At 34.7% G+C, this 57,573-nt stretch carries 48 protein-coding genes; 43 read left to right on the top strand and 5 right to left on the bottom strand.

The annotated features are described in order from the left end of the window. Window positions 1-202: 202 nt before the first annotated feature. The 16 genes from ACZLXV_RS10750 to ACZLXV_RS10675 all read left to right on the top strand — a co-directional run bounded on the left by ACZLXV_RS10750 (window position 203) and on the right by ACZLXV_RS10675 (window position 21,585). Window positions 203-1,735, top strand: a complete 1,533-nt coding sequence (locus tag ACZLXV_RS10750) for a methyl-accepting chemotaxis protein (RefSeq protein ID WP_482383418.1) — start codon at window positions 203-205, stop codon at window positions 1,733-1,735. Between the two features lie 33 nt (window positions 1,736-1,768). Continuing rightward, window positions 1,769-2,977, top strand: coding sequence for a [FeFe] hydrogenase H-cluster maturation GTPase HydF (hydF, locus tag ACZLXV_RS10745; RefSeq protein ID WP_482383417.1), 1,209 nt, complete (start codon window positions 1,769-1,771; stop codon window positions 2,975-2,977). Window positions 2,978-3,180: 203 nt separating this feature from the next. After that, complete coding sequence (locus ACZLXV_RS10740; protein ID WP_482383416.1) at window positions 3,181-5,718, top strand: EAL domain-containing protein; 2,538 nt, start codon at window positions 3,181-3,183, stop codon at window positions 5,716-5,718. Window positions 5,719-5,863: 145 nt separating this feature from the next. Continuing rightward, entirely contained in the window at window positions 5,864-6,709 is an 846-nt protein-coding gene (locus ACZLXV_RS10735) for a DUF5685 family protein (RefSeq protein WP_482383415.1), read from the top strand. Next, window positions 6,706-7,146 (top strand): J domain-containing protein, encoded by a 441-nt coding sequence (locus ACZLXV_RS10730; protein ID WP_482383414.1) that lies wholly within the window; start codon window positions 6,706-6,708, stop codon window positions 7,144-7,146. Before ACZLXV_RS10735 ends, ACZLXV_RS10730 begins: the two co-directional genes overlap by 4 nt. Then, window positions 7,131-7,721, top strand: coding sequence for a hypothetical protein (locus ACZLXV_RS10725; protein WP_482383413.1), 591 nt, complete (start codon window positions 7,131-7,133; stop codon window positions 7,719-7,721). Before ACZLXV_RS10730 ends, ACZLXV_RS10725 begins: the two co-directional genes overlap by 16 nt. Next, complete coding sequence (locus ACZLXV_RS10720) at window positions 7,721-8,185, top strand: HD domain-containing protein (protein ID WP_482383412.1); 465 nt, start codon at window positions 7,721-7,723, stop codon at window positions 8,183-8,185. The genes ACZLXV_RS10725 and ACZLXV_RS10720 overlap by 1 nt, the downstream gene beginning before the upstream one ends. Window positions 8,186-8,254: 69 nt before the next feature. Beyond that, window positions 8,255-8,959 carry a UMP kinase gene (pyrH, locus tag ACZLXV_RS10715; protein ID WP_367335104.1) on the top strand — a complete coding sequence of 235 codons (705 nt, stop codon included), beginning with the start codon at window positions 8,255-8,257 and terminating at the stop codon, window positions 8,957-8,959. 18 nt (window positions 8,960-8,977) lie between these two features. After that, window positions 8,978-9,532: a ribosome recycling factor gene (frr, locus tag ACZLXV_RS10710; RefSeq protein ID WP_022224568.1), complete on the top strand. Its 555-nt coding sequence runs from the start codon at window positions 8,978-8,980 to the stop codon at window positions 9,530-9,532. 179 nt (window positions 9,533-9,711) lie between these two features. Continuing rightward, a complete protein-coding gene (gene uppS, locus ACZLXV_RS10705) occupies window positions 9,712-10,422 on the top strand; it encodes an undecaprenyl pyrophosphate synthase (RefSeq protein WP_022224567.1) in 711 nt (236 codons plus the stop codon). Window positions 10,423-10,440: 18 nt separating this feature from the next. Further along, window positions 10,441-11,232, top strand: coding sequence for a phosphatidate cytidylyltransferase (locus tag ACZLXV_RS10700; protein WP_482383411.1), 792 nt, complete (start codon window positions 10,441-10,443; stop codon window positions 11,230-11,232). Between the two features lie 38 nt (window positions 11,233-11,270). Then, window positions 11,271-12,434: a 1-deoxy-D-xylulose-5-phosphate reductoisomerase gene (gene dxr, locus ACZLXV_RS10695; protein WP_022224565.1), complete on the top strand. Its 1,164-nt coding sequence runs from the start codon at window positions 11,271-11,273 to the stop codon at window positions 12,432-12,434. Window positions 12,435-12,511: 77 nt separating this feature from the next. Further along, window positions 12,512-13,870: an RIP metalloprotease RseP gene (rseP, locus tag ACZLXV_RS10690; RefSeq protein WP_022224564.1), complete on the top strand. Its 1,359-nt coding sequence runs from the start codon at window positions 12,512-12,514 to the stop codon at window positions 13,868-13,870. 101 nt (window positions 13,871-13,971) lie between these two features. After that, the gene (gene ispG / locus ACZLXV_RS10685) at window positions 13,972-15,024 is read left to right on the top strand and encodes a flavodoxin-dependent (E)-4-hydroxy-3-methylbut-2-enyl-diphosphate synthase (protein WP_482383410.1); all 1,053 of its coding nucleotides are present in this window, start codon (window positions 13,972-13,974) and stop codon (window positions 15,022-15,024) included. 47 nt (window positions 15,025-15,071) lie between these two features. Next, window positions 15,072-19,712: a PolC-type DNA polymerase III gene (locus ACZLXV_RS10680; RefSeq protein ID WP_482383409.1), complete on the top strand. Its 4,641-nt coding sequence runs from the start codon at window positions 15,072-15,074 to the stop codon at window positions 19,710-19,712. Window positions 19,713-19,860: 148 nt separating this feature from the next. Further along, entirely contained in the window at window positions 19,861-21,585 is a 1,725-nt protein-coding gene (locus ACZLXV_RS10675; protein ID WP_482383408.1) for an AAA family ATPase, read from the top strand. Window positions 21,586-21,768: 183 nt separating this feature from the next. On the opposite strand, the gene ACZLXV_RS10670 is transcribed toward ACZLXV_RS10675, so the two are convergent. Further along, the gene (locus ACZLXV_RS10670; protein WP_482383407.1) at window positions 21,769-22,695 is read right to left on the bottom strand and encodes a precorrin-6B methylase; all 927 of its coding nucleotides are present in this window, start codon (window positions 22,693-22,695) and stop codon (window positions 21,769-21,771) included. A 422-nt stretch (window positions 22,696-23,117) separates the two neighbouring features. On the opposite strand from ACZLXV_RS10670, the gene ACZLXV_RS10665 reads away from it, so the two are divergent. The 9 genes from ACZLXV_RS10665 to ACZLXV_RS10625 all read left to right on the top strand — a co-directional run bounded on the left by ACZLXV_RS10665 (window position 23,118) and on the right by ACZLXV_RS10625 (window position 33,634). Further along, window positions 23,118-24,173, top strand: coding sequence for an FIST signal transduction protein (locus ACZLXV_RS10665; RefSeq protein ID WP_482383406.1), 1,056 nt, complete (start codon window positions 23,118-23,120; stop codon window positions 24,171-24,173). A gap of 29 nt (window positions 24,174-24,202) precedes the next feature. Next, window positions 24,203-25,114 carry a methyl-accepting chemotaxis protein gene (locus ACZLXV_RS10660; RefSeq protein WP_482383405.1) on the top strand — a complete coding sequence of 304 codons (912 nt, stop codon included), beginning with the start codon at window positions 24,203-24,205 and terminating at the stop codon, window positions 25,112-25,114. Window positions 25,115-25,159: 45 nt separating this feature from the next. After that, window positions 25,160-25,654, top strand: coding sequence for an NUDIX hydrolase (locus ACZLXV_RS10655; RefSeq protein ID WP_482383420.1), 495 nt, complete (start codon window positions 25,160-25,162; stop codon window positions 25,652-25,654). Between the two features lies 1 nt (window position 25,655). After that, on the top strand, window positions 25,656-26,891 hold the full coding sequence (fliB, locus tag ACZLXV_RS10650) for a flagellin lysine-N-methylase (protein WP_482383404.1): 1,236 nt from the start codon (window positions 25,656-25,658) through the stop codon (window positions 26,889-26,891). 250 nt (window positions 26,892-27,141) lie between these two features. Further along, on the top strand, window positions 27,142-27,993 hold the full coding sequence (locus ACZLXV_RS10645) for a YhfC family glutamic-type intramembrane protease (RefSeq protein ID WP_482383403.1): 852 nt from the start codon (window positions 27,142-27,144) through the stop codon (window positions 27,991-27,993). A 48-nt stretch (window positions 27,994-28,041) separates the two neighbouring features. Next, window positions 28,042-29,211, top strand: a complete 1,170-nt coding sequence (locus ACZLXV_RS10640; protein WP_482383402.1) for a glycosyltransferase family protein — start codon at window positions 28,042-28,044, stop codon at window positions 29,209-29,211. A gap of 69 nt (window positions 29,212-29,280) precedes the next feature. Beyond that, complete coding sequence (locus ACZLXV_RS10635) at window positions 29,281-31,872, top strand: LTA synthase family protein (RefSeq protein WP_482383401.1); 2,592 nt, start codon at window positions 29,281-29,283, stop codon at window positions 31,870-31,872. Window positions 31,873-31,891: 19 nt separating this feature from the next. Then, the gene (locus ACZLXV_RS10630; RefSeq protein ID WP_482383400.1) at window positions 31,892-32,797 is read left to right on the top strand and encodes an SseB family protein; all 906 of its coding nucleotides are present in this window, start codon (window positions 31,892-31,894) and stop codon (window positions 32,795-32,797) included. A 117-nt stretch (window positions 32,798-32,914) separates the two neighbouring features. Beyond that, window positions 32,915-33,634 carry a histidine phosphatase family protein gene (locus ACZLXV_RS10625; protein ID WP_482383399.1) on the top strand — a complete coding sequence of 240 codons (720 nt, stop codon included), beginning with the start codon at window positions 32,915-32,917 and terminating at the stop codon, window positions 33,632-33,634. A gap of 105 nt (window positions 33,635-33,739) precedes the next feature. Here the strand turns inward: ACZLXV_RS10625 and ACZLXV_RS10620 are convergent, their stop codons facing one another. Next, complete coding sequence (locus tag ACZLXV_RS10620) at window positions 33,740-34,966, bottom strand: argininosuccinate synthase (RefSeq protein ID WP_022224549.1); 1,227 nt, start codon at window positions 34,964-34,966, stop codon at window positions 33,740-33,742. 369 nt (window positions 34,967-35,335) lie between these two features. On the opposite strand from ACZLXV_RS10620, the gene argC reads away from it, so the two are divergent. The 18 genes from argC (at window position 35,336) to ACZLXV_RS10530 (ending at window position 54,358) form a co-directional block, all read left to right on the top strand. Next, window positions 35,336-36,376 (top strand): N-acetyl-gamma-glutamyl-phosphate reductase, encoded by a 1,041-nt coding sequence (gene argC, locus ACZLXV_RS10615; protein ID WP_482383398.1) that lies wholly within the window; start codon window positions 35,336-35,338, stop codon window positions 36,374-36,376. A 19-nt stretch (window positions 36,377-36,395) separates the two neighbouring features. Further along, window positions 36,396-37,322 (top strand): acetylglutamate kinase, encoded by a 927-nt coding sequence (gene argB, locus ACZLXV_RS10610; RefSeq protein WP_482383397.1) that lies wholly within the window; start codon window positions 36,396-36,398, stop codon window positions 37,320-37,322. A 15-nt stretch (window positions 37,323-37,337) separates the two neighbouring features. Beyond that, window positions 37,338-38,513: an aspartate aminotransferase family protein gene (locus ACZLXV_RS10605; protein ID WP_022224072.1), complete on the top strand. Its 1,176-nt coding sequence runs from the start codon at window positions 37,338-37,340 to the stop codon at window positions 38,511-38,513. 198 nt (window positions 38,514-38,711) lie between these two features. Continuing rightward, on the top strand, window positions 38,712-39,371 hold the full coding sequence (locus ACZLXV_RS10600; protein ID WP_482383396.1) for a helix-hairpin-helix domain-containing protein: 660 nt from the start codon (window positions 38,712-38,714) through the stop codon (window positions 39,369-39,371). Window positions 39,372-39,394: 23 nt separating this feature from the next. Beyond that, window positions 39,395-40,081 carry a response regulator transcription factor gene (locus tag ACZLXV_RS10595; protein ID WP_482383395.1) on the top strand — a complete coding sequence of 229 codons (687 nt, stop codon included), beginning with the start codon at window positions 39,395-39,397 and terminating at the stop codon, window positions 40,079-40,081. Between the two features lie 195 nt (window positions 40,082-40,276). Further along, a complete protein-coding gene (locus tag ACZLXV_RS10590) occupies window positions 40,277-41,551 on the top strand; it encodes a sensor histidine kinase (RefSeq protein WP_482383394.1) in 1,275 nt (424 codons plus the stop codon). Between the two features lie 23 nt (window positions 41,552-41,574). Continuing rightward, window positions 41,575-42,555 carry a GerMN domain-containing protein gene (locus ACZLXV_RS10585; RefSeq protein ID WP_482383393.1) on the top strand — a complete coding sequence of 327 codons (981 nt, stop codon included), beginning with the start codon at window positions 41,575-41,577 and terminating at the stop codon, window positions 42,553-42,555. A gap of 4 nt (window positions 42,556-42,559) precedes the next feature. Continuing rightward, window positions 42,560-44,905 (top strand): DNA internalization-related competence protein ComEC/Rec2, encoded by a 2,346-nt coding sequence (locus ACZLXV_RS10580; RefSeq protein ID WP_482383392.1) that lies wholly within the window; start codon window positions 42,560-42,562, stop codon window positions 44,903-44,905. Window positions 44,906-44,996: 91 nt separating this feature from the next. Continuing rightward, window positions 44,997-46,394: a biotin/lipoyl attachment domain-containing protein gene (locus ACZLXV_RS10575; RefSeq protein ID WP_482383391.1), complete on the top strand. Its 1,398-nt coding sequence runs from the start codon at window positions 44,997-44,999 to the stop codon at window positions 46,392-46,394. Window positions 46,395-46,427: 33 nt separating this feature from the next. After that, the gene (locus tag ACZLXV_RS10570) at window positions 46,428-47,120 is read left to right on the top strand and encodes a YggS family pyridoxal phosphate-dependent enzyme (RefSeq protein ID WP_367334807.1); all 693 of its coding nucleotides are present in this window, start codon (window positions 46,428-46,430) and stop codon (window positions 47,118-47,120) included. 51 nt (window positions 47,121-47,171) lie between these two features. Then, a complete protein-coding gene (locus ACZLXV_RS10565; protein WP_022224011.1) occupies window positions 47,172-47,768 on the top strand; it encodes a cell division protein SepF in 597 nt (198 codons plus the stop codon). A 291-nt stretch (window positions 47,769-48,059) separates the two neighbouring features. Further along, window positions 48,060-48,866: a YlmH family RNA-binding protein gene (locus ACZLXV_RS10560; protein ID WP_482383390.1), complete on the top strand. Its 807-nt coding sequence runs from the start codon at window positions 48,060-48,062 to the stop codon at window positions 48,864-48,866. 11 nt (window positions 48,867-48,877) lie between these two features. Further along, window positions 48,878-50,026: a DivIVA domain-containing protein gene (locus tag ACZLXV_RS10555; RefSeq protein ID WP_482383389.1), complete on the top strand. Its 1,149-nt coding sequence runs from the start codon at window positions 48,878-48,880 to the stop codon at window positions 50,024-50,026. Between the two features lie 58 nt (window positions 50,027-50,084). Then, window positions 50,085-51,173, top strand: coding sequence for a 3-dehydroquinate synthase (gene aroB / locus ACZLXV_RS10550; protein ID WP_482383388.1), 1,089 nt, complete (start codon window positions 50,085-50,087; stop codon window positions 51,171-51,173). Between the two features lie 18 nt (window positions 51,174-51,191). Then, window positions 51,192-51,692: a signal peptidase II gene (gene lspA / locus ACZLXV_RS10545; protein ID WP_482383387.1), complete on the top strand. Its 501-nt coding sequence runs from the start codon at window positions 51,192-51,194 to the stop codon at window positions 51,690-51,692. A 155-nt stretch (window positions 51,693-51,847) separates the two neighbouring features. Next, the gene (locus tag ACZLXV_RS10540; RefSeq protein ID WP_482383419.1) at window positions 51,848-52,771 is read left to right on the top strand and encodes an RluA family pseudouridine synthase; all 924 of its coding nucleotides are present in this window, start codon (window positions 51,848-51,850) and stop codon (window positions 52,769-52,771) included. A gap of 46 nt (window positions 52,772-52,817) precedes the next feature. Next, window positions 52,818-53,198 carry a BlaI/MecI/CopY family transcriptional regulator gene (locus ACZLXV_RS10535; RefSeq protein ID WP_482383386.1) on the top strand — a complete coding sequence of 127 codons (381 nt, stop codon included), beginning with the start codon at window positions 52,818-52,820 and terminating at the stop codon, window positions 53,196-53,198. Window positions 53,199-53,272: 74 nt separating this feature from the next. Then, window positions 53,273-54,358: a tyrosine-type recombinase/integrase gene (locus ACZLXV_RS10530; protein ID WP_022224003.1), complete on the top strand. Its 1,086-nt coding sequence runs from the start codon at window positions 53,273-53,275 to the stop codon at window positions 54,356-54,358. A 28-nt stretch (window positions 54,359-54,386) separates the two neighbouring features. Here the strand turns inward: ACZLXV_RS10530 and ACZLXV_RS10525 are convergent, their stop codons facing one another. From ACZLXV_RS10525 to ACZLXV_RS10515, 3 genes are all read right to left on the bottom strand, one after another. After that, window positions 54,387-56,144 (bottom strand): N-acetylmuramoyl-L-alanine amidase family protein, encoded by a 1,758-nt coding sequence (locus ACZLXV_RS10525; RefSeq protein ID WP_482383385.1) that lies wholly within the window; start codon window positions 56,142-56,144, stop codon window positions 54,387-54,389. Window positions 56,145-56,275: 131 nt separating this feature from the next. Continuing rightward, entirely contained in the window at window positions 56,276-56,623 is a 348-nt protein-coding gene (gene yneA / locus ACZLXV_RS10520) for a cell division suppressor protein YneA (RefSeq protein WP_022224005.1), read from the bottom strand. 171 nt (window positions 56,624-56,794) lie between these two features. Beyond that, window positions 56,795-57,349 carry a hypothetical protein gene (locus ACZLXV_RS10515; protein ID WP_022224006.1) on the bottom strand — a complete coding sequence of 185 codons (555 nt, stop codon included), beginning with the start codon at window positions 57,347-57,349 and terminating at the stop codon, window positions 56,795-56,797. Window positions 57,350-57,573: the final 224 nt, after the last annotated feature.

The raw sequence follows: 57,573 nt of genomic DNA, 5'->3' as shown, positions 1-57,573 counted from the left end.
TTATTACAATAACACTGATGTATGAAAGAGTAAATATCTACTGTGCAGGACTGAATTCCACCGCCCTATATGGCAGTGGAATTTAAAATTTCATTTTTGGTGTGGGCTATAGAATGGAAACATGTATTTGATTATTATTTTATATATGATATAATGAACGTGTAAGTGTTCATACTAAAAATCGAGGTTGGAGGTACAAAGCATGCAAAATGAAAAAATTGAAAAAATTGCACAGGAAAGAATTGACCAGGTAAGAAATAAGGTTGAAATTATGTCAGAATTCGCCAGAAGCAACAAGCTTGCTATGGGAGCACATATATTTATAGCGGCACTTATCAGTTTGACATATTTGATTGAGGTATTCAAAGGCTCAAGAAGTATAGGATATGTTGCATTCGTTATTGTTCTCGGACTTGCGTCTCCAATAGCGGAGATTATCGCATACAGCAGAAATAAGGAAGCTACATCGATTAAACACTTTATATCATTGGGATTTGGTGTATTTTACACATTCCTTGTACTTACGACACAGAATTCGCATGCATATGTATATGCAATTCCTATGATAATCATAGTAACCGTATACAATGATTATAAATATTCATTGTATATAAATCTTGCCATGTTTTTTGTTAATATTGTGCAAGTTATAGTATTTATATCAAATGGTACATATAATTTAAAAACAGACAGTGCAAGTATTGCAATCCAGCTTTTTGTCATGGCAATAATAGCAACATTCGCAGCACTTTCATCAAGAATGCTCGATTTTAATAATCGTCTGAAGTTAAAGCAGATAGAAATTCAACATCAGGAAACAAAGGAAATGTTTGACCATATTATGAGTATATCTAAGGAGATGATTTCAGATATTGAAATAACTGACGGTCATATTAAGGAACTCGATGTTTCTATTGGGAATACAAGAAACGCAATGGAGCAGGTAAGCTCAGGTTCAAATGATACAGCAACGGCTGTTCAGAAGCAGCTCTCCATGACAGAAAATATACAAAATAAGATAAATGATGTTACTGTGGGTACAGATGAGATTGCTCTGAGTGTGAAACAGACTAAAAATGCTATTGACCAGGGAAATCATAACGTAGATTATCTGGTGGGAAAGGTAAATGAATCTGTTGAATCAGGAAAGCAGGTATCAAATGAGATAGCAAGCCTCAATGAGGATATGGAGAAGATGAATTCTGTTGTTGACATTATAAATAACATAACATCACAGACAAGCCTGTTGGCACTTAATGCAAGTATAGAAGCAGCAAGAGCAGGTGAGGCAGGAAAAGGATTTTCTGTTGTTGCATCTGAGATTTCAAAAATGGCAAATGAAACGCAGGATGCCACGATTAAAATTACTGATATGATTCAGGAAGTTACAGGTGCATTAGACAGAGTTGTAGAAGTTACCGGTCAAATGATTGAGATGATAGAGGGTCAGAATGAGGCAACAGAAAAGACAGCGGCAAGCTTTAAGACAATTGCTAAGAATACAGACAGTATTTTAGATAATTCAGAGTCACTTTCTGACTATGTTGAGGAACTTTCAATTGCAAATAAAGAGATTGTTGACAGTATATCAACCATATCTGCAATTTCAGAAGAAGTAGCGGCACATTCTAGTGACACATACAGCGTAAGTGAACATAATATTGAGATAGTATCACAGATAGTTGAAATAACAAGCAATCTTAAGAGACTTACAAAGCAGTTAAATAATAATTAACAACTTTATTTGTAACTACGGAGGTGTTTTTATATGAGTTTGGAGTCAGGTTTGAATGCCACACCATCAGGTGAAAGAGTACATATAGGTTTTTTTGGCATGAGGAATGCAGGAAAGTCAAGTCTTGTCAATGCATTTACAAATCAACAGCTTGCCATTGTATCAGATAAAAAAGGGACAACAACAGACCCAGTTTATAAAGCAATGGAACTTTTGCCACTTGGGCCTGTTATGATTATAGATACACCTGGATTTGATGATGAGGGTGAACTTGGAGAACTCAGAATCGAAAAAACAAAGCAGGTTTTAAATAAAGTTGATATAGCAATCTTGGTGGTAGATTCAGCTAAAGGGCTTTCGGGTTGTGATAAACAGCTTATTGAACTGTTTGTAAAAAGAGAAGTACCTTATCTTATCGTATACAATAAATCTGACATCAAAGAGATGGAAAAAAGCGATAATTCAATCAACGTAAGTGCACTGAACAAAACAGGAGTAGACGCGTTAAAAGAGCGTGTTGCGACGATGATAAAGACTGAGGACACTAAACTTAGGATTGTCGGGGACTTAATAAAACCGTCGGATTTAGTTGTTATTGTTGTACCAATAGATTCTGCGGCTCCAAAGGGCAGACTTATTTTGCCGCAGCAGCAGACGATAAGAGATGTGCTTGAAGCAGATGCGACAGCTATCGTGGTAAAAGAAAATGAATTAAAAGAAACACTTTCAAATCTCAGGAAAAAACCTGCTATGGTTATAACAGACAGCCAGGCGTTTGAAAAGGTGTCTGAGGATACGCCGTCAGATGTTTTACTGACATCTTTTTCGATACTTATGGCAAGATATAAGGGCTCACTTGAAACAGCAATAAAAGGAGTGGCGGCTATAGATAAATTGAAAGATGGTGACAGGATACTTATTTCAGAGGGATGTACACATCACAGACAATGTGATGATATTGGAACAGTAAAAATTCCACGCTGGTTAAAAGAGTATACTGGGAAAGAACTTGTGATTGAGACATCTTCAGGAAGGGATTTTCCGCAGAAACTTTCTGAATATTCATTGATAATACATTGTGGAGGATGTATGTTAAATGAAAAAGAAGTTAAACATAGAATTAAATGTGCCATAGAAAGCAATGTTCCTTTTACAAATTATGGAATTACAATAGCTTATATGCATGGCATTCTTAAACGAAGTATTGAGGTTTTTCCGGAACTTCTTGAAAATTTTAAATAAAAACAATAAAACAGTGCAGGTTGTCATATTATTGACTGCCTGCATTTTGTGGTTGAAATTAAAAATACAACTGTAAATAAAATGGAAAAAAAGTATTTGTAAACTACGAAAAACAATGTTGTAAGCAGCGCAGAAAAAAAGTATAATAATAAATAGTTATATGATTAATTTAAGTAATTGTGCAGATATGAGGTGAAAGAAGTATGAATAATGAAATAGTTATCCTAATCGTGGATGATATAGAGGTAAATAGAGTTATATTAAAGGGAATATTTGAACAGGATTACAAGGTTATAGAGGCTGATGACGGGACGACAGCCCTAGATATTTTAAACAGAGGTACAAAAGTTGACATAATACTGCTTGATATTATCATGCCTGTCATGAATGGAATTGATTTTCTCAAGGAGATAAAGAAAAATAAAAGTTACAGTGAAATTCCTGTAATAGTAAATACTCAGGCGGGTGAGCAGGAAAATGAATACAAAGCACTTGCACTTGGCGCCGATGATTTTATAGCAAAACCGTACAATCCCAAAATCATAAAACGCAGAATTACGAACATTATAGAAAAGACCATATATCAGAGAAAAAATATGAAAGAGGTTTTGGAAGATACCCAGCATCAGATGTACAATCTTATTGATACTGTGCCAGGAGGTATAGGCATTATAGAAGTTTCTACCAAAAATGAAAAGTTGAGGATGTCTTATTTCAATGATGGTCTTTCAAGCATGCTCGGATATATGAAGTCTGAACTTCAAAACATTATAGATAATGATATATATGATGTAATATACGGCAAAGATGAGGAAGTCTTAAAGGAAATCATGAATAAAGATGGAGATGACATAATTCATTGCAAAATACGTCTTATAAATAAGGATAAAAACATATTGTGGACAGGTGTATCAGCAAAAATGCTAAATTCGGAGTCAGAGTCAAAGACATTTCATGTAGTATTCATGGATCTGACTGAGGAAATGAAGGCAGAGACAACGATGAAAAATACTATGATGGAACTGAAATACAGGGTAGAGCGTGATACACTTACGGGACTCAATAACAGGGACAGTTTTTATGCATCAGTGGAAAAACTGATGAAAAAAGACAGTGAGCATACATACGTCATAGGAATGTTAAATGTTGACAGGTTTAAAATTGTCAATGAACTGTTTGGAAGCAAAAACGGTGATATGATTTTGAAAAATATCGCCGATGTGTTAAAGAAGATGACAAAGAAAAACGGCACATGTGCAAGGTTTGAAGCGGATAGATTTGCAATCTGCACAACAGCCGAATATATTGACGAAAATATAGGTGGGATAGAGCAGTTTCTGATTGGAAAAGATTCGTGGAACTGTCTCAATTACCCTATATTCCTGCATGCAGGTTTTTGTCTGATTGACGATAAAGATATACCTGTAGATCTTTTGTGTGACAGAGCAAATATGGCATTACAGGAGGTTAAGGGAAATTATATAACAAGATGGAATTATTATAATGACAGCCTGAAAAAATCAATGCTTATTGAACAGGAACTTATCAATGAGATGGATCATGCGCTTGAGAACCATGAATTTGTCGTATATTATCAGCCGATAGTTGATGTCAGGACAAAGAAAACCATAAGTGCAGAAGCACTTGTGAGATGGCTGCATCCGAAGAAAGGGATGATTTCACCCGGAATATTTATACCTGCATTTGAGAAAAATGGATTCATAACAAAACTTGATATGTATGTCTGTGAGGAAGTATGCAGACATCAGAGGGAGGAAAAGGACAAAGGTAACCGTGTTGTTCCTGTTTCGGTAAACCTTTCAAGGATAAACTTCTACAATGAAAACCTCTACAAAGAGGTGCTTGGGTTACTGGATAAATACAATCTGAAATCAGAAGATATAAAACTTGAAATCACTGAAAGTGCATATGAAGATAATCCCCAGGATCTTATTATGGCAATTCATACATTACAGAAATACGGTTTTAAAGTGCTCATGGATGATTTTGGAAGCGGATATTCTTCACTTAATATGCTTAAAGACTGTTGTTTTGATATATTAAAGATAGATATGAAATTTATGGATGACCTTGAACAGTCAGAGAGAGCAGGCAATATTATATACACTATAATACAGATGGCAAAGAATCTTCAAATAGAGACAGTTGTAGAAGGTGTTGAAAATGAAAAGCAATATGAGATGCTTAGAAGCATGGGCTGTGATAATATCCAGGGATATTACTTTTCAAAGCCTGTTCCGGAAGATGCTTTTGTAGGCAGACTTGAAAACGAATCCGGAATGAAAGATACAGATGAGTTTTATGATGACAGAGACACAATCCTTGTAGCAGATGATTCAGGTATAAGCCGTTTTGTATTAAAAGAGGCATTATGTGAAAAATATAATATTATCGAAGCATCAAATGCAGCTGAAGCAATGGATGTTTTAAAAAAGAATTTTTCTCAGATAAGTCTTGTGATATGTGACATTTATATGCCGGAAATGTCAGGATTTGATATGTTAAAACAGATAAAACAGATTTCTTTCCTTAGAAAGATTCCTGTGGTTATTGTGACTGCGTATGGTGATTTTGAAAACGAAGCTCACGCAATAGAACTTGGTGCGATAGAAGTCATAAATAAGCCGTTTAATACAACATTGCTGAAAAAACGAATTGACAATATTATAAATATTTTTGATACAAATAAATATGTTCATGCCGCAATTATAAGCGGTTAATAAAAATTATACTATTTTAATATTTATTTTAGTGTTTTTATATTATTAACCCATAAATATATGGTATTATAAAATGCAGATGCTGGAATAACGAAAATTAAATCAATTATTAAATGTTCGTTATTCCGGATTATTGGAGGAGAATGTGTTTGGATATGTTCAAATAAGAAAACCTGAGTTGAAAATAAAAGATTACAGTATTTATCATGGGTTTTACTGTGGGTTGTGCGACAGATTAAGAGATAAATACGGCTTAAAAGGTCGTATTACACTTACTTATGATATGACGTTTATGGCTGTGTTTTTATCATCTCTTTATGATGCCGAAAATATTGTGGCAGAAAAAAGATGCATAATGCATCCGGCAAAAAAGCAAAAGATTATTTACAATCAATATACTGATTATTGTGCCGATATGAATATATTGTTAAGTTATTATCACTGCCTTGATGATAAGCTTGATGATGGCTCAATCAGGGGCTATGCCGGTACTTTGTTTTATGATAAAGTACATAAGCAGACAAAACGGCTTTATAAACGCCAGGCACGAAAAATCAGTGTATGTCTTAAAAAACTTAATGAGCTTGAAAAAGATAAGGACACAAAAATTTTTGACGCCGCAGACTGTTTTGGGTGGCTGTTAGCTGAGATTATGTGCTTTAAAAAAGGCTATTTTGAAAAAGAGGTTAAAAAATTTGGATTCCATTTAGGCAGGTTTGTATATATAATGGATGCGTTTGACGATATAAGAGATGACATAGCCAAAAACAGATTCAACCCATTGAAAAAAATGTATTTTTTATGTGGCGATACAGATGTATTTAACAAAAAAGTATATGAAATACTTATAAGTGAGATGTCGGAGGCATGTGCAGAATTTGAAAAACTGCCATGTGTCGGGTATATAGACATACTCAGAAACATTCTCTATGCCGGAGTATGGAACAAATATGACAAAATAATAAATAAAGAAGAGGTAAAAAGTATATGAGCAATATTGATGATCCGTATAAAATACTTGGTGTATCACCAAATGCCAGTGATGATGAAATTAAAAAGGCATATAGGGAGCTTAGCAGGAAATATCATCCTGATGCAAATTCGGGAAACCCACTTGCAGACCTTGCTGAAGAAAAGTTTAAGGAGGTTCAGACAGCATACAGCAGGATAATGGATATGAGAAGCGGAAAGTCTGCAGATTGTTACAGCCGCGGAACTCAGGGTTATAGTCAGGAAACTCAGAATTATGGTCAGGGTTACAATCAGAATTATAACAGACAGAGATATGAACAGTACGGTTCAGGATACGGAAGAGGTCCGTATGGAAATAATTTGGACAATTGCTCAACAGGTAATATATGCTGTGATCTTTGGTGTGCAGATTCACTTTGTGAATGTATGGGAGGAGATTTGTGCAGTTGCATTTAAAGTCAAAACAGGTTGCATGGTGTGGAGTTATTATGGCGATAGCTGTGATTTTACAGATTTGTGCAGGAGTTATAGAGACAAGTTCATTTTTTCTGCTTGCACTGGCCTCTTTTTTGGCAGGATGTGTTGAAAGAAAATTTGACATAAAAACGGCTGCAGTTTTTTGTTCAGGTGCAGTTGTCCTTGGAGTTATTCTTGCTCCACAGAAGCTGTATTGTTTTACATATGCAGGATTTTGTGTATATGTACTTGCGGCTGAATATTTTAGGGGAAAAAATGGCAGTATAAAGAATTCGGACAAGGCAGAAAAAATCATGAATAATATCAAAATACAGTATATTATAAAAGGTATTATATATCATGTTCTTCTGATTGCTGCAGTTTTTGTTTCTGTTAAGATTAGCGGATTGGAAATTATCTTTTCAGCAGATTTTATTGAAAAAATAAAGCATATGCCGGTATTTGCAGTCGTTTTTGCAGCAGTTATAGCTGCCGAGCTGCTTTGGTTTATATTTGACAGGGCGTATATATTTTTTCAGGAACGGTATGGAATCATTGTTTGTGGGAGGGAATAGTGAAATCAGGGATTGAACATGATAAGCTTATCCGGAAGATATTAAATGAGATAATAGACACCTCAAAATATAAAATGAGCAAAAAATTTATCCAGCACGGTAATACAAGTGTGTATATGCATAGTGTGAGAGTTGCGTATATAAGCTGTTATATTGCTGAAAGATATAATTTAAAAGTTGATTTTGATTCACTTATTATGGGAGCACTGCTCCATGATTATTTCTTATATGACTGGCATGACAAAAACAGTCATCACAAAAGACCGCATGGTTTTCATCATCCTTCTGCGGCACTTGCAAATGCAGAAAGAGATTTTGATTTAAACTGGCGTGTGAAAAATACTATAAAAAGGCATATGTTTCCGCTTACACCAATTCCACCAAAGTGTCTTGAAGGCTGGATTGTCTGTGCTGCTGATAAAATATGTTCAACAAAAGAGACTATTAAAATAATAAAGTTTTGACTTGAATTTAATTTAGTGGTATAATTTCAAACTAAGAATGTAAAAATACACAAAAACAAGAGGTGCATTATGGCAAATTATAAAAGAATTTTATTAAAACTCAGCGGAGAAGCATTGGCTGGTCCGAATAAGACAGGTTTTGACGAAGCTACCTGTATAGGTGTTGCCAAACAGGTTAAAAAGCTTGTTGATGCCGGAATCGAAGTCGGCATAGTTACAGGCGGCGGAAACTTTTGGAGAGGTCGTACAAGCGAAAACATTGACAGGACTAAAGCCGATCAGATTGGTATGTTAGCAACAGTCATGAACTGTATCTATGTATCGGAAATATTCAGATCTGTCGGAATAAAGACAAGTGTACTTACTCCATTTGAATGCGGTTCTTTTACAAAGTTATTTTCAAAGGATAGAGCAAACAAATATTTTGAAAAAGGAATGGTTGTATTTTTTGCAGGTGGAACAGGTCATCCGTATTTTTCAACAGATACAGCTACAGTCCTTCGTGCGGTAGAAATTGAAGCAGATGTTATTCTTTCAGCAAAATCAATAGACGGTGTATACGATTCTGATCCGGCTGTAAATCCTGATGCTAAAAAGTTTGATGAGATAAGTATTGATGATGTTGTAAACAACAGACTTGGTGTTATTGACCTTGCGGCGGCGGTATTGTGTATGGAAAATCACATGCCTATGATGATTTTTGGACTAAATGAAGAAGACAGTATTGTAAATACAGTAAACGGAGTTACAAAAGGAACACTTGTAACTGCATAAACTTTTTGGAGGAAAATTATGAGCATAGAATTAAAAGAATTTAAAGATAAGATGAATAAGTCGATAGACAGCCTTGCAGGTGAATATACAACCATAAGAGCAGGTCGTGCAAATCCACATGTCCTTGACAAGATTATGGTTGAATATTACGGAACACCTACAAATCTTCAGCAGGTTGCAAATATATCTGTTTCAGAGGCGAGAACAATCGTTATCCAGCCTTGGGAAGCGAGCCTTATAAAAGATATTGAGAAAGCTATTCTTGTATCTGATCTTGGACTTACTCCAAACAATGACGGAAAAGTTATCAGACTTACATTTCCTGAACTTACGGAAGACCGCCGTAAAGAACTTGTAAAAGATGTAAAGAAAAAAGGCGAGGGTGCTAAAGTTGCCATTAGAAATATCCGCAGAGATGCCAATGATATGATAAAGAAACAACTTAAGGCAAGTGAGATTTCAGAGGATGAGCAGAAGGGTGCAGAGGACGATATCCAGAAGCTCACAGATGAATTTATTGCCAAAATTGACAATATGGTTGATGAAAAATCAAAAGAAATTATGACTGTATAATATGATGCAGGGGTCAAAAGCAGACAGTAGTGTATGTTTACATACATTACACCGTTGGCTTAACCCCGATATCATAATATTAGTGTACTTAAATAGGGGGATAGGCAGGAATTGTCTGTCCCTATAATTTCGCAAGTTAAAATTTGATTGAAAGTTTACAGAAAGAAAAGGGGATGACTATGGAAAACAGGGGAGTTCCAAGACATATTGCGATAATTCTTGACGGAAACGGAAGATGGGCAAAGAAGCGTATGCTTCCAAGAAATGCAGGGCACGCTGCCGGAAGCAAAAATGTTGAAAAGATATGTGCGGCAGCATGGGACATGGGAATAGAATATGTGACAATGTATGCATTTTCGACAGAAAACTGGTCAAGACCAAAGGAAGAAGTGGATGCACTTATGAAACTTCTGCATTCATATCTTAAGGACTGTCTTAAAACAAGCAAAAAAAATAATATGCAGGTAAAAGTTATAGGTGATATTTCAAGACTTGACAAAGACCTTCAGGAAAGGATAATTGAACTTGAAGAGGTTTCATCAAAAAATACAGGACTTCATTTTCAGGTTGCCTTGAATTACGGCGGCAGGGATGAAATAAAAAGAGGCATCACGGCAATTGCAAAAGAGGTGAAAGAAGGCAAACTTTTACCGGAAGATATAGATGAAAAAGTTATTTCAGAACATCTTGACACAAACGGTATACCTGATCCTGACCTTATGATAAGAACAAGCGGAGAGCAGAGACTTTCAAATTATCTGTTGTGGCAGCTTGCGTATGCTGAATTTTACTTTACTGATGTATTGTGGCCTGATTTTGGAAAAAAAGATCTGCAGAAGGCTGTTGAATTTTATCAGTCAAGAGACAGAAGGTTTGGTGGCGTAAAATAAAAATGAGAGGTTTTATATATGTTTAAAACAAGATTATTAAGCGGAATTGTGCTTATGGCAATTACCATTGCACTTATGGTTTACGGAGGGTATCCTTTATTTTTTGTTATTACACTTATCTCTGTTATAGGACTTTATGAACTTTATAGGACAGTTGGTATGGAAAAAACAATGCCGGCATTTATTGGATATATATCAAGTATTGTAATTGACATACTTATATTAAATAACGGATTTGAAGAACTTGTAATGTGGCTTATAGCTACGCTTATGGTTTTGATGGCATGTTATGTCATAGCTTATCCTAAATACAATTCTGAACAAATGACGATGTTAATGTTTGGACTTATCTATGTGACTGTCATGCTTTCATTTGTGTTTAAAGTCAGATTTGCGCAAAACGGTATACTTCTTGTATGGTTTATATATATTGGTTCATGGGGGTCAGATACCTGTGCTTATTGTGTTGGCAAACTTATCGGAAAACACAAAATGCCTTCAAAGTTAAGTCCAAACAAGACTATTGAGGGATGTGTCGGAGGTGTTGCAGGTGCTGCACTTATAGGTCTGATATTTGCATTAGTATTTTTTAAACATGGACAGATTATATGGCAGCTTCCAATAATAGGAGCCGTTTCAGCAGTTATATCACAGATAGGTGATCTTACTGCTTCGGCAATCAAGAGAAACCACAATATAAAAGATTACGGAAATCTCATACCGGGACACGGTGGTATATTAGACAGATTTGACAGTGTAATATTTACGGCACCTATCGTATTTTATCTTATTAAATATATGTTGCCATAGAACAATTTACAGATGGAATTTTATAGTAGAGGATTAAAATGAAAACAAAAAATATAGCGGTATTAGGGTCAACAGGTTCAATAGGAACGCAGACGCTTGAAATAATCAGAAACAATAAGGATATGAATGTCATATCTCTTGCAGCCAGAAGTAATATATCCCTGCTGCAAAAGCAGATTGAGGAATTTTCACCGAATGTGGTATGTGTATTTGATGAAAAGAAAGCAAAAGAATTAAGAGAAAACATTAAAGGGGCAAAAACAAAAATTGTTGCAGGCATGGAAGGTCTTATAGAGTGTGCCATTATTTCAGAAGCAGATATTGTTGTTGCAGCGGTTGTTGGAATGATTGGAATAAGACCGGTTATGGAAGCAATAAAAGCCGGCAAAGATATTGCTTTTGCAAATAAGGAAACATTGGTAACTGCAGGTCACATAATCATGCCTATGATAAAAAAATACGGAGTGAAACTTTTGCCTGTAGACAGTGAGCATGCAGCAATTTTTCAAAGCCTTAACGGTGAAAATCATGCTGACATAGACAAGATACTTTTGACGGCATCAGGAGGACCTTTCAGGGGAAAGAAAAGAGAAGAACTCAAAAATATTCAGGTTGAAGATGCACTTAAACATCCGAACTGGTCAATGGGAAGAAAAATTACAATTGACTCTTCAACTATGGTAAATAAAGGTCTTGAGGTTATTGAAGCGAAATGGCTTTTTAATGTATCATGCGATGATATACAGGTGGTGGTTCAGCCAAAAAGCGTGATACATTCAATGGTACAGTTTAAGGATGGAGCTGTTATAGCACAGCTTGGAACACCTGATATGAAACTGCCGATACAATATGCACTGACATATCCTGACAGAAGGTATCTTCCTGGGGAAAGACTTGATTTTTGGAAGATGTCAGAAATCACTTTTGAAAAACCTGATATGGAGACTTTTAAGGGATTGAAACTTGCGTATGATGCGTGCAGAGAGGGTGGCAGTATGCCAACAGTTCTCAATGCGGCAAATGAGAAAGCAGTTGCTTTGTTTCTTGAGAAAAAGATAGCATATCTGCAGATATCAGATATAATTGAAGAGTGTATGTGTAAACATACTACAATTAAAGAGCCTTCTTTAGAGGAAATACTTGAAATTGAACAAAATGTTTATTCATATATATTAGCTAAATATAATGATAATATCATATAATAAATGACAAAATAAAGATTGCAGCTTTTTAAAGACTGCAGTGCCTTATTGTACATGGGGCGGAGATGGAGGATTAGATGAATATATTGGTGGCGTTGTTGATATTTACGGTTATAGTCGTAATACATGAGCTGGGGCATTTTCTTCTTGCAAAAAAGAATGGTGTCGGTGTTCCTGAATTTTCTGTAGGTATGGGACCAAGAATTATTACTGTTGCAAAAGGAAAAAAAGGATTTATTTTTAAATTTTTGTGTTCACAAAAATACTTTGAAAGTAATCCTGACTGGCAGGAGTGTACAAAATACTCATGGAAATTGCTGCCTATAGGTGGTTCATGTGCAATGGTAGGCGAGGACGAGATAAACGAAGCTGAAAATTCATTCAATGTGAAAGGAAAATGGGCAAGATTTTCAATTGTATTTGCAGGACCGTTTTTTAATTTCATACTTGCGTTTGTATTTTCGATTATAATTCTTGCAAATGCCGGAATTGATTATCCGATTATTGAACATATATATGACAATCAGCCTGCTGCAAATTCAGGTCTTGAAGTGGGCGATGTAGTAAAAAGCGTAAATGGCAAAAAGATTACAATAGGCAGGGAAATTGATACTTACACACTGCTTCATCCGCTGACAGGTGAGGATGTTGATATTGTAGTTACAAGAAACGGCGAAGAAAAATCATTCAAAATAGATCCAAATTATAAGACATATCTTTTTGGATTTTCATATGCCACTAATGAAAAAGCTTCCGCTGAGGTATCTGAGGTTACTGAAGGCAAGGCATTTGATAAATCCGGTTTAAAAGCAGGAGATATAATAAAGGAAATTAACGGTAAAAAGATAAACAATGCAGGTGAGCTTAGCACTGTCATGAATGAAGTAAACGGTGACGGAAAAGAAGTCACCTTTCTGGTAGACAGAAAAGGTGAGGAAAAGACATTCAGGGTAACACCTGAGCCATATTCCACAAAGACACTTGGGTTTATAGCTTCAATGGATGAAAAGAGCAAGAGTAGCTTTGATGTTGTAAAATACAGTTTTGTTGAAGTAAAATACTGGATAGAGACAACTGTCGGAAGTCTTGGAGCACTTATAACAGGAAATGTGTCTGTCAAAAATGTATCAGGGCCTGTAGGAATAGTTGATACGGTTGGTGATGCCATAAATCAGAGCAAATCTTATGGACTTAGGGTTGTAATGCTTCAGATTCTTTATATGTCTGTTCTTTTAAGTGCAAACCTCGGTGTTATGAATCTTTTACCGCTTCCGGCACTTGATGGCGGCAGACTTGTATTCATTCTGATAGAGGCTGTCAGAGGAAAACCTGTAGACAAGGAAAAAGAGGGGTTTGTTCATTTTGCCGGTTTTGTTGTACTGATGCTGTTTATGGTATTTGTAATGTATAACGATATAATAAAAATATTGCATTAGATATAGTAAGGTGCACTTTAAACCATGATGTCTTTTTGGCATCATGGTTTTTGCGATAAAATCAAATAACTTATAATTTAATTTTAAGAGAAGAGGTAAATATGTATAGAGATAATACTAAAGTTGTTAAGATTGGAAATGTATCAATAGGTGGCGGAAACAAAATTGCCATACAGTCAATGACCAACACTAAGACAGAAGATGTAGATAGCACTGTAAGACAGATACTTGAACTTGAAAATGCCGGTTGTGATATAGTCAGAAGTACAGTTCCGACTATGGAAGCGGCAAAAGCTATTGCACAGATAAAAAAACAGATTCACATACCGATTGTGGCAGATATTCATTTTGATTATCGTCTTGCTATTGCGGCAATGGAAAACGGAGCAGACAAGATAAGGATAAATCCGGGAAATATAGGTTCTGCAGATAAAATAAAAGCTGTTGTTGATGTGGCTAAAGAAAGAAATATTCCTATAAGAGTGGGTGTAAACAGCGGTTCACTTGAAAAAAATCTTATAGAGAAATATGGCGGAGTCACAGCAGAGGGAATTGTGGAGAGTGCTCTTGATAAAGTTAAGATAATCGAAGATATGGATTACGACAATCTTGTAATAAGTATTAAATCATCAGATGTATTAATGTGCATAAAAGCCCATGAATTTATAGCAGGAAAAACACCGTATCCGTTACATGTAGGCATAACAGAATCCGGTACTGTATTGTCGGGAAATATTAAATCGGCAATCGGTCTTGGCAATATCCTCTATCAAGGAATAGGTGATACCATACGAGTTTCGCTTACGGGTGACCCTGTCGAGGAAATTCGTTCGGCAAAGCTTATATTAAAGACGCTTGGACTTAGAAAAGGCGGCGTAACAGTTGTATCATGCCCGACATGCGGAAGAACGCAGATAGACCTTATCAGCCTTGCAGCAAAAGTTGAAGAGATGGTTAAGGACATGGATATAGATATAAAAGTTGCGGTTATGGGATGTGCCGTAAACGGTCCGGGAGAAGCAAAAGAAGCAGATATAGGAATAGCAGGCGGAAAAGGTGAAGGACTTCTCATTAAAAAAGGTGAAATAATAAGAAAAGTACCTGAAAATGAAATACTTGGAGTGTTAAAAGAAGAACTTGAAAAGATGTGCTGATAAGAGCAGAATTACATATCTGTTCTTATCGCTAAGGAGGAGCAGATATGCAGAGATTGTTACTTGAAACATTTGAGGGATTAAATCTTACGGACAGACAGAAAAAAATATTTGATGATGTCAGTGTTGAAAATGTAGTTTTATCTTCTGAAAATAAAATGATAGACATATATCTGGTGAGCAGTCATGTAGTTGCTTATAGGGAAATATGTCTTTTAGAGTACGCATTGGGAGTATTTTTTGGAAGTACGGATTTAGATATAAAAATACATGACCGATTTGAATTGTCAAAACAGTATGATGCAGAAGCTTTCTTTAAAGAGTATAAGGAGAGCATTCTTCAAATTTTCAAGGCAGAAAACATTCTTGAATTTGATATGTTATATCAGGGCAGATTTGAAATGAAAGACTCGTCTGTTTACATATCATGTGAAGACGACGATTTGTACAGGGGGCGTGAATATAACTTAAAAGAAAATCTTATTAAGATATTTGAAGAAAAAGCAGGTTTTTCAATAACAGTAGATATTGAATACGTCGAACCGTCAAATGAAAAAGAGAAGAAACGTGAGATATTTAAATTTCCGTCTAAACAAAAAAATATACAAAAACACGATAATATACTGCTGCAAGACAGCTCAGAAATTCAGGCGGGTGCTGTTATGCAAAAAACAGGTACAGATGGGATGGGTTCAGATATACCGTTTGATGATGCCGCATATTATGTTGATGATATGGTATATGCTGCCACAAATATGGGATTTGATATTTCACAGGGAGAAGCAGCACAAAACACTGCAATGGGATTTGATGTGTCAGTGCCAAAAGAAAGTGCTATAGTTTCAGGCAAAGACAGTCAAAAAGAAAAAAGTAATTCACCAAAAACACAAAAGACAGAAAATTCTTCAAGATACGGAAAAGACAGAAAATACGGAAAGAGTAAATTTACAAAGAGTAAGATACCGTTTGATGAGGATTGTTTTTATGGAAGAAACTGTGATGGCGAAATCACAAAAATTGCTGATATTCAGGATGAAATAGGTGAAGTTATCATAGAGGGAATGGTTTCTTCAACAGAGGAAAGAGAGATTAGAAACGAGAAAATAATATTCATTTTCAATGTAACGGATTTTACTGACACTATTACGGCAAAGATTTTTATAAAAAAAGATGAAGCTGAGCCTGTAAGAGATAATATTAAAAAAGGAAAATTCATAAAGATGAAAGGAATTGCTCTTTATGATACTTTTTCAAGAGAAGTTGGAATAAGTTCAATAAAAGGAATAAAACCCGGCAAAGACAATCGTGTGTATCGTGAAGATAATTACGAAGGAATGAAGAGAGTTGAACTTCACGCACATACACAGATGAGTGAGTTAGACTCCGTTATGTCGGTTTCTGATTATTTGAGCATGGCAAAAAAGTGGGGACATACTGCCGCTGCCATAACAGATCACGGTGTTGTTCAGGCATTCCCGGATGCTGACCATTGTTTAAAACCTGACGATAACCTTAAAATGCTATATGGTGTTGAAGCATATCTTGTAGATGACCTTATTGGAACGGTAAAAAATGACAAAGGACAAAATTTTAATGATTCATTTGTTGTATTTGATTTGGAGACAACAGGTTTTGGAGCAAAAAGCAACCAGATTATAGAAATAGGTGCTGTAAAGGTTGAAAACAGGCAGATAGTTGATACATTCAGTACATTTGTAAACCCTGAGAGACCTATTCCGTTTAATATAACTAAACTGACAAGTATAGATGACAACATGGTAGCCGATTATCCAAACATTGATGTTATACTTCCTAAATTTCTGGAATTTTGCGGCGACAGTGTTATGGTGGCGCACAATGCATCATTTGATATGGGATTTATAACACAAAAATCAAGGGAGAGAGGTTATAAAACGGATTTTACCGTTATTGATACTGTTTCAATGGCAAGAGCATTGCTCCCTGAGCTTTCAAAATATAAACTCGATACTGTTGCAAAAGCACTCGGAGTTTCGCTGGAAAATCACCACAGAGCTGTTGACGATGCCGGATGTACAGCAGAAATATTCATTAAACTTTTGAAAAAACTTGATGAAAAGGGTATCAGTACGCTTGAAAAGTTAAATGAACTTGGCAAGCCATCAGTTGAGACAATAAGAAAAATGCCGTCATATCATGCGGTAATACTTGCAAAAAATGAGACAGGACGTGTTAATCTGTATAGGCTTGTATCGGAATCACATTTAAAATATTTTAACAGAAGACCGAAGCTTCCAAAAAGTCTTTACCTTGAATATTGTGAAGGTCTGATGATTGGCTCGGCATGTGAAGCCGGTGAGTTGTATCGTGCAATACTTGAGGAAAAGCCGGAAGAAGAAATAGACAGACTTGTTAAATTCTATGATTATCTTGAAATACAGCCGCTTGGAAATAATGCATTTATGGTAAGGGACAATGATAGATTTCCGCAGATACAGGATGACAATGACCTTATGGAAATAAACAGAAAAATTGTTTCACTCGGAGAAGAGTACAATAAACTTGTCGTAGCGACATGTGATGTACATTTCTTAAATCCTGAGGATGAAGTGTACAGGCGAATAATCATGGCAGGACAGGGATTTAAGGATGCAGACCTTCAGGCACCGCTTTACTATAGGACAACAGAGGAAATGTTGTCTGAATTTCAATATCTTGGTGCAAAGAAAGCACAGGAGATTGTAATTACAAATACAAATCTCATAGCTGATATGGTGGATAATATAAAACCGTGCAGTCCAAGAAAATGTCCGCCACAGATTGAAAATTCTGATCAGGATTTAAGAGACATATGTTATAACAAAGCACATTCAATATATGGACCGGATCTGCCACCTGTGGTAGTTGAAAGGCTGGAGAGAGAATTAAATTCAATTATAAGCAACGGATATGCGGTTATGTATATTATTGCACAGAAACTTGTATGGAAATCAAACGAGGATGGCTATCTCGTAGGTTCAAGAGGTTCTGTAGGTTCTTCGTTTGTAGCAACAATGGCAGGTATAACTGAGGTAAACCCGTTGTCGGCACATTATTATTGTCCGAAATGTCATTATTATGATTTTGACTCAGAAGACGTAAAAAAATATGTCGGCAGTTCAGCGTGTGATATGCCGGATAAGAAATGTCCAAAATGTGGTGAAATGTTATGCAAAGAGGGCCATGATATACCATTTGAGACATTCCTTGGATTTAAAGGTGACAAAGAGCCTGATATAGACCTTAACTTTTCAAGTGAGTATCAGAGTAATGCACATGATTATACGGAGGTTATTTTTGGAGCAGGACACACATTCAGAGCCGGAACGGTAGGAACGCTTGCTGAAAAAACAGCTTACGGATATGTAAAAAAATATTATGAGGAACGAGAACAGACAAAACGTGGTGCTGAGATAGAAAGAATATCCCAGGGCTGTGTAGGAGTAAGACGAAGCACAGGACAGCATCCGGGAGGAATCGTAGTTCTGCCTATGGGCGAAGAAATATACACATTTACTCCTGTGCAGCATCCGGCAAATGATATGAAAACCAAGATAATAACGACACATTTCGATTATCATAAGATTGATGCAAACCTTTTGAAACTTGATATTTTAGGACATCAGGATCCTACCATGATAAGAATGCTTGAGGATCTTACGGGAGTTGATGCATCGCAGATAAGAATGGATGACAAGAAAGTTCTTTCATTATTTGAAAGCACTGAGGCACTCGGAATAAAACCAGAAGATATAGACGGCTGTCCGTTTGGTTGTCTCGGACTTCCTGAGTTTGGAACACCATTTGTACACGGAATGTTAAAAGAAGCAAAACCGAAAAACTTTTCGGACCTTGTACGAATATCCGGACTGTCGCATGGTACTGATGTATGGCTTGGAAATGCACAGTATTATATTTCTACAGGAGATTGCACACTTTCATCAGCCATATGTACACGTGATGATATTATGATATACCTCATTCACATGGGAGTTGAAAATGAACGTTCATTCAAAATAATGGAAAGTGTACGAAAGGGAAAAGGACTTACACCTGATATGGAAGAGGACATGAGAGCATGTAATGTGCCTGACTGGTATATAGAATCATGTAAAAAAATAAAATATATGTTCCCCAAAGCACATGCGGCGGCATATGTAATGATGGCACTTAGAGTAGCATATTTTAAAGTTCACTATCCATTATCATATTATGCAGCATTTTTCAGCATAAGAGCCACATCATTCAACTATGAACTTATGTGTCTTGGAAAAGAAAGACTTGAATATTATATGGACGATTACAAAAAGAGAAAAAATGAATTATCAGATAAAGAAAAAGATACATTTGAAGATATGAAGATAGTACAGGAAATGTATGCGAGAGGTTTTGAATTTGTCAAAATTGATATATATCGTTCTAAAGCTAACAGATTTCAGATAGTTGACGGAAAACTGATGCCTGCATTTTCTACAATCGACGGACTTGGTGACAAAGCTGCCGAGATGATAGAAGACGAAGCAAGCAAGGGAAAGTTTTTATCACGTGAAGATTTTAAAAACAGATGTAAAGTCAGTGAAAAAGTGGTTGAGACAATGGCAGATTTGGGCTTGATGGGAGATCTTCCACACAGCAATCAGATATCATTGATGGATTTTATGGAGATGTGATAAATTGGACTGGACTTTTTGTTTTTATAATGAACGGGTATATTAGAACTGCTTGTCTTTACATTATCTTGTACGAATGCTAAGATAGCACTAGAAATAGTAAAAGATTATGACAAATCGTGTATTATATAAAATTGGAGGGGTGTACATGGCAAAGGTTATAGGTATAGGAAACGAAAGCTTTCAGGAAATAAGAGAAAATGATTGTTTTTATATAGATAAAACATCCTTTATAAAAGAATGGTGGGAAAACGATGATACGGTAACACTTATAACACGCCCCCGCCGTTTTGGAAAGACATTAAACCTGAATATGCTTGAATGTTTTTTCTCAAACAAATACAAAGACAGAGGCGATTTGTTTGATGGACTTGATATTTGGAAAGAAGGACAATATCGCGAACTGCAGGGAACATATCCGGTGATATTTATAAGCTTTGCGAAAATAAAACAGAACAATTATACAGATACTATAGCTGGAATTAAGAGAATTATCTGTGATGTAATTCAAAAGTATTATTTTTTGAAAGATTGGCAAGGATTGACTGATGAAGAAAAAAACAATCTAAAAAGTATAACATATGGTATGGATGATTTGACTGCGCAGGAGGCAATCGCAAGCATATCAAATTATCTCAGCCGATATTATGGAAAAAAAGTTATCATATTACTTGATGAATATGACACTCCAATGCAGGAGGCATATGTAAATGGATATTGGGAGGAACTTGTAGCATTTACACGAAGTTTTTTTAATGCAACATTTAAAACAAATCCATACCTTGAAAGAGCTATAATGACTGGTATTACAAGGGTATCTAAAGAAAGTATTTTTAGCGACCTAAATAATCTTGAAGTTATTACAACATTATCCCCAAAGTATGAAACTGCATTTGGCTTTACGGAAGAAGAAGTGTTTAATGCACTTGATGAACAGGGGCTTTCTGACAAAAAGGACGTTGTAAAGATGTGGTATGATGGGTTTAAATTCGGTGAAAAAAATGACATTTACAATCCGTGGTCTATAATCAATTATCTCGATAAAAAGAAAATCGCAACTTACTGGGCAGATTCAAGTTCAAACGGGCTTATAAACAGTCTTGTTCAAAAGGGAAGTCCGTATATAAAAACCATGATGGAGACACTTATAAATGGTAAAGCGATAAATGTAAGAATAGATGAACAGATAGTATTTTCAGAACTTGATTATTCGGAGGATGCAGTGTGGAGTCTGATGCTTGCAAGCGGTTATCTGAAAGTAATATCATCAGAGGAGCTGAATCTGATAAGGGAAAGTGAAAATGAATATGAGCTTGCACTTACAAACCGTGAGATATTATTTATGTTTAGGAAAATGATACTCAGATGGTTTACACCGGCAAAGCATGAAACAAATGAATTTATAAAGGCTCTTATGAACGGTTATGTAGAAAGTATGAACGAATATATGAACGATGTCGCATTACAGACATTCAGTTCATTTGATTCAGGAAAAAAGGAATCTGCAAAAAAAGCACCGGAAAATTTCTACCACGGCTTTGTATTAGGCCTTATGGTAGATCAGACAGAAAACTACCTCATAATCTCAAACCATGAAAGTGGTTATGGCCGTTATGACATAATGTTAGAACCGATAGATAAATCAAACGAAAAACTTCCTGGTATTGTTATAGAATTTAAGGTAATAAATCCTAAAAAAGAAACAACACTTGAAGATACCGTAGAAGCAGCACTAGAACAGATAGAAGAAAAAAAATATGACGCGGAGCTTATAAAAAGAGGTGTAAAAAAAGAAAATATACATCATTATGGTTTTGCATTTAAGGGAAAAGAAGTGCTGATAGAAAGTGGGAAGCTGCCACAATCTGTATGAAACGGTATTGGAATGAGTCCGGTTGGTTGAGAAATCCTTTAAATGTTAGAATTTTAAATGAGATTGACAATTGCCATTTTGAAATTTTTGAAAGAATTAAATTATAAAAAATCTATCTAAGGAATTCAATCTTTAGATAGATTTTTTATGCGTTTGCCCTGATGTATATCCTGAATATTTTGCCTAAACCAAATGTAAAAATCGCTCTACTTTTCCGGTTATGAGCCATGGGGCAGGCTGCTGTTTAAACATATTGTTGCTTTCAAGCGTGGAGACACTTACCTGTATTATTTCGGGATTTAAGATGCCGAAAGGTTCGAGAAGTTCTTTCATCCCTGCTGCCACCGTAAAATCAAGTGTATAGATAACTATTCTGACCTGAGGATTTACACGGATAAAATATTCGAGTTCCTGATTCATGCTCGCTGATGCTACCATAAAGATTACATCGGGAATCGGACAATCTTTCATGGTATTTTCATCGACATGATCAACAATCGTGATGTTATGAAGACAAAAGTGCTCTATATTGTCCTCCATTGTATTTCTGTCTGCGTTACTGTATTCTACGGCGGTTACATTACCTTCCGATGCGAGAAGTGCGGCTTCTATTGCAATGCTTTCGCCGCTTATCACGCATATATTATCCTGTGGAGCTATCATCATTTTATTTAAGATAATTGAGCGTATTTCACTGCCGACATAATGTATTGAACCTTTTTGGAAAAGTTCATTTGAAAGTCCTATCTTTGCGGTGTTTCTTGCTTTTTTATTGACGATAAGCATACCCGCCGAGGCGTTTATGCCACGGTTTATCATATCGGCAGCTTTCTTGTGATATATTTTTCCGATAGGAACATTTCCCTCATTATACCAGACTTCACAATCGCCGAGTCCGGCATTCCACAGACGGTAAAAGATGTCATCATCACCTGCTTTTGTAAATACCAATGTTGTTTTGTGGGCTTCGACAGTAGGAACAACATTTTTGTTTTTCTGCGTAATGTCAAGTATTTTTACATGTTCAAGGTCTATAATCGTGTTTGACGAAAAGAATTTGAGCCATGCAAGAATAGATTCGTTTGAAAATATATTGTTTTCTGTATTCACGAAATCACCTCATTTCAGTTATTTTTCGTAATTGATATTTAATTTACGAAAATAATATGATGCAAGGGTCAAAAGCAGATAGTAATGTATGTTTACATACAAATTACTATCTGATGGCTTGACCCGCCAAACACCGACAAGTAGCAGATTTGCTTGAAAAGATGCGGGATTGTCGGTGTTTGCAGGATTGCGAAAATTGCATAGCAATGAAGCAATCCGTGGTATTATTGTTGTCAAAATACCTTTTGACCACAATATCATAATATAGTATAATAAAAAATGGTATGTCTTGTAACTTGGACAGGACAAATATTAAAATTCTGATGTTGTGGTCAAAGGGTATTTTGCCCCTTGCATCGTATTATAGCATATAAGCTCTTTTTTGGTCAAAACGATTTAATAATTATAAACAGGAGGAAGTTATGAATCAATTTATCGGAAAAAGTTTATCAGGAAGTTTGAAAGAAGCCGTTAATGGTCTTAATGAACCGAAGTTTATTATTTTATTTTCAAAGGATGAAAATTTTGAAAAAAATGTTCGTGAATTGGAAAAACTGTATCCAAAAGTCCCGAGTATAGGATGTGTTGGTACAAGCTATACAGGTGACATTTATAACGGGGACGGATGCAGCGTTGTTGCTTTTACAGGGGATGTAGAAGCAGTCACAGGTGTTCTTACAGCCATCGGCGACACACCGGTTCTTAAAATCAGGGAATTAGATGAAAAAATGCGAAAAATCAATGCAGAAAGCGATAATACCGTATGTATCGATTTATGTACGGGAAACGACAGCTGTGTTGTGACCACTCTGAATATGGCACTCCGCAAATTTAATATTTCACTTGTTGGCGGAACGTCATGGTGTGACAAAGTGTCTGTAAACGGAAAGATTTATTCTGATGCATGCGTATATGCCTTTGTTAAAAATCTTTCAGGAAAGATAAGGACATATAAAGAAAATATATACAAACCTAGTAAAAACAGATTTGTAGTTACAAAGACAGATACTGATGAAAAGAAAATTATTTCACTCGACAATATGCCGGCTGCACAGGTATACTGTAATGCATTGAATATACCTGAATCAAAAATAGAAACGCAGACATATGAAAATCCGTTTGGAAGATTTATAGGAAAAGAGATATATATTATCTCAATAGAACAGCAGAAGGAAAGCGGAATAGTATGCTTTAAACAGGTTAACGAAATGGATGTTCTCACGATTTTGCAGCTTGATGATGTTGACAGAGTTGTAGCTGATACCATTTCACAAATAAAAAGAGATTTTTCAAAAGTTTCAGGTGTTTTTTCGGTTAATTGTCTTTTCAGGTATAATTTATTCAGTGAACACGGCTATTTTGAGACATATTTAAACCGGATGCAGGAAATCGGCTGTCATGGAGGTTTTGTCGGAATGGGTGAACATTACAACAGCCAGCATATAAATCAATCAATGTCCTGTGTTGTATTTGAATAAAAGTACATTTGATAATTGGAGGGAAATATATGTTTAGGAATAAAAAGAACGAGGAACAGTCAGATATAAAATATCCTGTCTCATATTCGGCTGGATATCTTACGGAGAGATATAAGGATTTGGCATCAGAAGAACTTCAGACTTCACAGAACATTAAAAATATTTCCGATTCTTTCGGGGTTGTAATGTCTGAAATGTCAATTCTTACAGAAAATATTGAAGCGTTTAAAAGCACATTCTCTGAAATATCAAGCGCTGTAAATGAGCTGCAGTATGTTAAGAATGGAATAAATGAGTCTGTAGACCAGGCAGAGGAACAGGTAGAGGTTTTAAAGGACAGTTCCGAAGATGTAAGAGACAGTTTTAAGGATATGGGTGAAACTTTTATAAAACTTAAAGATGCTGTAAAGGATATACATAAAAGAACAGAGGGAATAGTGTCTATTGCAAACCAGACAAATCTTTTGTCCATGAATGCGGCAGTGGAGGCAGCGCATGCAGGTGAGCAGGGAAAGGGGTTTGCCGTAGTTGCAAATGATGTAAAGATGCTTTCTGAAAAAATCAAGTCGCTTGTTGATAATGTGAACGACAGCATAGAAAATGTGACCGAAGGCATGGATATGCTCAATGAGTCCATAAACAAATCGAGTGAGGCAATAAAAAACAGTATCGAGCAGGTAGAAAAGACATACAGTATTTTTGATAACATAAAAGATGAGGCGGCAAAGACAGGGCAGACTCAGGAGTCAATAAATAATGCCGTACATAATTCTGAGAAAAGTGTGGCTATGATAGGTGATTTTGTAGTTATGTCAAGAAAAAATTATGACAACGTTTTAAAATTTATTGACGGCATAGATGAACATGAGACAAACAAGGGATTTATATTTGAAGATATAGATAATGTATTAAAACAATTGCCTAAATTGATGGATAAATAGATAAATAAAAAACGGGAGGAACAGATAGTGAACTCAAAAGTTGAGATGTGGGATATTTATGATAAAGATAAAAAGAGAACAGGGCGCCTTATGAAGAGAAATGACTGGTGCCTTAAAGATGGAGAATACCATCTTACGGTTCTTGGTGTTGTTAAAAGACCGGATGGTAAATTTCTTATTACAAAACGTGCGATGGATAAGGCATGGGCACCGGGCTGGTGGGAAATTTCAGGCGGTGCGGCAATGGCAGGCGAAGATTCTTTAGATGCCATAAAGAGAGAAATCTTGGAGGAGACCGGTCTTGATGTAAACAATGCCGCAGGCGGATTTTTGTTCTCATATCATCGTGAGAATCCGGGTGAAGGTGATAATTATTTTGTTGATTTATATAAATTTGAGATGGATTTTGATAAGTCTGATGTAAAACTTCAGGATGCCGAGACAAAAGACTTCATGATAACTGACTTGAAACAGATAGAGGAATTTGCAAATCAGGGAATTTTCTTACATTATGACAGTATTAAGGAGGCATTTAAATAGTATGCGTTATTATTATCCTGACTATTTCAAAGATTTTAAATGTGTAGGCGGAATGGCATGTCCTGACAGCTGCTGTCATATCTGGCAGATAACAGTTGACAGGAAGACATTAAAAAAATACAAGACAGTTAAAGGCCCGCTTGGAAAACGAATGGCTGAAAAAATCGATCCAAAAACCGGTGACATCTGTCCTCACGGAGATGAAAACAGATGTGAATTTTTAAATGATGACAATCTATGTGACATTGTTTCAGAACTCGGAGAAGATTATCTTTGTGAGACATGCTATACACATCCGCGCCATGAAGAAGTATACGACAATGTCAGAGAACGTTCACTTGCAATCACATGTCCTATTGTATGCAAGCAGCTTCTTGAAAGAAAAGAGCCTGTTGAAATTATTTATGAGGATAAAAAAGGAATCGAAAAGCGTGACAGAAAATTTGATGAAGAACTTTTTGAGATATTACTTGACGCAAGGGATAATCTTTTAAAACTCCAGCAGGACAGGGAACTCACAATATCCCAGAGAATGGCTCTCTCTCTTGGAATTGCACATGATATTGAGAGGCGCATAAGAGCAAGAAATGTAAGGAGCAGAGACACAAAAGGAATTAAAGCCATTTTCGGCATTAAAAAATCATTTACAGATGAGGAAAAAGAGGAAATCACAAAAATTCTCAAATACTATAAAAAATCTAACGCTTTTGAAAAAATGCGCAAGAATATAGAGGACAGCGAAGATACGGACTGGTTTAAGCCGGATGAGGAACACGAAAGAAAAAAGATTTTAAATGATATATTATTCACTCTTTGTACTATGGAGGCATTAAAACCGACATGGATACCGTATCTGCAAAGCGTATTAAACATAAGGCAGCAGATGGAAAACAAAGAATATGATGAGCTTCATCGTGAATTTGAGACAAAACTTGATGATATTGAGATTGAACAGCTGTTGTATTACTTTACATATGTCTATTGCTGCCAGTCAGTTTATGATGAAGCACTTTTGGCCAAGATAAAGATGGCTGTTGTAAATACACTTATCATAAAAGAGCTATGGTTTATGAGTTGGCTTGAAAACAATAAAAATATTACAATTGACGATAAGGTTGAGTATGCCCACTGGTTTGTGAGAGAAGTTGAAAATTCCGATGAGAATATGGAACAATGGGACAGCCTTATGCAGAGAAATCCACGATTTTCCTTAGAAAACATTTTTAAGCTGTTATGATACTGTAAATGATAAACAGAACGAAAAGAGGATGATTATGGAATACAAAATATTGGAGAGAGATGCCAAACTTGGTGATTATAATGCAAGAGAAGGTGCCGATACTACAAAGGAAGAACTGTTTGAACGAAAATTTTAGATGAAGTTTTGGAGAAGTATTCTATTTGATGATTTGACAAAATCGTCTGATTTTATGATAAAAAATCATCTTTATCCGTTCGATTAAAATAAAATAATTATGAGGTGACATATGATTTCTAATGGTATAGTAAATTTAATAATGCAGATGTCTGTTTTGGGATTTGTAATCCCGGTTGTTTTTATATTAGCATGGAAAGTGCGAACTAAAAAAAGTATAATTCCATCTCTTGTCGGAGCCGGAGTTTTCATTATGTTTACATTTTGCTTCGAGTCAGTTCCAAACATGATTTTTTTACATACTAAAAATCCAATATCAGATTTTATAGTAGGAAATGGAATTGTATATGCTGTATATGTAAGTTTGATAGCTGCAGTTTTTGAGGAGGCGGGACGTTTTGTCGCTTTTAAGTTTTTCCTAACAAAATATACTTCTGATAACGAAACATCAATTTTTTATGGACTTGGACATGGTGGAATTGAGTGTATGATAGCACTTGGCGTCACCCAGCTTCAATATTATGCTTATGCACAGCTTATAAACCAGAATAAGATATCAAGTGTTATAAATGCCCTTCCTGACGAGCAGTCAAAGACCGCTATGACAGAACTTATTAACAGTATCAAGCAGTTGACACTTTCACAAAGCCTGTGGGCAGGCGGACAGCGTTTCTTCGTTATGTTCATGCAGGTAGCACTGTCTGTTTTGGTATTTAAAGCAGTGAAAGAAACAAACAACAATCATTATATTATCATAGCTGTAATCCTTCATACATTAGGCAATATGCCGGCAGCACTTTATCAGAGGGACATATGCCCTAGATTTGCCACAGAGGTGATTTCGATAGTGTATTCAATAGTTGTATGTGTTTATGCGTATAATGTTTATAAAACTCTTCCAAAGAAAAAGACAACGAAAAAAGAAAATAGTTTTGATGTTGCCGGAAAGAAACTTACAAATTAAAAGCTTAAAAGTTCTTGAAGAATATTTGTTTCACAGGTAAAAAATATTATGAGAATACTTTTTTTAGAAACAAGGGAATTGTCTTATTCATCGTCATCCGTATTTATGAATGAATTAAAAAAGGCATTCCTGAAACTTGGAGATGAGGTCTTACATTACATTGTAAAAGACATAAATCAGAGTGAGGAAATTCTTGAAGATATTCTGGCAATGTCACATACTCTGAAATTTGATTTTATTTTCGACATAAATTCAATATTGCCGCTCTTATATGAAGATGACAAGCCTTATCTCGATTGTTTTAAGGTGCCTTTTGTCGATTATATAGTGGACCATCCGATTCATCAGGCACATGTGTTAGACAGGAAACTCGACAATTTTAATGTCATATGTCTTGACAGCGAGCATTGTGATTATATAAAGACATGTTATCCTAATATAAGAAATACGATTGCAATGCCACTTGCTGCCTGCACGCAGACTGTTGAAAAGATATCTCTGCAGGAAAGTGATGAGCGTAAAATAGATGTATTGTTTCCGGCTACATTCACTCCTGTTTCTTATTTTGAAGATATACTTAAAGATAAAGGGAAAAGATATTTAGATTATGCCAAAGAATGCATTGATATGATAAAAAGCGGAGGGGAATTTGCCGTATGTGATATGAGAAAAAGGCTTCTTGAAACGGATAATCAAAAACATGATATACTGCCTGATGTCTCAAGATATATTGACAAATATATAAGAGAATATTTAAGGCAGATGACAGTTGAAGCATTGATGTCCGTTGGAATATCACTTGATGTGGTTGGTGCAAGATGGGAAATGTATGACGGTAAATACCATAACAGACTAAACATTCATGAACAGACAGGATATGGGAATATAGCAGGTTTTATGCAGATGTCAAAAGCTGTTCTTAATGTTCAGCCGCTGTTTAAAAATGCCCCACATGACCGTATATACAATGCAATGGCAAACGGAGCTGTTGTAATTACTGATTATGTGACGGGACTAAATGTATATGAAGAAGGAAAAGATTATTTAAAGTATAATTTCTCTGACCTAAAAAAAGATTTTGAGAGAATAAAGAATATAATTTCTGACAATAACAAAATTGACAATATGCGTCAAAGTGCATATCAAAAAGTAATGAAAAATGATACGTGGGAAGACAGATGTAGAAAAATTAAGAAAATTGTAAAAAACTTGAGTTAGTCATGCATTGACAAAATCCACTATTTGAAGTTATTATATCAATCGAAAGAAGGAAAGGTTTAATAAAATATGTTATACAAATATTTCAGGTTTAGCAAAAAAAGGGTATCGGTGTTTGCGGTACTTCTCATCATAATTATAAGTGTACAGGCTTTTCTTACGGGTTCGCTTATGTCTCAGCAGTCTGTAACTACAGAGGCAGGAAATTCAAATAGTGCGGTTATCGGTATAATTGATAATGAGGAGATTATCAGACAGAAATTTTCATTTAACAGAAAAGTAGTTTTATCACAATTTGTGTTAAGTTTTGGCTCGTTTGAGCATAAAGATGTCGGAGACGTGCTTCATATTCAGATGACAGACGGAAATAATAATGTCGTTTATAATACGGACATTCCTGTCAGAAAAATAAATCCAAACCAGACATATCCGATAAAAATGGATAATACGGTAACTATTCCAAAAGGTGTCACATGCTGTATCAGAATTACATGCAGCTCTGACGGAAATTCATATGCCGTAATTCCGACATTGAATACAACAAACAGAACAGATCCAAACACCTACATGTCTACACTTAAAATGCAGACACATGCAAAATCTTTAAATATCAGCTATACATATAAATTCAGACAGATGTATCCGCTTATAGTGATGATTTTTGAACTAGTTATTTTGTTTGTGCTCTGCTTTGAACATATTTCTGAAATGGCGGGTGTTTACAGAAAAAGATATTTAAAGGAACTTAAAAAGAAGAAAAAGAAAAAGGATAAGCATAAAAAATCCCGCAGTATAAAAGATGTTGTCAAATGGTGCCTTGCACATAGAAAGTTTATAGTTTATATCAGAAGAATAACATTTGTAATAAATCCGTTTGTTATTTTTCTAATGTTGGAAACAATGAATCAGACATTAGAACTTATGCGCCCGGGTGTCTGGCCTTTTACATGGCTTTTGCTGTTTGCGGTTGAGCTTATTATTTATGCTGTCTGTCGCAGACAATCGCTTTCAATGTTGATTTTAAACTTTATTATGTTTCCGATAGGACTTGCAAATCTTTTTATTATGAATGTAAGAGGAACGCCTTTTCTTCCAGCAGATATTCTGGGAGTAGCAACAGCAACAGAGGTGGCAGACCATTATACGTTCAGCCTGTCTCCGTCGCAGTTTATTATTATACCTGCGTTCTTTATCTGGAATTTATTTGTATTCAGAATAGCAGGCAGGAAAAATGTAAAGGAACCGCTGAAATTAAATATTATAAAGAGGGCTGTTCCTATAGCAGCTTCTGTGTTTATCGTTGGTATTATGTATAATACATCAATACTTGAGGCATGCAAAATAACTGATGATGTTTGGAATAAAGTAGGTTCATGTCAGAAAAACGGTTTTTATATGAATTATTTTATAAACCTTCATTATCTTAAGGTTTCAAAGCCGTCTGGTTATTCACAAGAACGTGTAAAAAAAATAATAGAAGAAACAAAAAGCGATACCGCAAATACATTACAGACAGTTACAGGCAAAAAAGTAGTTTCAAATAGTGATTTTAAAACAAATACTTCACTTAACGGAAAAAAGCCTAACATAATATATATAATGAATGAAAGTCTTGCGGATTTTTCAAAGATAGGTACAGTAAATTATAACAGAGACCCGCTTGAATTTATTCACAGTATGAAAGATAATACTATATCAGGTCTTGATTATGTCTCTGTTTTCGGAGCGGGAACAAGCAATTCCGAATTTGAGGCTATGACTGGAAATACAATGAAATTTTTTCCGAGCGGCTGTAATGTCTACCAGCAGTTTATGCATGATACGACATACTCAATGTCGTATTATTTAAAATCATTAGGCTATAACTGTGATGCCATACACCCAAGCAGTGCCAAAAACTGGAACAGGATAAATACTTACAATAGCATGAAATTTGACAAATTTATCTCGATTGATGATTTTAAAAATCCTGAATATATAAGATATATCAGTGATAAAGAGAGCTATAAAAAAGTGATTGAGTTATACGAAAAAAGAGATAAAGCAAAACCTCTGTTTTTATTTAACGTAACTATCCAGAATCACGGAGGTTACCTCACAAACACTAACTGGAAACAGCCTATTGAAGTGGAAGGCAAATATTACACCGAAGCGAATGAATACCTTTCATCGACAAAAGAATCAGACAATGCTTTCAAGTATCTTATAGATTATTTCAAGGCGCAAAAGGAACCTACCATTATATGTATGTTCGGGGATCATCAGCCTTCTATAGAAACTGAATTTTATGAAGAGCTGCTTGGAAAAACACAGGATAAATGGGAACTGTCTGATATTCAGAAAAGATATGCTACGCCGTTTATATTGTGGGCCAATTACGATATTGGAAGTGCCGATGAGGTGGTTCTTGGAAACAATAATCTTGAAAACCTTTTATTGAAATCAGCGGGAATTGAACTTCCTGTATACAATAAATTTATTGAGAAGGTTTCTGAGATTATTCCTGTCATGAATGTCAACGGATATATGGACAACAATGGCGACTGGCACAATTACGGTTCTGATGAAACAGACGAAATCAAGAAATTACTTGACGATTATGATATACTTCAGTATGGTTATTATAGTGATATTGATAAACAAAAACTATTTGGTAAATAAAAATTAAATGGAGGCTAAAATGGCAACAGATAACAGAAAAATAGAGAAATTACTTGATCAGATGAAAGACACACAGTCAACGGAGCTTGCTACACAGCTCACAGAAGCGTTGGCAGAATCTCATGTATATGTACCGGCAATTATGCCAAGAGACACTAAACCCGAAGTCTTGAGAAAAATGATGGAAAATCCGGGTGTTGAGACTGCCATTCCTGAGGGAGCGCAACCACAGCCATGTATTCTTCAGAATGATAACGGAATGAAATTTTTCCCTATATTCACATCTGAAGAAGAAATGCAGAAAGGAAAAGGAATTCCTGCATTTCCTATTACATTGAATGTGCCATTTAAAACATGTGTCGATATTATGGAATCAATTGGGGATATTACAGCGGCGGCTATAAATCCATTTAACCAGAATATTGTCATGAATATATCTAAAAATGCTACAAAGAAAACAAAGCTTACAGAATCCCAGTATCATGCAATTATAAGACAGCAGATGGAGGCAAGGGTATTCCCTGACAAAATACATACCGGAGGGGAAGAGTACATAAATGACCTCTGTGAAAGACAGGGTGAATGTATTATGGAGCTTTTTGAAGAGCCATATGCAAAGACAAACAATTGTCCGTATACTGCTGACGATTATGATTTTATGATTTTGAATATAAGCGATACGCTCAGACTCATAAGAATAACTATGCCAACAAATAAACAGTATCCTGAGATGGCACTTTCGGTGTTTATTGCATGGAATCCGGTTGATAAGGTATCAAGATATTTTGCAATTATCAAGGGAAGAGAAGGCGAAGATAATAAACTGTATGAGGTTACAAGTGAGCAGAAAGTAGAAGATTTGGGAAATGCACCGGATGAGGGAATAGAACTTCAAAGCATTATTGATTTAGCTACAGCAAAATAGCTGAAAATTAACTTAAAACAAAAGGGTAAGGTATTTGTCTTGTATAATTTATTTTGATTAAAAAATATGAGACTGTAAGAGAAAGGAACAAAAATAGAATAAACGATGGTTATATATTTGATACGTCATGCCAGACAGAACAGTACAGATTGCAATGTAAACGTGCCTTTATCGGCAGAGGGCAGAAAACAGGCAGAACTTCTTGGAAAAAGAATGAATAAATATAAGATTGATGCTTTGTATTCAAGCGACCTTATACGTGCGGTTGAGACAGCCAAAATAGCATTTAAGGACAGAAAAGAACTGTCTGATAATATTATTATTCGTCCGGGAATTGCTGAAATCGACTTTGGAAGTCTCACAGGTGTTCATGATTCAGAAGTTAAACGTTTTTACAAAGAATATTATGATGAACAGCTTGACGATTTCATGGAGGGAAAAAGTCAGAAAGGTACAGCACTTGATGAAGTAAATGAATTTGTGGGAGAATTTTTTGTACCGAATGCAGAAATGTGGTATCCTGACGGTGAAAACGGCCCACAGGTTTTAGAAAGAGTTATGCCGGTATTACATGAATGGATTGACAGCGGTAAACAAAACATTGCCGTAGTTACGCATGGCGGTGTTATCAGAATATTGTTATGCGCGTTGTTTGGCGGTGATTTTGCGAAACGCCTTATGTTTGGAACATCTTTAGAAAATTGCAGCATTACACAGCTTCATTTTGATGAAAAAAAACATGGATTTTATCTCGACAGATTTAATGACTTTGCGCATTTAGAAGATTATCCTGAACTTATGAGAAGCACTTTTTTAGCACCTAACGGTGATATGTAATAAAAATCTTAAAAAATCCGGAATTCTATATTTCGATATAGAGTTCCGGATTTTGTTTTGTTTATAAGTAAAATATAAATCTTAAATTTTTTAAATCAACTAAAATTATTTATCGTCAAGTTTCTCATATGAACCCTGTTTCATGGCGCGAACTTTAAGAGAAAGACCGAAGAGATTTATGAATCCTTCTGCATCTTTATGGTTGTAAAGTTCACCTGTTGTAAATGAAGCAATAGATTCACTGTACATAGAGTAAGGAGAAGTTGTACCCATTCTGATAATATTTCCTTTGTAGAGTTTGAATTTAACTTCACCTGTAACGTATTCCTGAGTTACTTTTACAAATGCTTCAAGAGCTTCACGCAATGGTGTGAACCACTTTCCTTCGTAGACAACATCTGCAAACTTGTTTCCGAGGTCTTTTTTAACTGTGTATGTATCACGGTCAAGGATAAGTTCCTCAAGCTGCTGATGAGCTTCCATAAGGATTGTTCCGCCCGGTGTCTCGTATACACCGCGTGATTTCATCCCTACAACACGGTTTTCAACAATATCTACAATTCCGATGCCATGTTTTCCGCCGAGAGCATTAAGCTCACGGATAATATCTGAAACTTTCATTTCTTTGCCGTTTACTGACTTTGGAACACCTTTCTCAAATGTCATTGTCACAACTTCACCCTCATCGGGAGCTTTTTCAGGTGTTGTACCGAGTACGAGAAGATGGTCGTAATTCGGTGCATTTGAAGGGTCTTCAAGTTCAAGTCCCTCATGGCTTATATGCCAAAGGTTTCTGTCACGGCTGTAGCTGCTGTCAGCTGCAAACGGAAGGTCGATTCCGTGTGAACGGCAGAAATCAATTTCATCCTCACGAGACTGAAGTTTCCACTTGTCATCTCTCCAAGGAGCGATAATCTTTAAATCAGGAGCAAGAGCTTTGATACCGAGTTCAAAACGAACCTGGTCGTTACCTTTACCTGTAGCACCGTGGCATATTGCTGTAGCACCTTCCTTACGTGCAATTTCAACAAGTCTCTTTGCAATAAGAGGACGAGCCATAGATGTTCCAAGGAGATATTTGTTCTCATATACTGCATGTGCCTGAACACAAGGAACAATATAATCATCACAGAATTCATCAATAACATCTTCTATATAAAGTTTTGCAGCTCCGCAGACTTTTGCTCTTTCATCAAGCCCGTCAAGCTCGCTTTCCTGTCCAACATCTATACAAACGCAGACAACATCATAACCGTAAGTTTCTTTTAACCAAGGGATGATAGCTGTAGTATCAAGACCACCTGAGTAGGCAAGAATTACTTTTTCTTTCATAAATCAATTTCCTCCTAAAGTTTATTTTTAGTACATATACATATAAAGTATAATCTCAAAATGTGTACTCTGCAATCACTTTTTGAAAAAAAACAAAAATACTTTGCTTTTTGTGATAACATTAAATGCCCTGTTAATAAATATACACATATTTGAATAAATATACAAGTGCAAAAATAAATTACTTTCTGATACATATTCAGTTATTTGATTTGAAAACAGCAATACCAATATAATTACTGTGATGGACTTAAACGAATTATCATATAATTTTTTGTGAATATTTATAAATTATTCTTGCATTATTATAATCGGGGTAGTATAATACGAAAGCAGTTAGATTATACAAAGAAAGGCTGGTAAAATTTTATGATTAAAGTTGGTATTATTGGTTCGACAGGATATGCAGGTCAGGAACTTGTCAGAATTCTTCTTCAGCATCCAGATGCTGAGATAGTATGGTATGGTTCCAGATCATATATAGATAAAAAATACAGTGAAGTTTTTGGAAATATGTTTGAACTTGTAGATGACAAGTGCATGGGTGAGAATATGGATGAGCTTGCAAAGAAAGCAGATGTTATTTTTACGGCTACTCCACAGGGACTTTGCGGTTCACTTGTAAATGACGAGATATTAAAAAGCACAAAGATTGTAGACCTGAGTGCCGATTTCAGAATAAAAGACGTTGCAAAATACGAAAAATGGTATGGTATCAAACATCAGAGCCCGCAGTTTATTAAAGAAGCTGTGTATGGACTTTGTGAAGTGAACAGAGAGGATATTAAGAAAGCAAGACTTATCGCAAATCCGGGCTGTTTCCCTACATGTTCCACATTGTCTATTTATCCGATGGCAAAAGAGGGACTTATTGATATGAACAGCATTATAATCGATGCTAAATCGGGAACATCGGGTGCCGGAAGAGGTGCAAAAGTTGCAAATCTCTATTGTGAGGTAAATGAGAGCATAAAACCATACGGAGTTGCGTCACACAGACACACTCCTGAGATAGAAGACCAGCTTTCATATGCTTCAGGTGAAGATGTACTTATAAACTTTACACCGCATCTTGTGCCGATGAACAGAGGAATACTTGCGACATCTTATGCGACACTTAAAAAGAAAATGTCATATGATGAAGTGAAAGCTGTATATGATAAATATTATAAAGATGAATATTTTGTAAGAGTGCTTGAAAAAGACGTTTATCCTGAGACAAGATGGGTAGAAGGAAGCAACTTTGCAGATATAAACTTTAAGATAGATGACAGAACAGGACGAATCATTATGATGGGTGCAATTGACAATGTTGTCAAAGGCGCTGCCGGACAGGCAGTCCAGAATATGAATATTATGTTTGGACTTGAAGAGAACCTTGGACTTAAAATGGTTCCTATGTTCCCATAAATAGCAGGAGGAATAAAAGATGAGTGAAGAAGAAAAAGAAAAGTATATGGATCAGATTACAGTGAAGGCTGAAACACTTATAGAAGCACTTCCGTATATCAGGGATTTCAATAATAAGATAGTAGTAGTAAAGTATGGCGGAAGTGCAATGCTTGATAAAAAACTCGAAGAAAGTGTTATCAAGGATGTTGCTCTCTTAAAACTTGTCGGAATGCGTCCGATAATCGTTCACGGCGGTGGAAAAGAAATAAGCAAGTGGATAAGTAAAATCGGAAAAGAAACCGAATTTATAGAGGGATTTAGAAAAACTGACAGAGAAACAATGGAAGTTGCAGAAATGGTTCTTAACCGCCTCAATAAATATCTTGTACAAATGGTCGAGAAAATCGGTGTAAAGGCTATCGGTATCTGCGGAAAAGACGGCGGAATGCTTAAGGTTGACAAGAAGATGCCAAACGGAAAAGATATTGGTTTTGTAGGCGATATTAAACATGTTGATACAGAAATCCTGGAGACACTTCTTGACAGTGACTATATTCCGATTATTGCACCGATAGGAATGGATGATGCTGGAGAAACATACAATATTAACGCTGATGATGCCGCATGTGCGATTGCAGGTGCGATAAAGGCAGAAAAACTTGCATTTTTAACTGACGTTGAGGGCGTATGCATGAATCCTGATGACAGCAGTTCTCTGATTTCTGTTCTTGACCTTAACGAAGCGAACAAACTTATCGAAGCAGGAGTTATTTCAGGAGGAATGCTTCCGAAAGTTACTAATTGCATCAATGCCGTAAATTCAGGAGTTGGCAGAGTGCATATCCTTGACGGAAGACGTGAGCATTGCCTGTTACTTGAATTCTTTACTAAGAAGGGTATCGGTACAGCTATTATAGGTGATGACAGCGGTTATTATTCAAATGAGATTGACGAGAATAATTAGGAGGTTAACAAATATATGAATTTACAGGAAGCTGATAAGCATTTTATACATACATATAACAGAAGTGTTATTTTTGAAAAAGGCGAGGGAATGTATCTCTTTGATAACGAAGGCAATAAATATCTTGATATGGGTGCCGGTATTGCCGTTTCAGCGTTAGGATACAGCAACGAAGAATACAAACAGGCTCTTAAAGACCAGATTGACAAGCTTATTCATGTATCAAATCTTTATTACACTGAACCTTCTATTAAGGCGGCAGAATATCTTTCAAAAGCTTCCGGCATGGATAAAGTATTTTTTACAAACTCAGGTACTGAAGCAATAGAAGGAGCAATCAAACTTGCCAGAAAATATGCTTACAACAAAGATAAAAACAGTAAGGGTGAGATAATTGCGATGAACCATTCTTTCCACGGAAGAAGCATGGGTGCATTGTCTGTTACCGGAACGAAGCATTACCGCGAACCTTTTGAACCGCTTATTGGAGGTGTTTCATTTGCCGAATATAACGATCTCGAAAGTGTTAAAAAACTTGCTACAAAAGATACATGTGCAGTTATACTTGAAACGCTCCAGGGCGAGGGAGGAATCTACCCTGCAACTGATGAGTTTATAACGGGACTTAGAAAATTCTGTGATGAAAATGATATATTGCTGATATTTGATGAAATCCAGTGTGGCATGGGAAGAACCGGAAAAATGTATACTTATCAGCATTATGGAGTAAAACCTGATATCATGACATCGGCTAAAGCACTTGGATGCGGTGTGCCTGTCGGAGCATTTGCAGCAACAAAAGAGGTGGCCGATGCAATGTGTCCGGGTGACCACGGAACAACATATGGAGGTAATCCGCTTGCAACTGCAGCAGTATGTAAGGTATTTGAGATATTTGAAAAAGATAACATACTTGGGCATGTCAATGAAATTGCACCGTATCTCAGCGAAAAGCTTAATGAACTTAAAGATAAGTTCCCTGATAAAATTAAAGATGTGCGCGGAAAAGGTCTTATGATGGGAATGGAATTATATGGACAGGCAGGGGATGTTGTATCACAGATGCTTAAAAAAGGTGTCGTACTTATCTCAGCCGGAACAAGTATTATCCGTTTTGTACCGCCGCTTGTTGTAGAGAAAGAACACATTGATATTATGTGTGAAAAACTCGAAGAAATCTTTGGTGCTTAAAAAGACAGAGTAATCAAAAAATGTAATAAAAATTTAATGATTTTTGTTCATTGTATCTATTGTAATAATATTACAAATTGTTTAAAATATTGCTAGTGTGTTTAAGTTTTGTTTAGATTGATAAACTGAGGCACACTGGCATTTTTTACTATAAACGTTTGGAAATCTCCTGATAGTTATGAAAAAAGGAGGTTTTTCATGAATAAAAGCAAAAAAATTATATTGATAATATGTGGCTTATTTATTGTGCTGTCAGGTATATTGTATCTTGGTTCTGATTCTATAGGAAAATATATATCTGAAAAAAACGCTGTGAATAATGAATTTGTTTCGTCCATTCAAAGTTATGATACTGCAGAGAATGATAAATTACAAACTTCATCAAAAAATATAAAATCGGATAGTGAAAATAGTAAGGTCGTTGTTTACATATGTGGAGCAGTGAAAAAGCCGGGTGTATATGAGTTTGGAACAGACAGCCGTGTATGTGATGCCGTAAAAGCAGCAAGAGGTTTCAAAAAAGGAGCGGCCAAAACAGCTGTAAATCAAGCAAGAACGCTTGTGGACGGAGAACAGATAAATATACCGACACTTAAACAGTATAAAAAGAAATATTCAAACAAAGTGACACAGCAGACAGATTCAGAAAGCGAACCTGAAAAAGACGGACTTGTAAATATAAATACTGCATCTGCAGGAGAGCTTACTTCGTTGTCAGGAATAGGACAGAGCAGAGCCGATGCAATTATAGAATACCGTGAGACAAACGGCACATTTAAAAATATATCTGACATCATGAAAATTTCAGGCATAAAAGAGGGAATTTTTAATAAAATTAAAAATAAAATATGTGTATAAAGGAATAGAAAGAGGGATTAGTCATGGCAAAAAAAGTATTGGTAGTTGATGATGAAAAATTAATTGTAAAAGGAATCAGATTCAGCCTTGAACAGGATGGCATGCAGGTTGATTGTGCATATGATGGACAAGAAGCCATAGATTTAGCCACAAATAATAAATATGATATAATTCTTCTTGATGTTATGCTGCCGATACATGACGGTTTTGAAGTCTGCCAGCAGATAAGAGAGTTCTCCGACGTACCTATTATTATGCTCACGGCAAAAGGCGATGACATGGATAAAATTCTCGGCTTGGAATACGGTGCGGATGATTATATTACAAAACCGTTTAATATACTTGAAGTAAAAGCGAGAATAAAAGCGATTATAAGAAGAAGCTCAAGTAAAGAGCAGACAGAAGTTCAGAAGATATATTCTTATAATGGTCTTAGTATCGACCTTGACAGCAGAAGAGGCTATATAAATGACGAGGAGGTAAATCTTACTGCTAAAGAATTTGATCTTCTTGAATTACTTATGCTTCATCCAAATAAGGTATACAGCCGTGAAGAACTGCTTAATACCGTATGGGGATATGATTATCCTGGAGATGTAAGAACAGTAGATGTTCACATCAGACGATTAAGAGAAAAAATAGAAGATACTCCAAGTAACCCAAAATATATTCATACAAAATGGGGTGTCGGATACTATTTCCAAAAATAATTACAGATAAATTTTTAATGAATTTCGGGGGCTGCTGTGAAAAAGTTATGGTCTGATTTTATATATAATCTGCGTGGAATGAGAACGCAAATGTTTTTTATTTTGTTGTGTTTGGGAATATTACCTATTATCTTTCTATTCAATTTGATAACCAATGAATATCATTCACAACTGATATCACAGCGGACTGATGAATTGCAGTCATATGGGACAGTGATTGCAAATCTTGTCACTTCGTCAGGCTATCTGTCAGGACAGGAGTCAAGCGAAGTTGAAAATGAGACAGAGGAAGTTGCCAATGTTTATCAGGGCAGAATTATTCTCGTCAATAAAGATTTGAAAGTGGTAAGAGATACCTACAATATAGAAAACGGAAAGACTATGGTATCAACAGAGGTTATCAAATGTTTTTCAGATGATTCAGGAATGTATGTCAATAATTTAGGAGATTATATGCAATTGACAATGCCGATAGTCGACCCAATATCAAATGAAACTACAGGTGCAATTATAATAAGCTATTCTACCAAAAATATACAATCAATATCTAAAGCGGTTACAAGGAAAGTTATCTTTGCGATATGTGCAATAGTTCTTATAATTATGCTGATATCGTTTGGATATTCAATCTTTTTGACAACACCGTTAAACAAACTGACTGATTCGATAAATGAAATTTCCAAGGGAAATATGGCGGTAAAACTGGACATGCATGGATATTCCGAACTTCATAAAATTACGGATTCATTCAATAAAATGATAGAAGTTATACAAAATCAGGAAAATTCAAGACAGGAGTTTGTTTCAAATGTGTCACATGAATTAAAAACTCCTCTTGCATCAATGAAAGTTTTATCGGATTCACTTTTGTCTCAGGAAGGTATGCCGGAAGAGATATACAGGGAATTTTTGGGAGATATAACAACCGAAATAGAAAGAATGACACAGATAATAAACGATTTGCTTTCAATGGTTAAACTTGACCAAAATGCTGCAAAGATAATTATCTCAAATATAAGCATAAACGAACTTATAGAGCAGCTTCTAAAGCGGCTGCGCCCTATTGCTGCAGAAAGAAATATTGAACTTATATTTGAAAGTTTCAGACCGGTTATGGCTGATGTGGACGAAGTAAAATTGTCTATGGCATTAAACAATCTTGTAGAAAATGCAATAAAATACAACTATGATGACGGCTGGGTAAAAGTAACATTAAATGCAGACCACAAATTTTTCTATGTGACAGTGCAGGATTCAGGTGTCGGTATACCGGATGACTCTATAGACAGTGTATTTGAAAGATTCTTCAGAGTAGATAAGGCAAGATCGAGGGCTACCGGGGGTACAGGACTTGGTCTTGCAATTACAAGAAGCGTAATACTTTTGCATAGAGGGTCTATTAAGGTTTACAGTAAAGAGAAAGAGGGCACTACCTTTACAGTAAGAATCCCGCTTAACTATATGCAGTGATCATAATCGAAAAGAGAGGAAATATGAATATAAAAGAAAAAAATATCTTTAACATACAAGTAAAACATTTCTTCATGGCAGCAATCTTTTTAATTGTATTCATAGCATTTTTATTAACAGGATGCGGTAAAAAAGAAAAATATAACGGATATTATATATATGGGCTTGATGCAACCGAGAAAAAAATAATGTATGAAAAATGTTCGATTTCCAAAAAAGGCAAGACTGATGTACTTATTAAAAGGTTTATATCCAAAATGGGTAAAGAACCGGACAATATAAACATGAAAAAAGCTATTCCTGATGACGTAAATGTTGACAGCTTTGACATAAATTCATCCGGAGACTTGTCTTTATATTTTAATGCTGCATATGGAAATTATACCGGTGTTGCAGAGATATTAAGGAGAGCAGCAATAGTAAAAACACTTTCACAGATAAAAGGAATCAGAGGTGTACAGTTTTATGTTTCAGGACAACCCCTGACTGATTCAAATATGGAGCCTATCGGTATAATGACATCAAATTCATTTATTGATAATACTGGCAGTATAGGCGATTATAAGCAAAAGACTACACTAAATGTATATTTTTCAGATAATACTGGAAAAGCACTTGTAGCAATTCCCGTTGATATAACCTACAATGCAACTATTTCACTTGAACAACTTGCAATAGAACAATTGATAAGCGGTCCATATACTATTGAGGGTGTTTCTAAAAACAATGTATTGCCTACAATCCCAAAAGGCACTGTTTTAAACAAAGTTACGGTTAAAGAGAATACATGTTATGCAGATTTCTCAAAAGAATTTTTAAATAAAGAAGATAATATAACTGATTATGTTGCAATTTACTCAGTCGTAAATACGCTTGTTGAACTTCCGTCAGTAAACAAAGTACAATTTAGCATTGATGGAGAGCAGGTACTTAAATATAATCAGAATATAAATTTCGGAGAAGCATTTGAACGAAATCTTGATTTAGTCAGAGAAACCAAATAGGGAGGTGTTTATTATAAGGCGGCCGGCTGTGTGGGTTGCCATTGTTCTTTTAATATTATATCTAATTTTTAACATTTTATCAGAAGAGCAGACGTACAAAAAACGGTATATATTTGATGATTTGCTCAAAAACAACGATAAAATTTCTATGAATATACGTGGTGAATTTGAATCATCACTAGAAGGCGAAAACTCAGACAGCATAATACTTAAACATGTCAGATTATATGAAAATTCATCATATAACTTTAAAATGCTAAATAATGCATATTTGCCTGCAATAATAATTTATGTAAATGATATTCCAAAAGATATAACCCCCGGTAATCAAATAAACTGCAAAGCAAAACTTATGAATATAAAATCAGCGACAAATCCCGGTGAATTTGATTTGAGACAATATTATTGTGAAAAAAAGATATATTATATGGCAGTTTGTTCAGAAGGAGACATAAACATTATAAATGCGAAAAGTAACGTGATAAAAACGTTTCTCTTTCAATTGCGTGACAATATAAAAAAAGTTTATATAAAATGCCTACCTGAAAAAGAAGCCGGAACTATTTGTGCGATGCTTTTAGGTGACAAAAGCATTATAGACGAGGATGTAAAAGAGCTTTACAGACAAAACGGTATAGGTCATCTTCTTGCAATAAGCGGGCTGCATGTAACTATTTTGTGTATGGGCTTAAAGAAACTGCTGTCCAAACTGAGAGTAAATGAAAAAGCAGCCATTGTTATCATTGTATTATTTTTGCTTTTTTACGGATTGATGACAGGATTTGGAGTTTCTACAAGCAGAGCAGTCATAATGATGCTGTTTGCACTTGCCGCACAAATAAACGGCAGGAGTTATGATATGCTTTCTGCAATGTCAGTGAGTGCTGTCTTTATTGTTGTACAAAAACCGTATGCACTTTTTTCATGCAGTTTCTTGCTTTCTTATTGTGCAATAATAGCCATTGCAGTTGTATATCCCTTTCTTGAAAAATATGTTATAGTGAATGAGAAACTGATAACACACAAAAACAAAGAAAAATTCTTTGACTATGTGATGATTGAAATCAGAAAATCATTTCTTATGAGTTTTTCAATACAATTTTTTACACTTCCTGTAATTCTTTATTTTTATTATGAAACACCCGTATACGGACTTATTCTTAATTTAATAATACTGCCACTTTCAAATCTATTGGTAATATTTGGTGCCATAGGCGGTGTTTTAGGGCTGCTTATTTTACCCGCCGGTAAATTTTTCTTAGGAATTGTCTATGTGATTTTGAACATATTTGAAAAATCCTGCACATTGTTTAATGATTTTCCTTTTCATATAATAGTTACCGGCAGACCTGGCAGGTGCAAGATATTTATATATTATTTTGTTATAATTTCGGTTATTTTACTGTTCAATAAAATGGAAACGCTTTTATTTTCAAATTATGCGATAAAAAACGGACTGTATACTTATGTTGTAAATATATCACGGAAAGTAAAGCATAAAACAATATTTATTTGTTTGGAAATTTTATTGCTTCTTGTATTTATACTTACACCCGTAAGAAACAAAAATGCTGATATTAGTTTTCTTGATATAGGGCAGGGTGATTGCATAATAGTGAAAAGTGAAAGTGGCAGAGTATATATGATTGACGGGGGCAGTTCAAGCAAAAAAAATATAGGCAAATATATTATAACACCCTATTTGAAGTATTATGGGATAACAAGGATAGATTATTGTATTGTCACACATTCCGACAGTGACCATGTTTCAGGAATACTTGAAATTTTAGAACAGAAAAAATCTGACAGAATACAGATTGATAATTTTATGATTCCAGAGCCTGATGAATCGTTAAAAGATGAAACATATAAAAAACTTTTACAGCTTGCAAAAGAAAATTGCAAAAAAGTTTCTTATATTAAAAAATTTGATATGATACAGGATAAGAATTTAAAAATAGTATGTATTCATCCTGAAAGAGGCTATTACAGTGATTCAGTAAATGCATATTCTGCTGTTCTTAGCATTACTAATAATTCAAACAGTATATTACTTACAGGTGACCTTGAAAAGGATGGAGAGACAAGCGTGATTGAGACACTAAATCAACATCGAAATCTGTTTCCTAAATCATATACGCTTTTAAAAGTTGCGCACCACGGAAGTAAAAATTCGACAAGCGACGAATTTTTGGAAAGAGTAAATCCTGATATATCAGTTATTTCATGTGGAAAAAAGAACAGGTACGGTCATCCACATGATGAACTTTTAAACAGGCTGAAAAAAATAAATACAACAATATTCAGAACAGATATGGATGGAGCTGTGACACTTCCGCTGGTGCAATAAAAATCAATGATTAATTATTCGTTGTACTAGACAATCCAATTAAATTTTAATATAATGTATAGAGTTGATAACAACAATGGGAGGATATATTTTGGCTGGCAGTAGAAAACATGACAATGTTATAAAAATGAAAAAGCATCAAAATCCGTTTGCCGGAATAGTTCTTATATTATTTGCAATATATATTTTGGTGTTATTTGTGCAGTCTTTGCAAAGCGATAATATATCAATATACGAAGTTACACAAAATAAACTTGCAAATGATGATACGGTAAAGGGAATTATTTTAAGGGATGAAAAGCTTGTCAGAGCTAATACATCAGGATATATAAATTATTATGTAGCAGAAGGTGCATATGTAGGTGTAAATACGACAGTGTATTCAACTGACAGTTCGGGATTTTTTAATGAGGAACTTGATAATGTTGGAGCTGACAGTTATTCTTTGTCTGAATCCGATACTAAGATTATCCGTTCTGCCATATCAGAATACAGAGCCGGATTTAAACTGTCGGACTATAATGAAATTGAACATTTCAGATACAATCTTGAAAATTCTCTTTTGAAAATGACAACGGCAGGGTTATTAAAAAAGGCAAATAAACTCCTAAAAAATAATAATCAGGCATCACTTAATATGGTTAAAGCCGGGAAGTCCGGGATAGTATCCTTTTGTGTTGACGGACTTGAAAATACAACTATTGATACGATAAATGAGAAAATATTTAAAAATAATAATGATAACTGGAAACAGCTCAGACAAAGAAAAAAGGTTTCAAAGGGTGATGTGGTATATAAGCTGATTACAAATAATAACTGGTCGGTTGTCATTCCAATCACAAAGAAACAATATGATAAGCTTTATAAAAAAGATAATGTTACCGTAGTTATACAAAAAGACAATAACCAGGTGACACCGGAAATAACAACTTTTACGGAAAATTCTAAATATTATGCGAAGTTGAGTTTCACAAAAGATATGCTGAATTATATTGATGACAGATACCTTGATATAAAATTAGAATTTGAACAGGTAGCCGGTCTTAAAGTACCTGTTTCTTCCATAATTAAAAAGAAGTTTTTTGTAGTACCCGGTGAGTACATAGTTAACGGCGGTGAGGATGGCAGTACTGGAGTTATGTTAAAAACATACGATAAAAATGGTAACGAATCTCTCACATTTCAGAAAACAAAGGTTTACTACAGAGATGAGAAAAAACAATGTTATATTGATGCATCTTCATTTACAGTGGGAGATATAATTACTGCAAATGAAGAATCTGACGGCAAGACTATCAATCTGAGCAGGACGGCATGGTTAAATGGTGTATACTGCTGCAATGACGGTTATTGCAATTTTAAACGTGTTGATATTAAATATTCAAATTCTGAATATGCCATTGTGACAGAGGATGAATTATATGGATTGCAGATATATGACCATATAATTTTAAATCCTGATTTAATAAATGAAAATGAAATAATCTGATTATAAATACTCAGAATATGGAGGTATATAGAGATGGTAAAGGAAAATTTACAGAAAGTTGAAGATAATATTACAGCAGCGTGTGAGAGGGCTGGAAGAAAAAGAGAAAATGTTACACTTATTGCCGTAAGTAAAACAAAGCCTATGGAAATGATTGTAGAAGCATATGAAGCAGGAAAAAGAGATTTTGGTGAAAATAAAGCTCAGGAGATGAAAGAAAAACATGATGCCCTTGCAGATGACATTAAATGGCATTTTATCGGTCACCTGCAAACCAACAAAGTTAAATATGTCGTAGGCCGTGCAGCTCTTATTCACTCTGTTGATTCACTTCATCTGGCAGAGGCGATAGAGAAAGAAAGTGCTAAAAAAAATCTTATTTCAGACATACTTATTGAGGTGAATGTCGCTCATGAAGAATCAAAATTTGGTTTGAAAACAGAAGAAGTCGAACAGCTTGTAAGAGACATAGCTAAATTTCAACACATAAGAATAAAAGGACTTATGACAATTGCTCCATATGTCGAAAATGCTGAAGAAAATCGAAATATTTTTAAGGAATTAAAAACTTTGTCGGTTGACATAAGTAATAAAAACATTGATAATGTTAACATGGATATTCTTTCTATGGGAATGACTGGCGATTATGAAGTAGCTGTAGAAGAGGGTGCTACATTAGTACGAGTGGGTACCGGAATTTTTGGAGAAAGAAATTATTCAATCTGATTTATTATAAAATAAAAAGTATAGTGCTTTTAATATAAGGAGGACAACCTAATGGGTGAAAAGGGTAAGGTAAGCAGTTTTTTGGATTTTTTTAAACTTGGAGAAGATGATGACTACGATGATTTCTATAATGATGATTACGATAGTGATTTAGACGAAAAAGAATTACGAAAAGAAGAAAAACGTTTGAAAAAAGAAAAGCGAAAAGAGGAACGCCGTAATTTTTCAAGGACATCATACAATGATTATAATGATGACTATGATGATGAACCTGAATATTCAACAAAAAAGACTCCTTTGAAATCAGTTTCTCAAGGAAAAGTTGTACCTATAAGAACAAGCGCAAGTGATGTGGAAGTATGTATATTTAAACCGGCAAATTTCGGAGAGTCACAGGAAGTATGCAATATTTTACTCGGCGGTCAGCCGGTGATTGTAAATCTTGAGGGCATAGATGTTGAGGAAGCCCAGAGAATTATGGACTTTGTTTCAGGATGTATTTTCTCAATTCAGGGAAATATGCGTCAGATTTCAAAATATATATTTATATTTTCACCAAAGACTATAGACATTTCAGGCGATTACATAAAAAATGTTGCAGAAAATAACGAGGGTATAAGTATACCTACACTTAGCAAGGAGTTTTAATAATGAATTATTATCTTGTATATTCATTATATCTGCTTTTAATTATCATAATGATAATAGACGTTATATATATGCTCAGAGGAATTATTCCTTTGGGCAGTTTCATTAATAATATACTTGATAATATGATGAAACCACTGTTATGTCCTGTAAGATTTATTGTAAGGCACTCAATATTAAAATCTCTAAAGACAGATATAAGTCCATATATTATACTTATCATAGCATCATATTTACAATCTGTCTGTAAAATGATAATGAAAATTTATTGATTTGGAAACGAGGATTATTATGCATTTATCAAAAGATGAACAGATATTATATAACCACTTTGAGGATATGTATGATATTGCATATAATAGAGGTGCGCCGATATACAGTGATTTTATGGGATTAAACAATGTAGAACTTGCATATATGCTTTTGGAAAACAAAGGTATTCCAAAAAATTTATATGACAAAAAAATATGCATATATGGAGGATATGACGGAGCAATATATCAAATGCTCTGTTTTCTGCCTGAGTCGTATTATATTGATATAAAACAATCTGATTTTCCGATTTCATGTGTAAAAATATCACCTGTTAATAAAAAGTTTTGTGATAAGCTTACACATCGTGATTTCTTAGGAGCAGTTATGAATCTCGGAATAAAAAGAGACCAGGTAGGAGATATTGTTGTAAAAGAAGTCGATTCTTATTCAAAAGCATATGAAGCATATATATTTTGCAAATCAAATAAAGAAAAACTTATAAGTTCCATAACACAGATAAAACATACAACTGTAAAAACGGAAATAATTTCAAATGCTGAAATTTCAATTGAACAAAAATTCAAAGAAATTTCAGGAAGTGTAGCTTCGTTAAGGCTTGACAGTATTATATCTGTGGCATGTAAATCATCACGTTCACAATGCCTTACATATATAAAAGCCGGCAATGTATATATAAACGGACGATGCTGTACTGAAAATGCTAAAGAAATAAAAAACAATGACATAATTACAATTCGTGGTTTTGGCAAATTTTTGATTGAAACATCGGAAGTGACAACCAAAAAAGGAAGATTTCATATAATAGTAAAACAGTATGTCTAGGAGGTAAGAAAATGCTCACACCAGCAGATATTAAAAATCGCACAATAAAAACAACGATGGGCGGATACAATAAAAAAGATACTGATGAATTTATTGCATCTATCCTTGAAAGTTTTGAAGAATTAAATAATGAAAATAAAAAATTAAAAGAAAAATTAACTTCACTTAGTGACGGAATACAATATTACAAAAATCTTGAAGATAATTTACAAAAAGCACTTGTGCTTGCAGAAAAAACTTCTGATGAAACAAAAAGTGCCGCAAAAGCTGAAGCTGCAAATATTGTCAGTCTTGCAAAAGCAGAGGCATCTGATATTGTTTCAAAAGCAAAGCTTGAAGCTGATGAATTGATTAAAAATACTAAATCTGATATAGACAAAAATGTAGTAGAGGCACAACATAAAGCTAATATTTTAAATGAGAGACTTTCTAGACTTACTTCTTCATTTGAAAGCTATAAGAGAGATATCAAAGCAATTGTTGAGGATCAACTTGAGTTTATTGAGAGTGAGGACTATTCACCGGAAACACCTGTATTTGACATACCGAATATGATTGGTGCAGCCACAGATGAAAATGAAGATATAAATGAAAACAAATCAGATGAGTCTCTTGATAATGAACTTGAAAATTCTGTTTTGTTTAAGTGGACAAGTGTATCAAATGATGGTGAGCAGGCATCGGTTTCTGATGACACAAACGAAGTTTCAGAAGATGATAACAGCATTAAAAAAAATCAAACTACTGAAATAGCTGATGAGAATAATATCGATGATGACAATTCAGATAATAATGATACTGATAACGGTAATTTAGATAATATAATTGATAATGTAATAGAAAAGGCAGACGTAATGAATGAAATATCTGCCGTTGATGAATCAGATATTGAAAAAGTCAATAATAAAACAGAAATTAAAGAAACGGAAATTAATGAAAAAGAAATTAAAGAGGATGATTCAGATGATATTATAGTAAAAAATATTATGACTACGCCTACACTTGAAGGAGTTAATGCAGAGATTTCAAGTACAGTATTCCCAGCATCAAAGCCGGATAACATGAGTGTATCATATCTGTCTGAAAATACTGATAGTGTAAAAAAAGACAGCAATGATGATGCGAATGATAATCCTTTTACTTTTATTGATTTAGATTAAAAATATGGATATATAAATATCGAGTGACATAAATATACGTTACGGAAATGAGGTTAAAATGAGTAAACAAATTACTGTTCATTATGACAATCAACCAATTTATGATATTACTATTGAAAAAGATTATTCCAATCTTGATACAGTAATAAAAAAGCAAGTTACAGCGGAACACAAAGTTTGTATCGTTTCTGACAGTTCAGTTGCAAAACATTATCTCGAAGATGTAACTGAAATTGTTAAAGACTGTGTGTCAAAGGTTACTTCATTTGTATTTCCGGCTGGAGAAGAATCTAAAAATCTTAATGTCGTTGAGGACTTATATGAACATCTGATTAAAGAGAAATTTGACCGCAAAGATATATTACTTGCATTAGGCGGAGGAGTTGTAGGAGATCTTACCGGTTTTGCAGCCGCAACATATTTAAGAGGTATAAAGGTTATACAGCTTCCTACGACACTTCTTGCAATGGTTGACAGCAGTGTAGGCGGAAAGACAGGTGTCGATTTCAGAGGTTACAAAAATATGGTTGGTGCTTTTCACCAGCCAAGTGCCGTATACATGAACTTGTCAACACTCAACACATTGACAGACAGACAGTATTATTCCGGATTCGGTGAAATTGTTAAGCATGGTCTTATAAAAGAGACTAATTATTATTCATATATAGAAAACCATCTTGATGAATTAAATAAGCGTAATTTGGATATACTTGAAGAAGTTGTTGCGGGAAGTTGTAATATCAAACGTCTTGTCGTAGAAAATGATCCTACTGAAAAAGGTGAACGTGCTTTATTAAATTTTGGTCATACGTTAGGTCATGCTATTGAGAAGCTTATGGATTTTAAACTTCTTCATGGAGAATGTGTGTCTCTAGGCATGGTTGCCGCCGGATACATCTCAATGAAACGTAATATGATTTCACAAAAAGAATATCAAAGTATGATTGAAATGCTTAAAACCTTAAATCTTCCGATTGATATTTCCGGTCTTGATATTGAACAGATAATTGAAACTTCAAAAAGTGACAAAAAAATGGATGCCGGAAAGATAAAATTTATTTTACTTGACAAACCGGGAAATGCAGTTATTTTGAAAAATGTTACTGATGCCGAAATGAAAGAAGCTTTATCTGAATTTGTCAAATAAGAAATGGAGTTTTATTAAATGAAACAGCTGATATATTATATTAAATGGTTTGCAGTCTTTGTAATACTTGTTGGTGCAGACCAGTTTACAAAACAGCTTGCAATTGCCGGACTAAAAGGAAATTCAGGAATTTCAATAATCAAAAATGTATTTAAACTGTTTTATCTTGAAAATCATGGTGCAGCTTTTGGAATTTTTCAGGAACAGAGAATACCTTTATTGATAATAACAGTTTTGGTATTGATTTTTATTGGATATATTTTTCACAGGGTGCCTCATGAAACTAAATTCATAGCGATAAAATGGATATTAGTCATTCTTGTAGCAGGTGCAGTCGGAAATATGATTGATAGAATATATAATGGTTATGTTGTTGATTTTTTGTATTTTGAACTTATAAATTTTCCTGTTTTTAACGTTGCTGACTGCTATGTCGTTGTCGGTGCAATTTTAGCTGTAATTCTCATAATCTTTTATTATGATGATAATGACCTTAACAGGATACTAAAAAAGCAATAAGATTACAGTAGTATAATTATACTGCTATTATAATTATACTACTGTATTATTTCTGCAGGGATACGAAAGTATGTTATAAAAAAGAAAAATTATATTTAAAAGAAATGGAGATTAATGTGAAAGATACTGTTGAAAAAACTGATGTTAACAATGAAATATCAGACGTATTTGATTTATGTGTTGAAGATGAATATGACAACTGCCGTCTTGACAAATTTTTAACAGATAAGTTTAGCGATATGTCCCGTTCGTATATTCAGAAACAAATAAAAGACGGATTTATCAATGTTAATAACAAGAAAGTTAAAAGCAGCTTTAAACTCCAACATAATGATAACGTCCATGTAGAAATATGTAAACCCAAAGAAATTGAGATTGTTCCCGAAAATATTCCGCTCGATATAATTTATGAGGACAGTGATGTTATACTTATAAATAAACCTAAACAGATGGTTGTGCATCCGGCTCCCGGACATTACAGCGGAACTATTGTAAATGCCCTGATGTATCACTGCAAGGATTTATCAGGGATAAACGGCGAACTTCGTCCGGGCATAGTGCATAGAATTGACCAGGATACAACCGGTGTAATTGTTGTCTGCAAAAATGATACGGCGCACAGATTTTTGGCTGAACAGCTAAAGGAGCATTCTATTACCAGAACTTATCATGCTATAGTCTGCGGTCATTTAAAGCAGTCTGAAGGTACAATTGAAGGATGTATCGGCAGACATCCGACAGACAGAAAAAAGATGGCTATCAATGTAAAAAACGGAAAACCAGCAATTACTCATTACCGTGTGTTAGATACTTTAAACAATAAGTATACATATATAGAATGTAAACTTGAAACAGGAAGAACCCATCAGATACGAGTTCATATGGCAAGTATTGGGCATCCCATATTGGGTGATTCAGTGTACGGACCATCAAAGTATCCATTTAAACTGACAGGTCAGACATTACATGCAAAAACTTTAGGTTTTATACACCCGACAACCGGAAAATATGTAGAATTTGATGCAAAACTTCCGGATTATTTTGAAGAACTTCTTCGTAAATTGAAAAACAATACTTAAAATTTATGTTAGCAATATTAGCAAGCTAACAGGAGGCGAACAAAAAATGAAAAAAACGAAAGACGATGTAATACGCTTGCATGAAGGCGAACTTAATGTCATGGAATTATTATGGTCAAACAAGGCACTTGCTGCCAAAGATATTGCCAAAATCATTAAGGAATATATCGGCTGGGAAAAAAATACAACATATACTGTAATAAAAAGGCTGATAGACAAAGGAGCCATCGAACGTGAAGACCCGGGGTTCATATGCAGAGCTATAATTAGCAAATCAACCATACAGGAAATCGAAACAAAAGCATTGCTTGATAAAATATATAACGGTTCACTTTCAAACTTTATTGCAACATACCTTGTCAATCAGGAATTTTCGTCAAGTGATATTGCTGAATTAAAAAAGATAACAAATAGGAAACAAGGCTAACCTATCTAAGAGGGTAGTGATTTCATCTTTTCGTTAAACCCCAGTTTTCCGAAAAGATAAGGAGGTAAAAACATATGCCAGCATTAAAACAGGTACAGACAGACTCAGATTACCATAAACAGACAGCTCTTAATGATATAAAAAAACTAAACAGCCAGTTAAAAGAATTACCGGGATTTTGTAGAGATTTTTTCAGAGGTATTGAGCAGACAACGACTACTAAAACACGCATTGGTTATGCGTCAGACTTAAGAACTTTTTTCAGATTTCTTTTCAGCACAAATCCTGAGTTTTCAGGTGATAATAATGAAAAAAAAATTGCCGATATTACGTTGAGTGAACTTGAATCATTAAAACCTGTGGATATTGAAGAATATATGGAATACCTTAAATATTATACATATAACGGTAAACAGTATTCAAATGATGAACGTGGAATTCACAGAAAAATTGCTTCACTTAAAAGTTTTTATTTATACTATCAAAAAAGAGAACTCATATCAAATAACCCGACTACCGTTATAGATATGCCTAAATTGCATGATAAAGAGATAATTCGTCTTGATTCCGATGAAGTTGCCGAACTGTTGGAACTTGTTGAGAATGCCGGCGAACATCTCACCGGTAAGAAAAAAGTTTATTATGAAAAAAATAAATTAAGAAATATAGCTATTTTTACACTATTTTTAGGAACAGGAATCCGTGTTTCAGAATGTGTCGGTTTAAATATAGAGGATGTTGATTTTAAAGAAAACCGTATTAAAATCATAAGAAAAGGCGGCAAAGAAGAATATGTATATTTTGGTGAGGATGTTGCTGAGGCACTTGGAAATTATATCGAATTGTCACGCTGTGAAATAGAGCCAAAAGAAGGACATGAGCATGCCCTCTTCTACTCTATTCAGCGCCGCAGGATAACAGTTCGTGCAGTTGAAGAACTTGTAAAAGATTATGCTGCTCAGGTAACTTCTTTTAAACATATAACACCACACAAGCTCCGCAGTACATACGGTACTGCGCTATACCGCCAGACCGGTGATATTTATCTTGTGGCAGATGTCTTGGGACATAATGATGTAAATACAACTAAAAAACATTATGCTGCTATCGATGATGATTTGAAACGAAGTGCGGCAGGTGCTGTAAAATGGGAAAAATAATAAAGACAATACAGCCTGATACATTACACTAGCGTTTTGTAGGATATTTTTTAAATATTTTTTCAACACCATTATACAATGCTTTAGCAGCTTTTTCTCTATAAGCGGCTTTCTTTAAATTAGGATAATCTTTATTTCCGGTTATAAAGCCCAATTCAACTAGAATTGATGGCACCGTATTATATTTGTTTACAACAAAACCAGCCTGACGAACACCTCTATTTTTAGCATTTATTCCGTCTAATATCGAGTTTAACATCATCGAAGTCATTTTTTTACTATATAAGCCTGTACTTGTAACTTTATTATTTTTTGAAGAATAATATACCTCTGTTCCATTTGCCAGTCTGTTTCCAGCACTATTCATATGAAGGCTCATGAACATATCAGCACTATAAGTTTTTGAAAGCTTTGGTCTTGTATATAAATTTATAAATGTATCATCATGTCTGGTCCAATAGGCTTTAACATTAGAATTATTAGCCTCAAAATATTTGCGTGCCCTTGTATAAATAATTTCAAGATTAAGTTTTTTCTCGTACAGATTTTTATAACTGGCTCCCGAATCTTTTCCGCCATGTCCTGCATCAAGAAGTATTATATTTTTATATATCTTTTTTGGTGCGCCGATTTTTACAGTAAAATATCCATCTTCATTTGTGATTTTATATCCTTGTAATTTGGTTGTCGTTACCACTATTCTGGTATTATTTCCATCGGCAGTCTTATTTACATTGATTTTTTGGATAACAGAACTATTATTAATTGGTATATATTTCTTATAAAAGGAAACGTGATTTCCAGGAACTATAATATAAAATTGTTTATTCCAATACCTGTCTGTTGCCGTAATTTTTTTTGCATCTACACCATCCGGAATCAATGCCTTTATACTGAAAGAACCTTTTTCTAATATTACTGAAAATGTGTTTGCCAAGATTTGCTTACTTACAACATATCTTCCGTCAAAGGTTATTTTGAGGTGGGTATTGTTTTCTTCTTCCCATATTTTAATTTCAGTGACCACACCGTTTTCGAATGATTTGTCTATATCACCGAGAAGATTTTTTGTATCGGCATAGATATATTCTATACTGTTATAATCAGTATTCTCCTTTACTTTGTTCTCATCTAAGTCATTGAGTGCTGTAATGTTAACAATATCATTTCCAGATAAATTTTTAGTATAGATTATACTATTTATGGCATTTGAATATTGGTTTTCATATTCGGTCTGCTTAGAATTTTCATATAATTTTATGTTATCAGTAACACTTATTTCTGTTGCGGACGAATCGTATCCATACCCAAGATTTTGAATGACTTTTGAAGCTGGAACATATATCGTCTTTTTTGCGTTATCTTCGGTATTTTTTGCTTTCATAACAGGCAAATCCATACCGACTACGGATGAACCAACACTTAACTCTTTACTCCCAACAACACACGATACACTTGCATTGCCATAGTTATTAGAAATAAATAATGTGCCTTCATTCTCATCATAGCTATATGTACATCCAAGAATGTCCTGAAGAAACTCTTTTACTGGAACCATCCATACATCATCGACACGAATTGCCGGAAAAGTTTCATTGCTATAGGTAACATTATTGTAGACAGCTTTTAATGAACTGTCATTTTCGATGTTTATATAATTTCCATCATTATTCTGCTCAATTGATACAGATGCATTTGCTATTGCAGGTTTTGGCGCAATACTAAGACACATCGCAGTAATTCCTGCAATAAAAAAAGCTTTTGATATTTTTGAAAATTTATTCATACTAACATAATCCTCCGTATAAGATCTTAATCTTTTATTTTGTCACGATAATATGGTATAAATCATATACATATTTAACGCAACAAATAAATGATAACGGAATATAATGTCAAATGTATGATAAAATGCAGCTACTTATCTGCCGTGGATATCTTTTCATTGTAGATGACAACAGGAATTACTATCTGGTTTCCAGCATATATGGTATTTGATTTAAGACCGTTACACCGCTTTATTTCTGTAATAAAGTCATTAAAAGAGCCATCATATCTATCCTCATACTTTTTGGCTATACTCCAAAGGGAATCATTTTTATTTATAGTAATGCAGATATATGAAAGTTTTTTGTCAGTCTGTAATGTACTTACTCCGGAAGATTTGCTGATATGAAAGCAAAACACCGCAAAAACTGATGATAAAAGTATGACAATTAAAATCTTTATGCACAACATTCTTTTTTGTATAAACATATCTTTCATAAACACAATATCCTCCTTTGTACTTAAACATTTGTTCGCTTCATGTGGTAATAATATCATCAGAACAGTTGTTTGTCAATACTTTTTAAGAAAATTTGTTCGGAAAGAATGTTCGTGTTTCGCTCACTATATAATTTATAATGAACGAAGCTGTTCGCATATGCTGCCATTTTAGTTATTAATATAGTTTTTAATATATTCCATTGTTTTTTGAATAATTCTGATATTTTCAATTGTATCATCTGTTTCAAGTGAATGATTTGCAGCAGGTGTTATATATAATTTTAAATTATATTGGGAACATTTATCTTTAATGTTTTCAGTATCAGCCCAGTCATCAGATGTGCCGTGAAAAGCGATACCGTTTTTGGGATTAAATAGAAATGTTTCTGCAAGAGGTGTCATGTAGATATTTCTACACTCTAAATCGTTCTCCTCTGCATACCGTGCAGCTACTGCAGTTCCTATACTTTTGGAAATAAAAATTATATCACTATATTTTGACCAGTCAACTGCAGCTAGGATTGGTTCAGTTTGTGAATATGCCATTTCAAGTGCTTCTTCCATTTTTTCTTTATTGCCCTTGATTCCTGATGCAAGACCATTGTAATTTACTTTTATACACTCAAAACCGGATTCTTTCGCCAGTTTTTGACTGTAATATAAAAGCGGCTTATCGTTGTGATAACCTATGCCCGGAAAAAATACTGCCAATTTTTGAGTCATTTATTAATCTCCTTGTATAATAGTGATGTAGTCAATAAGACTACTTAGTTAACAAGTTTCTATATCAGATAACAGAAGAAGATGTTCCTCCTACTTTTTTCATGTAAAATGTGTGTATCACACATAATCATAACCACCGGCTTAGCCGGTGGTTTGCTCTGCCCCTATAAGGGGCTTTTTCCTGCTTGAGCCTCAAGGCTCATCGAAATTGTTCGCCTCGCGCA

This window comes from Butyribacter sp. (assembly GCF_056818865.1).
Note: the sequence above shows the minus strand (reverse complement) of the source record. Positions and strands in the feature narration are given on the sequence as shown.

Bases quoted from the DNA above. Each gene is read 5' to 3' on its own strand.
- ACZLXV_RS10555 (WP_482383389.1), top strand. From the start codon at position 48,878: ATGCTCACACCAGCAGATATTAAAAATCGCACAATAAAAACAACGATG.
- ACZLXV_RS10595 (WP_482383395.1), top strand. From the start codon at position 39,395: ATGGCAAAAAAAGTATTGGTAGTTGATGATGAAAAATTAATTGTAAAA.
- ACZLXV_RS10645 (WP_482383403.1), top strand. From the start codon at position 27,142: ATGATTTCTAATGGTATAGTAAATTTAATAATGCAGATGTCTGTTTTG.
- ispG (WP_482383410.1), top strand. From the start codon at position 13,972: ATGTATAGAGATAATACTAAAGTTGTTAAGATTGGAAATGTATCAATA.
- ACZLXV_RS10665 (WP_482383406.1), top strand. From the start codon at position 23,118: ATGAATCAATTTATCGGAAAAAGTTTATCAGGAAGTTTGAAAGAAGCC.
- uppS (WP_022224567.1), top strand. From the start codon at position 9,712: ATGGAAAACAGGGGAGTTCCAAGACATATTGCGATAATTCTTGACGGA.
- fliB (WP_482383404.1), top strand. From the start codon at position 25,656: ATGCGTTATTATTATCCTGACTATTTCAAAGATTTTAAATGTGTAGGC.
- ACZLXV_RS10675 (WP_482383408.1), top strand. From the start codon at position 19,861: ATGGCAAAGGTTATAGGTATAGGAAACGAAAGCTTTCAGGAAATAAGA.
- ACZLXV_RS10560 (WP_482383390.1), top strand. From the start codon at position 48,060: ATGCATTTATCAAAAGATGAACAGATATTATATAACCACTTTGAGGAT.
- ACZLXV_RS10535 (WP_482383386.1), top strand. From the start codon at position 52,818: ATGAAAAAAACGAAAGACGATGTAATACGCTTGCATGAAGGCGAACTT.
- frr (WP_022224568.1), top strand. From the start codon at position 8,978: ATGAGCATAGAATTAAAAGAATTTAAAGATAAGATGAATAAGTCGATA.
- ACZLXV_RS10605 (WP_022224072.1), top strand. From the start codon at position 37,338: ATGAATTTACAGGAAGCTGATAAGCATTTTATACATACATATAACAGA.
- hydF (WP_482383417.1), top strand. From the start codon at position 1,769: ATGAGTTTGGAGTCAGGTTTGAATGCCACACCATCAGGTGAAAGAGTA.
- ACZLXV_RS10640 (WP_482383402.1), top strand. From the start codon at position 28,042: ATGAGAATACTTTTTTTAGAAACAAGGGAATTGTCTTATTCATCGTCA.
- lspA (WP_482383387.1), top strand. From the start codon at position 51,192: ATGAAACAGCTGATATATTATATTAAATGGTTTGCAGTCTTTGTAATA.
- pyrH (WP_367335104.1), top strand. From the start codon at position 8,255: ATGGCAAATTATAAAAGAATTTTATTAAAACTCAGCGGAGAAGCATTG.
- ACZLXV_RS10655 (WP_482383420.1), top strand. From the start codon at position 25,160: ATGTGGGATATTTATGATAAAGATAAAAAGAGAACAGGGCGCCTTATG.
- ACZLXV_RS10525 (WP_482383385.1), bottom strand. From the start codon at position 56,144: ATGAATAAATTTTCAAAAATATCAAAAGCTTTTTTTATTGCAGGAATT.
- ACZLXV_RS10530 (WP_022224003.1), top strand. From the start codon at position 53,273: ATGCCAGCATTAAAACAGGTACAGACAGACTCAGATTACCATAAACAG.
- ACZLXV_RS10750 (WP_482383418.1), top strand. From the start codon at position 203: ATGCAAAATGAAAAAATTGAAAAAATTGCACAGGAAAGAATTGACCAG.
- ACZLXV_RS10660 (WP_482383405.1), top strand. From the start codon at position 24,203: ATGTTTAGGAATAAAAAGAACGAGGAACAGTCAGATATAAAATATCCT.
- ACZLXV_RS10680 (WP_482383409.1), top strand. From the start codon at position 15,072: ATGCAGAGATTGTTACTTGAAACATTTGAGGGATTAAATCTTACGGAC.
- aroB (WP_482383388.1), top strand. From the start codon at position 50,085: ATGAGTAAACAAATTACTGTTCATTATGACAATCAACCAATTTATGAT.
- ACZLXV_RS10585 (WP_482383393.1), top strand. From the start codon at position 41,575: ATGAATATAAAAGAAAAAAATATCTTTAACATACAAGTAAAACATTTC.
- yneA (WP_022224005.1), bottom strand. From the start codon at position 56,623: ATGAAAGATATGTTTATACAAAAAAGAATGTTGTGCATAAAGATTTTA.
- ACZLXV_RS10630 (WP_482383400.1), top strand. From the start codon at position 31,892: ATGGCAACAGATAACAGAAAAATAGAGAAATTACTTGATCAGATGAAA.
- ACZLXV_RS10635 (WP_482383401.1), top strand. From the start codon at position 29,281: ATGTTATACAAATATTTCAGGTTTAGCAAAAAAAGGGTATCGGTGTTT.
- ACZLXV_RS10600 (WP_482383396.1), top strand. From the start codon at position 38,712: ATGAATAAAAGCAAAAAAATTATATTGATAATATGTGGCTTATTTATT.
- ACZLXV_RS10565 (WP_022224011.1), top strand. From the start codon at position 47,172: ATGGGTGAAAAGGGTAAGGTAAGCAGTTTTTTGGATTTTTTTAAACTT.
- ACZLXV_RS10730 (WP_482383414.1), top strand. From the start codon at position 6,706: ATGAGCAATATTGATGATCCGTATAAAATACTTGGTGTATCACCAAAT.
- dxr (WP_022224565.1), top strand. From the start codon at position 11,271: ATGAAAACAAAAAATATAGCGGTATTAGGGTCAACAGGTTCAATAGGA.
- rseP (WP_022224564.1), top strand. From the start codon at position 12,512: ATGAATATATTGGTGGCGTTGTTGATATTTACGGTTATAGTCGTAATA.
- argC (WP_482383398.1), top strand. From the start codon at position 35,336: ATGATTAAAGTTGGTATTATTGGTTCGACAGGATATGCAGGTCAGGAA.
- ACZLXV_RS10700 (WP_482383411.1), top strand. From the start codon at position 10,441: ATGTTTAAAACAAGATTATTAAGCGGAATTGTGCTTATGGCAATTACC.
- ACZLXV_RS10570 (WP_367334807.1), top strand. From the start codon at position 46,428: ATGGTAAAGGAAAATTTACAGAAAGTTGAAGATAATATTACAGCAGCG.
- ACZLXV_RS10515 (WP_022224006.1), bottom strand. From the start codon at position 57,349: ATGACTCAAAAATTGGCAGTATTTTTTCCGGGCATAGGTTATCACAAC.
- ACZLXV_RS10740 (WP_482383416.1), top strand. From the start codon at position 3,181: ATGAATAATGAAATAGTTATCCTAATCGTGGATGATATAGAGGTAAAT.
- argB (WP_482383397.1), top strand. From the start codon at position 36,396: ATGAGTGAAGAAGAAAAAGAAAAGTATATGGATCAGATTACAGTGAAG.
- ACZLXV_RS10620 (WP_022224549.1), bottom strand. From the start codon at position 34,966: ATGAAAGAAAAAGTAATTCTTGCCTACTCAGGTGGTCTTGATACTACA.